At 69.9% G+C, this 57,671-nt stretch carries 52 protein-coding genes and 1 pseudogene (2 of these 53 cut by a window edge); 35 read left to right on the top strand and 18 right to left on the bottom strand.

The window, feature by feature from the left end:
• Positions 1-246: the 5' end (the start) of an Rv1157c family protein gene (locus E1P53_RS01585; protein WP_131733256.1), read on the bottom strand. Its footprint begins 582 nt before the window's first position; only the first 246 of its 828 coding nucleotides appear in the window; the start codon lies at positions 244-246; its stop codon lies off the left edge, out of view.
• A gap of 312 nt (positions 247-558) precedes the next feature.
• On the opposite strand from E1P53_RS01585, the gene E1P53_RS01580 reads away from it, so the two are divergent.
• From E1P53_RS01580 to cofG, 11 genes and pseudogenes are all read left to right on the top strand, one after another.
• Positions 559-1,650, top strand: a complete 1,092-nt coding sequence (locus E1P53_RS01580) for a thiamine ABC transporter substrate-binding protein (RefSeq protein WP_131733255.1) — start codon at positions 559-561, stop codon at positions 1,648-1,650.
• Positions 1,651-1,657: 7 nt separating this feature from the next.
• Positions 1,658-3,349 (top strand): ABC transporter permease, encoded by a 1,692-nt coding sequence (locus tag E1P53_RS01575; RefSeq protein WP_131733254.1) that lies wholly within the window; start codon positions 1,658-1,660, stop codon positions 3,347-3,349.
• Positions 3,346-4,431, top strand: coding sequence for an ABC transporter ATP-binding protein (locus E1P53_RS01570; protein WP_244941088.1), 1,086 nt, complete (start codon positions 3,346-3,348; stop codon positions 4,429-4,431). Before E1P53_RS01575 ends, E1P53_RS01570 begins: the two co-directional genes overlap by 4 nt.
• A 10-nt stretch (positions 4,432-4,441) precedes the next feature.
• Positions 4,442-5,309 (top strand): annotated as a pseudogene (locus E1P53_RS01565) (EamA family transporter).
• A 405-nt stretch (positions 5,310-5,714) separates the two neighbouring features.
• Positions 5,715-7,625, top strand: a complete 1,911-nt coding sequence (gene typA, locus E1P53_RS01560) for a translational GTPase TypA (protein WP_131733253.1) — start codon at positions 5,715-5,717, stop codon at positions 7,623-7,625.
• Positions 7,626-7,766: 141 nt separating this feature from the next.
• Positions 7,767-9,650, top strand: a complete 1,884-nt coding sequence (locus E1P53_RS01555) for an ABC transporter family substrate-binding protein (protein ID WP_230823209.1) — start codon at positions 7,767-7,769, stop codon at positions 9,648-9,650.
• Positions 9,647-10,543: an N-acetyl-1-D-myo-inositol-2-amino-2-deoxy-alpha-D-glucopyranoside deacetylase gene (mshB, locus tag E1P53_RS01550; RefSeq protein WP_131733251.1), complete on the top strand. Its 897-nt coding sequence runs from the start codon at positions 9,647-9,649 to the stop codon at positions 10,541-10,543. The genes E1P53_RS01555 and mshB overlap by 4 nt, the downstream gene beginning before the upstream one ends.
• A gap of 285 nt (positions 10,544-10,828) precedes the next feature.
• A complete protein-coding gene (locus E1P53_RS01545) occupies positions 10,829-11,092 on the top strand; it encodes a hypothetical protein (RefSeq protein WP_371830982.1) in 264 nt (87 codons plus the stop codon).
• A gap of 77 nt (positions 11,093-11,169) precedes the next feature.
• Entirely contained in the window at positions 11,170-12,327 is a 1,158-nt protein-coding gene (locus E1P53_RS01540) for an FO synthase (RefSeq protein ID WP_131733250.1), read from the top strand.
• Complete coding sequence (locus E1P53_RS01535) at positions 12,324-13,847, top strand: flavin-containing monooxygenase (protein WP_109237412.1); 1,524 nt, start codon at positions 12,324-12,326, stop codon at positions 13,845-13,847. Before E1P53_RS01540 ends, E1P53_RS01535 begins: the two co-directional genes overlap by 4 nt.
• A complete protein-coding gene (cofG, locus tag E1P53_RS01530) occupies positions 13,844-15,145 on the top strand; it encodes a 7,8-didemethyl-8-hydroxy-5-deazariboflavin synthase CofG (RefSeq protein ID WP_131733249.1) in 1,302 nt (433 codons plus the stop codon). The genes E1P53_RS01535 and cofG overlap by 4 nt, the downstream gene beginning before the upstream one ends.
• A gap of 143 nt (positions 15,146-15,288) precedes the next feature.
• On the opposite strand, the gene E1P53_RS01525 is transcribed toward cofG, so the two are convergent.
• Positions 15,289-15,672 (bottom strand): rhodanese-like domain-containing protein, encoded by a 384-nt coding sequence (locus tag E1P53_RS01525; protein WP_181954786.1) that lies wholly within the window; start codon positions 15,670-15,672, stop codon positions 15,289-15,291.
• 29 nt (positions 15,673-15,701) lie between these two features.
• On the bottom strand, positions 15,702-16,292 hold the full coding sequence (locus tag E1P53_RS01520; RefSeq protein ID WP_131733248.1) for a cysteine dioxygenase: 591 nt from the start codon (positions 16,290-16,292) through the stop codon (positions 15,702-15,704).
• A 474-nt stretch (positions 16,293-16,766) separates the two neighbouring features.
• Here E1P53_RS01520 and fdxA point away from each other — a divergent pair, with 474 nt between their 5' ends.
• Positions 16,767-17,096, top strand: a complete 330-nt coding sequence (fdxA, locus tag E1P53_RS01515; RefSeq protein ID WP_006898627.1) for a ferredoxin — start codon at positions 16,767-16,769, stop codon at positions 17,094-17,096.
• 142 nt (positions 17,097-17,238) lie between these two features.
• Entirely contained in the window at positions 17,239-18,381 is a 1,143-nt protein-coding gene (gene dapC, locus E1P53_RS01510; RefSeq protein WP_131733247.1) for a succinyldiaminopimelate transaminase, read from the top strand.
• Between the two features lie 77 nt (positions 18,382-18,458).
• Here dapC and dapD read toward each other — a convergent pair whose 3' ends face one another.
• The gene (dapD, locus tag E1P53_RS01505) at positions 18,459-19,424 is read right to left on the bottom strand and encodes a 2,3,4,5-tetrahydropyridine-2,6-dicarboxylate N-succinyltransferase (RefSeq protein ID WP_083900168.1); all 966 of its coding nucleotides are present in this window, start codon (positions 19,422-19,424) and stop codon (positions 18,459-18,461) included.
• Positions 19,425-19,647: 223 nt separating this feature from the next.
• Here dapD and E1P53_RS01500 point away from each other — a divergent pair, with 223 nt between their 5' ends.
• The 10 genes from E1P53_RS01500 (at position 19,648) to E1P53_RS01455 (ending at position 28,417) form a co-directional block, all read left to right on the top strand.
• Entirely contained in the window at positions 19,648-20,190 is a 543-nt protein-coding gene (locus tag E1P53_RS01500; RefSeq protein ID WP_131733325.1) for a DM13 domain-containing protein, read from the top strand.
• A 25-nt stretch (positions 20,191-20,215) separates the two neighbouring features.
• Entirely contained in the window at positions 20,216-21,310 is a 1,095-nt protein-coding gene (gene dapE / locus E1P53_RS01495; protein WP_006898623.1) for a succinyl-diaminopimelate desuccinylase, read from the top strand.
• 86 nt (positions 21,311-21,396) lie between these two features.
• Complete coding sequence (locus E1P53_RS01490) at positions 21,397-22,221, top strand: LOG family protein (protein WP_006898622.1); 825 nt, start codon at positions 21,397-21,399, stop codon at positions 22,219-22,221.
• Positions 22,218-22,754 carry an LOG family protein gene (locus E1P53_RS01485; RefSeq protein WP_131733246.1) on the top strand — a complete coding sequence of 179 codons (537 nt, stop codon included), beginning with the start codon at positions 22,218-22,220 and terminating at the stop codon, positions 22,752-22,754. Before E1P53_RS01490 ends, E1P53_RS01485 begins: the two co-directional genes overlap by 4 nt.
• 80 nt (positions 22,755-22,834) lie before the next feature.
• A complete protein-coding gene (locus E1P53_RS01480) occupies positions 22,835-24,706 on the top strand; it encodes a long-chain-acyl-CoA synthetase (RefSeq protein ID WP_131733245.1) in 1,872 nt (623 codons plus the stop codon).
• Entirely contained in the window at positions 24,703-25,584 is an 882-nt protein-coding gene (gene folP, locus E1P53_RS01475; RefSeq protein ID WP_006898619.1) for a dihydropteroate synthase, read from the top strand. Before E1P53_RS01480 ends, folP begins: the two co-directional genes overlap by 4 nt.
• Positions 25,581-26,603, top strand: coding sequence for a glucosyl-3-phosphoglycerate synthase (locus tag E1P53_RS01470; RefSeq protein ID WP_131733244.1), 1,023 nt, complete (start codon positions 25,581-25,583; stop codon positions 26,601-26,603). Before folP ends, E1P53_RS01470 begins: the two co-directional genes overlap by 4 nt.
• Positions 26,604-26,745: 142 nt before the next feature.
• Positions 26,746-27,201, top strand: a complete 456-nt coding sequence (locus E1P53_RS01465) for a DivIVA domain-containing protein (protein ID WP_006898617.1) — start codon at positions 26,746-26,748, stop codon at positions 27,199-27,201.
• A 101-nt stretch (positions 27,202-27,302) separates the two neighbouring features.
• Complete coding sequence (locus E1P53_RS01460) at positions 27,303-27,470, top strand: DUF3117 domain-containing protein (protein WP_006898616.1); 168 nt, start codon at positions 27,303-27,305, stop codon at positions 27,468-27,470.
• A gap of 122 nt (positions 27,471-27,592) precedes the next feature.
• Positions 27,593-28,417, top strand: coding sequence for a putative RNA methyltransferase (locus E1P53_RS01455; RefSeq protein ID WP_109237405.1), 825 nt, complete (start codon positions 27,593-27,595; stop codon positions 28,415-28,417).
• On the opposite strand, the gene glgA is transcribed toward E1P53_RS01455, so the two are convergent.
• On the bottom strand, positions 28,399-29,565 hold the full coding sequence (gene glgA / locus E1P53_RS01450) for a glycogen synthase (protein WP_210754781.1): 1,167 nt from the start codon (positions 29,563-29,565) through the stop codon (positions 28,399-28,401). The two genes, E1P53_RS01455 and glgA, sit on opposite strands and share 19 nt — an antisense overlap.
• Before the next feature lie 156 nt (positions 29,566-29,721).
• Between glgA and glgC the strand changes: the two genes are divergently transcribed.
• Complete coding sequence (gene glgC / locus E1P53_RS01445; protein ID WP_006898613.1) at positions 29,722-30,936, top strand: glucose-1-phosphate adenylyltransferase; 1,215 nt, start codon at positions 29,722-29,724, stop codon at positions 30,934-30,936.
• 50 nt (positions 30,937-30,986) lie between these two features.
• On the opposite strand, the gene E1P53_RS01440 is transcribed toward glgC, so the two are convergent.
• The 3 genes from E1P53_RS01440 to cofD are packed head-to-tail and all read right to left on the bottom strand — an operon-like array spanning position 30,987 to position 33,927.
• The gene (locus E1P53_RS01440; RefSeq protein ID WP_131733243.1) at positions 30,987-31,559 is read right to left on the bottom strand and encodes an NUDIX hydrolase; all 573 of its coding nucleotides are present in this window, start codon (positions 31,557-31,559) and stop codon (positions 30,987-30,989) included.
• Positions 31,556-32,905 (bottom strand): coenzyme F420-0:L-glutamate ligase, encoded by a 1,350-nt coding sequence (locus E1P53_RS01435; RefSeq protein ID WP_006898611.1) that lies wholly within the window; start codon positions 32,903-32,905, stop codon positions 31,556-31,558. The genes E1P53_RS01440 and E1P53_RS01435 overlap by 4 nt, the downstream gene beginning before the upstream one ends.
• A complete protein-coding gene (gene cofD / locus E1P53_RS01430; RefSeq protein ID WP_109237401.1) occupies positions 32,902-33,927 on the bottom strand; it encodes a 2-phospho-L-lactate transferase in 1,026 nt (341 codons plus the stop codon). Before cofD ends, E1P53_RS01435 begins: the two co-directional genes overlap by 4 nt.
• A gap of 483 nt (positions 33,928-34,410) precedes the next feature.
• On the opposite strand from cofD, the gene E1P53_RS21080 reads away from it, so the two are divergent.
• A complete protein-coding gene (locus tag E1P53_RS21080) occupies positions 34,411-34,908 on the top strand; it encodes a WhiB family transcriptional regulator (protein ID WP_131733242.1) in 498 nt (165 codons plus the stop codon).
• A 154-nt stretch (positions 34,909-35,062) separates the two neighbouring features.
• Here the strand turns inward: E1P53_RS21080 and E1P53_RS01420 are convergent, their stop codons facing one another.
• Positions 35,063-35,599: a metallopeptidase family protein gene (locus E1P53_RS01420; RefSeq protein ID WP_131733241.1), complete on the bottom strand. Its 537-nt coding sequence runs from the start codon at positions 35,597-35,599 to the stop codon at positions 35,063-35,065.
• A 105-nt stretch (positions 35,600-35,704) separates the two neighbouring features.
• On the opposite strand from E1P53_RS01420, the gene E1P53_RS01415 reads away from it, so the two are divergent.
• The 3 genes from E1P53_RS01415 to manA all read left to right on the top strand — a co-directional run bounded on the left by E1P53_RS01415 (position 35,705) and on the right by manA (position 38,888).
• Entirely contained in the window at positions 35,705-36,235 is a 531-nt protein-coding gene (locus E1P53_RS01415; RefSeq protein WP_085950484.1) for a DUF3499 domain-containing protein, read from the top strand.
• Positions 36,236-36,438: 203 nt separating this feature from the next.
• Positions 36,439-37,584 (top strand): hypothetical protein, encoded by a 1,146-nt coding sequence (locus E1P53_RS01410; RefSeq protein ID WP_006898606.1) that lies wholly within the window; start codon positions 36,439-36,441, stop codon positions 37,582-37,584.
• Positions 37,581-38,888, top strand: coding sequence for a mannose-6-phosphate isomerase, class I (manA, locus tag E1P53_RS01405; protein ID WP_006898605.1), 1,308 nt, complete (start codon positions 37,581-37,583; stop codon positions 38,886-38,888). Before E1P53_RS01410 ends, manA begins: the two co-directional genes overlap by 4 nt.
• A gap of 16 nt (positions 38,889-38,904) precedes the next feature.
• Here the strand turns inward: manA and eccE are convergent, their stop codons facing one another.
• Positions 38,905-40,596: a type VII secretion protein EccE gene (gene eccE / locus E1P53_RS01400; protein WP_230823216.1), complete on the bottom strand. Its 1,692-nt coding sequence runs from the start codon at positions 40,594-40,596 to the stop codon at positions 38,905-38,907.
• A 223-nt stretch (positions 40,597-40,819) separates the two neighbouring features.
• Between eccE and eccB the strand changes: the two genes are divergently transcribed.
• Entirely contained in the window at positions 40,820-42,298 is a 1,479-nt protein-coding gene (gene eccB / locus E1P53_RS01395) for a type VII secretion protein EccB (RefSeq protein ID WP_131733239.1), read from the top strand.
• Positions 42,299-42,330: 32 nt separating this feature from the next.
• On the opposite strand, the gene hpxO is transcribed toward eccB, so the two are convergent.
• Together hpxO and E1P53_RS01385 are read right to left on the bottom strand one after the other, a co-directional pair.
• Entirely contained in the window at positions 42,331-43,488 is a 1,158-nt protein-coding gene (gene hpxO, locus E1P53_RS01390; protein WP_040526188.1) for an FAD-dependent urate hydroxylase HpxO, read from the bottom strand.
• A 129-nt stretch (positions 43,489-43,617) separates the two neighbouring features.
• Complete coding sequence (locus E1P53_RS01385; protein WP_006898600.1) at positions 43,618-44,244, bottom strand: TetR/AcrR family transcriptional regulator; 627 nt, start codon at positions 44,242-44,244, stop codon at positions 43,618-43,620.
• Positions 44,245-44,353: 109 nt separating this feature from the next.
• Between E1P53_RS01385 and E1P53_RS01380 the strand changes: the two genes are divergently transcribed.
• The 5 genes from E1P53_RS01380 (at position 44,354) to nrdF (ending at position 49,692) form a co-directional block, all read left to right on the top strand.
• Complete coding sequence (locus tag E1P53_RS01380; RefSeq protein WP_131733238.1) at positions 44,354-44,911, top strand: NAD(P)H-dependent oxidoreductase; 558 nt, start codon at positions 44,354-44,356, stop codon at positions 44,909-44,911.
• 445 nt (positions 44,912-45,356) lie between these two features.
• Positions 45,357-45,593 (top strand): redoxin NrdH, encoded by a 237-nt coding sequence (locus tag E1P53_RS01375; protein ID WP_006898598.1) that lies wholly within the window; start codon positions 45,357-45,359, stop codon positions 45,591-45,593.
• A 280-nt stretch (positions 45,594-45,873) separates the two neighbouring features.
• Positions 45,874-46,335 (top strand): class Ib ribonucleoside-diphosphate reductase assembly flavoprotein NrdI, encoded by a 462-nt coding sequence (gene nrdI, locus E1P53_RS01370; protein ID WP_006898597.1) that lies wholly within the window; start codon positions 45,874-45,876, stop codon positions 46,333-46,335.
• A gap of 98 nt (positions 46,336-46,433) precedes the next feature.
• Positions 46,434-48,626, top strand: coding sequence for a class 1b ribonucleoside-diphosphate reductase subunit alpha (gene nrdE, locus E1P53_RS01365; RefSeq protein ID WP_131733237.1), 2,193 nt, complete (start codon positions 46,434-46,436; stop codon positions 48,624-48,626).
• 67 nt (positions 48,627-48,693) lie between these two features.
• Positions 48,694-49,692: a class 1b ribonucleoside-diphosphate reductase subunit beta gene (gene nrdF / locus E1P53_RS01360; protein ID WP_006898595.1), complete on the top strand. Its 999-nt coding sequence runs from the start codon at positions 48,694-48,696 to the stop codon at positions 49,690-49,692.
• 62 nt (positions 49,693-49,754) lie between these two features.
• Here nrdF and E1P53_RS01355 read toward each other — a convergent pair whose 3' ends face one another.
• On the bottom strand, positions 49,755-50,555 hold the full coding sequence (locus E1P53_RS01355) for an SWIM zinc finger family protein (RefSeq protein WP_131733236.1): 801 nt from the start codon (positions 50,553-50,555) through the stop codon (positions 49,755-49,757).
• Positions 50,552-53,527: a DEAD/DEAH box helicase gene (locus tag E1P53_RS01350; protein ID WP_181954785.1), complete on the bottom strand. Its 2,976-nt coding sequence runs from the start codon at positions 53,525-53,527 to the stop codon at positions 50,552-50,554. Before E1P53_RS01350 ends, E1P53_RS01355 begins: the two co-directional genes overlap by 4 nt.
• A 135-nt stretch (positions 53,528-53,662) precedes the next feature.
• Between E1P53_RS01350 and E1P53_RS20380 the strand changes: the two genes are divergently transcribed.
• Complete coding sequence (locus tag E1P53_RS20380; protein WP_006898592.1) at positions 53,663-53,809, top strand: hypothetical protein; 147 nt, start codon at positions 53,663-53,665, stop codon at positions 53,807-53,809.
• A 65-nt stretch (positions 53,810-53,874) separates the two neighbouring features.
• Here the strand turns inward: E1P53_RS20380 and E1P53_RS01345 are convergent, their stop codons facing one another.
• The 4 genes from E1P53_RS01345 to E1P53_RS01330 form a co-directional block, all read right to left on the bottom strand.
• Entirely contained in the window at positions 53,875-54,363 is a 489-nt protein-coding gene (locus E1P53_RS01345) for a beta-class carbonic anhydrase (protein WP_006898591.1), read from the bottom strand.
• Positions 54,364-54,643: 280 nt separating this feature from the next.
• A complete protein-coding gene (locus E1P53_RS01340; RefSeq protein WP_244941095.1) occupies positions 54,644-56,113 on the bottom strand; it encodes a GMC oxidoreductase in 1,470 nt (489 codons plus the stop codon).
• 68 nt (positions 56,114-56,181) lie between these two features.
• A complete protein-coding gene (locus E1P53_RS01335; RefSeq protein ID WP_165484383.1) occupies positions 56,182-57,345 on the bottom strand; it encodes an alkane 1-monooxygenase in 1,164 nt (387 codons plus the stop codon).
• Positions 57,346-57,428: 83 nt separating this feature from the next.
• Positions 57,429-57,671, bottom strand: the end of a protein-coding gene (locus E1P53_RS01330) for an acetoacetate decarboxylase family protein (RefSeq protein WP_131733233.1). It continues 618 nt past the right edge of the window; the window shows 243 of its 861 coding nt (coding positions 619-861); its start codon lies beyond the right edge, outside the window; its stop codon occupies positions 57,429-57,431.

The following is a 57,671-nucleotide window of genomic DNA, read 5'->3' as shown; positions in this document are numbered from 1 at the left end:
CAGCAGCTGCGCGTTGACCTTGCCGTCCGGACCGGGGGTGGCCACCGATCCGATGATCGCCGGGGCGAAGGCGCCCAGCGAATCCAGCACACGCTGGTCGACCTTGGGTGCGGGCTCGGCCTGGGCCACCGCGGGGAATACGAGGCCGGCCGCGGCGACGATGGCCGAAGCGCTGACCAGCATGCGGCGGGTCCGGTGCGGGCGGGAGGCGGTGGAACGCAACCTCGACGGCCGTGTGAATCGCACTGGGTGTGTCCTATCGGTCGTGGCGCCGGCCGGCTCGGGCCTCGGGCGCCTCGTGGTCGTATGGATCGTTCTCGTGGCTGTCCGGAGGGTGGACAGTTCATCGCGATCTTCCCACCCCGGACGTCCGGTCATTCTAAGCCCCCCGGTTCCTCTCGTGTCCAGGCAGTCAACGGCGATGCGACTGTGATGTGTGTGGTTATTGATGCAATTGTTACTGAAGTGACTCGCCGGACCGTCGAATCGTGTCGCATTTCGACACCTGGTTGGATATGGGGGACACCCATTCGCCGCCAGTCGACGAGGAGACCTGACGTGGAACAGCAACAGGGCACCGACGTGCCCGGTCGTCGGTGCGGCGGCCGGCGGGGCAACGTCCTCGGGAGGGCTGCGCGCAGGACGCTGGCACTGGCCGCGGGAGTGCTGATGGTCGCCGGTGCGGCGGTCGCGTGCGCCGACGAGTCGACGACGGGCGGAGAGGTCACCCTTCTGACCCACGACTCGTTCGAACTGCCCGAGTCCGTGATCGACGGATTCCGCCGGGAGACCGGTCTCACCCTCAAGATCGTCAAGTCCGGCGACGCCGGTCAGCTGGCGTCGACGGTTTCGCTGACCCCGGGCGCGCCGAAGGGCGACGTCGTCTTCGGCATCGACAACACCTTCGCCTCCCGCCCCATCGAGGCCGGGGCCCTGGAGGCCTATGCGCCCCCCGCGGCCGCGAACGGCGCCGCGGAGTATGCGGTGCCCGGCGCGACCGACCTGCTGACCGCGGTCGACCGCGGAGACGTGTGCCTCAACATCGACGACGCCTGGTACGAATCGCGCGGGATCACCCCGCCGCAGAGCTTCCGCGATCTCGCCCGGCCCGAGTACGCCGCGCATACCGTGCTGACCGACCCCGCCACGTCGTCTCCGGGCACCGCGTTCCTGCTCACCACGGTGGGCGCGCTCGGCGACGGCTGGCAGGACTACTGGAAGCGGGTGGTCGACGGCGGCGCGGAGATCGTCTCCGGCTGGGAGGTCGCCTACAACCAGGTCTTCAGCGCGGGCGAGGGCAAGGGCGACCGTCCGATCGTGCTGTCCTACGCATCGTCGCCGGCGGCCACCCCGAACACCAGCGCGCTTCTCGACAGCTGCTTCCCGCAGGTCGAGTACGTCGGAATCCTCAAGGGCACGCGCAACTCCAGCGGCGCGCGCCAGCTCGTCGACTACATGCTGAGCCCCGAGGTCCAGGCGGCGTTGCCGGAGTCGATGTACGTCTACCCGGTGCAGCGCGACGTTCCGCTGCCCGAGGGCTGGCCGGCGCGCGCCGAGGTCCCGGAGTGGATCTCCTCGCTGCCGCCCGCCACGATCGCGGACAACCGCGAGAAGTGGCTCGACCAGTGGCGTGCCGTCGTCGGCAGGTGATGCCCCGGTGACCCGGGCGACGAACACGGGCCCGGGCGCGACGGCCCGGGGGGACAACTGGGGTCCGGCGCGGCGCGGCGGGACCCTGGCGGGGCGGATCGCCGTCCGACTCGTCCCGGCGCTGTTCATCACGATCCTGTTCGCGTGGCCGCTGATCGCACTGATCCGTCGCGCCTACCGCATCGCGTCGGAGTCGGGGGCGCGGCTCGAGGACCTCCTCGCCCGCACCGACGCGTGGTCCCTGCTCGGGATCACCGTAGGGCAGGCCGCGGCCTCCATGGTTCTCGCGCTCCTCGCGGCCGCGCCCATCGCCTGGCTCTACGCCCACATCGGCGGACGGGTCGCGGTGATCCTCGCGGTCGTGGTGACCGTCCCGTTCGTCCTGCCGACGGTGGTCGTCGGCGTCGCCTTCCGCTCCCTGCTGACCGGTCCGCTGTCCTTCCTGCACATCGAGTCGGGGCTCGGCGCGGTGCTCGCCGCCCACGTGTTCCTCAACGTCGCCGTCGTGGTCCGGGTCGTCGGCGCGGCGTGGCGCAACCTCGACCCGAGGCTTCTGGAGGCGGCGCGCACCCTCGGCGCGGGACGCGTGAAGGCGACGATGACCGTCGTCGTGCCCCGGCTGCTGCCCGCGATCGCCGGCGCCGCGACCCTGATCTTCCTGTTCTGCTCCACCAGCTTCGGCGTCGTCCTCATCCTCGGCGCCGGGGAGCTGCGCACCCTGGAGACCGAGATCTACACCCAGGCCATCGGCTACTTCCGGCTCCCCGAGGCGGTGGTCCTGTCGATGCTACAGATCGTGGTGGTGTTCGCCGCGCTCCTGCTCACCCGCGTCTTCTCCGACCCCGCGGGGGCGGGTTCGGCCGGCGGTGGCGGCCGTCGGGGCGCTGCGGCGGTCGTGGCCGGGTGGCCGGCGCGCCTCGCGATGGCAGCGGCGGCGACGTGGACCGTGGTCCTGCTCGTCGGGCCGGTCGTCGTCCTCATCGTGCGATCCCTGCGTCCGTCGGCCCGCGGCGACTGGACGCTCGCCGGCTACCGCGCGTTGGCCGAGCCGGTCAACGGCGTGACACCGCTGGAGAGTCTGCGGTACTCGCTGGTCTCCGCGGGCTCGGCGACGCTGATCGCCCTCGTCGTCGGGACCCTCGCTGCGGTGTCGCTGTTCCGGGCGCGGGGCGTCCTGGGTGCCATCGCCTCGACGATCTCGCTGATCCCACTCGGGATCAGCGCCGTGACACTGGGATTCGGCTACCTGATCGTGCTGGCCTCGATGCCGTACGCGATCGCCGCGTCCCCGGCGGTGATCCCGTGCGTGCAGGCGCTGATCGCGATCCCGCTCGTCATCCGGATCATGGTCCCGGCACTCGAGTCGGTGCCCGTCCGGTTGCGGCAGGCGGCCGCCACGCTGGGGGCGCCGCCGCTACGCGTGTTCACCACCGTCGACCTGCCGATCGTGGGTCGATCACTCGGCGCCGCAGCGGGTTTCGCATTCGTCATGGCACTCGGCGAGTTCGGTGCGACGAGCTTCCTCGCCCGGGCCGACACCACGACGCTGCCGGTGCTGATCGGGTCGGCGCTCAACCGGCCCGGCGCCGAGAACCTCGCGACGGCGATGGCCGCCTCGGTGGTCCTCGTGGCCGCGACGACCCTCGCCGTCCTCCTCGTCGAGGCGTTGCGCCCGCGAACGGAGGTGCCGCTGCTGTGACCGGACCGGACCGGAACCCGGGCGTCGGTGGCCCCGACGGCCAGGGTGTGCTCGAGATCGACGACCTCACCATCGCCTACGGCGACCACACCGTGATCGACGGCCTCTCGTGGCGGACCGGGGGAGCGGGGGCGCTGATCACCGCGGTGCTCGGCCCGTCGGGATGCGGCAAGTCGACGCTGATCCGCGCGGTCGCGGGCCTCGAGCGCCCGGCCGCCGGCACGGTGCGCTTCGACGGCGAGGACCTCGCCGGGATCGAGGTGCACCGCCGCGACTTCGGCGTCGTCTTCCAGGACGGGCAGCTCTTCGGCGGCCGCAGCGTCGCGGCCAACATCGCCTACGGCCTCAAGATGCGTCGCTGGCCCCGGCGGCGCATCGCCGACCGCGTGTCGGAGCTCCTCGACGTCGTCGGCCTGCCCGGCTACGAGAAACGTTCGGTCGACACGCTCTCCGGCGGACAGGCGCAGCGCGTCGCGCTCGCCCGGGCACTTGCCCCGCATCCGCGGCTGCTGCTGCTCGACGAGCCGCTCGCAGCACTCGACCGTCGCCTGAGAGACGAACTGGCGGTGGAGATCTCGGAGATCGTGCGGGCGGCCGGGGTGCCGACGGTCGTCGTCACCCACGACCATGCGGAGGCGGCGACCATGGCCGACGTCATCGCCGTCATGCGCGACGGGGCGATGGTGCAGGTCGCGCAGCCGTCGACCCTGTGGACGCGGCCCGTCGACGAGTGGACCGCGCGTTTCCTCGGCGCGACGACCGTCGTCGACGCGACCCTGCGCGACGGCGTCGCCGAGACGGTGCTCGGCGACCTGCGCCTCGACCTCCCCGACGGGTCCCGCCGCCTGGGGTTGCGTCCGGAGTCGGTGGAGGTGGCCCGGACCCCCGACGCCGTCGACGTCCGCTCGCTCGCCACCGTGGTCCTCGCCACCGTGGTCCTCGTCGCCGAGCTGCCCTCCGGGCCGCGGGTGCGGATCGAGACGGTCGTCGGCGAGATCGACGCCATCGCAACCGAATCCGTCTCCATCGGGGATCGGGTGCGGCTGCGCCTCGTGCCCGATCGGGTTGCGGTCATCGGATGACGGCACGCCGATGACCGGGACCACGCGAGGCGACCTGCTCCTCCCACCGGGTCTGATGGTCATCGGGGCGACGTCGATGTACCTCGGCGCGGCGGTGGCCGTCGGATTGTTCGACGACCTCGCGCCCGCCGCGGTCGCCTGGCTCCGGATCGCCGGTGCCGCGGTGGTCCTGCTGTTGTGGATTCGGCCCCCGCGCGCCGCGTGGCGTCCCGGCCGCCTCCGGCTGGCCGCGTGCTTCGGCCTGATCACGGCCGGGATGAACATCAGCTTCTACGAGGCGCTCGCGCGATTGCCGATGGGCACGACGGTGGCGCTGGAGTTCCTGGGCCCGATCGCGGTGGCCGCGCTGGGGTCCCGGCGACCGCGTGACGTCGCGGCGCTGCTGCTCGCCGCCGTGGGCGTGGTTCTCATCGCCGACGTCCGGTGGCAGGGGACCGGCGCCGGGGTGCTGTTCGCGCTGGGGGCCGCGGCCTGCTGGGCCGGCTACATCGTCCTGGGCAAGCGAGTCGCCGCCCGGGGCGCCGGCATCGAGGACCTCGCGACCGGGTTCGCCGTCGCGACGCTCGTCACGTCGCCGCTGGCCTGGTGGGTCGTGCGGGCCGCGGCCGACGGGGTCGCGCTGCCGGCGCTCGTCGGACAGGGCCTCGTGCTGGGGGTCGCGTCGACGGCGGTGCCGTATCTGCTCGATCAGGTGGTGTTGCGTCGTGTGGGGCAGGCCAGGTTCGCGATCCTGCTCGCCCTGCTGCCGGTCACGGCCGCGGTCATCGGACTGGTGGTGCTGGCGCAGGTGCCGCGCCCCCCTCGAGGCCGTGGGGATCGCGGCGGTCGCGCTCGCGGTGGCGTTGAGGACCGTCGACGACGACATCCCGCCGGGCTGAGAGGCTCTTCCGCGAACACCCCGGGTCAGGCGGCGCGGGCCTTCTTCAGTGCCTTGTTCAGCTCTTTCTTCGACATCTCCGAGGTGTCGAGCTTGCGCATCCGGTGGATCACCACGGGGCAGCGCACACAGCGCTTGGAGCTCTTGCAGCACTTCTTCTTCGGCTTCAGCGAGCACACCTTGGCCGGGTCGACCTTGCCCATGGATCAGAGGTTAGCAGAACCTAACTACAGCGTTTTTCGGAGCTGTGATCGCGGTCTCAGGCCTCTAACCGATAGTCTGTGACGTTGAATCCCTAGGTGTTCTGCGCTCGACGCCGGTCAACGACGACCGTCGGGGAAGCAGACATGCCCGCGAACCGGGCGCCCGGCCGCGATGGCGGTCCCCAACTTACGAAAGAGAATCTGTGAGCACTGCCCCCTCCTTCCGGAACGTCGCGATCGTCGCGCACGTCGACCACGGAAAGACCACCCTCGTCGACGCGATGCTGCGCCAGTCCGGCGTCTTCGGCGAGCGTGCCGAGGTCGTCGACCGCGTGATGGACTCCGGTGACCTCGAACGTGAGAAGGGCATCACCATTCTCGCCAAGAACACCGCGGTGCACCACCGCCAGCCCGACGGCACCGAGATCGTCATCAACGTCATCGACACCCCCGGCCACGCCGACTTCGGCGGTGAGGTCGAGCGCGGCCTGTCCATGGTCGACGGCGTGGTCCTCCTCGTCGACGCCTCCGAGGGGCCGCTGCCGCAGACCCGCTTCGTGCTGCGCAAGGCCCTCGCCGCCTCCCTGCCGGTGATCGTCGTCGTCAACAAGACCGACCGCCCCGACGCCCGCATCCAGGAGGTCGTCGACGAGACGCAGGACCTGCTGCTGGACCTGGCCTCGGACCTCGACGACGAGGCCGCCCGCGCGGCCGAACTGGTTCTGGAGCTCCCGGTGCTCTACGCCTCGGGTCGCGCCGGCGTCTGCTCCACCGAGCAGCCCGAGAACGGCCAGATCCCCGACGCGGAGAACCTCGACGCCTTCTTCGACGTCCTGCTCGAGCACGTCCCCGCGCCCAAGGGCGACAAGGACGCACCCCTGCAGGCACACGTCACCAACCTCGACGCCTCGGCGTTCCTGGGCCGCCTGGCGCTCGTCCGCATCCACAACGGCACCCTGCGGAAGGGCCAGCAGGTGTCCTGGTGCCGCGAGGTCGACGGCGAGGCCGTCGTCGAGCGCGCCAAGGTCACCGAGCTGCTGCGCACCGTCGGCGTCGACCGTGAGCCCGCCGAGGAGGCCGTGGCCGGCGACATCGTCGCGGTCGCCGGTATGCCCGACATCATGATCGGCGACACCCTCGCCGACGTGGAGAACCCGCAGCCGCTGCCGCGGATCACCGTCGACGAGCCGGCGATCTCGGTCACGATCGGCACCAACTCGTCGCCGCTGGCCGGCCGCGTCTCCGGGCACAAGCTGACCGCCCGCATGGTCAAGTCCCGTCTGGACTCCGAGCTGATCGGCAACGTGTCGCTGCGCGTGCTCGACATCGGCCGCCCGGACGCCTGGGAGGTCCAGGGCCGCGGCGAGCTGGCGCTGGCCATCCTCGTGGAGCAGATGCGCCGCGAGGGCTTCGAGCTGACCGTGGGCAAGCCGCAGGTCGTCACCAAGAAGGTCGACGGCAAGCTCAAGGAGCCCTTCGAGCACCTGACCGTCGACGTGCCCGAGGAGTACCTCGGCGCGGTCACGCAACTGCTGGCCGCCCGCAAGGGCCGGATGGAGAAGATGTCCAACCACGGCACCGGCTGGGTGCGGATGGAGTTCATCGTTCCCTCGCGCGGCCTGATCGGATTCCGCACCGACTTCCTGACCGAGACCCGCGGCACCGGCATCGCCAACGCCGTCTTCTCCGGTTACGACGACTGGGCCGGCGAGATCCGCGCCCGCCACAGCGGCTCGCTGGTGAGCGACCGCGCCGGCACCGTCACCCCGTACGCGATGATCCAGCTCGCCGACCGCGGCACCTTCTTCGTCAATCCGGGCGACGACACCTACGAGGGCCACGTCGTGGGCATCAATCCGCGTGCGGAGGACCTCGACATCAACGTCACCCGCGAGAAGAAGCTGACCAACATGCGCAGCTCCACCGGCGACGAGCTCGAGCGGCTGGCCAAGCCGATGGAACTCGATCTCGAGGGCGCGATGGAGTTCTGTGCCGCCGACGAGTGTGTCGAGGTCACCCCGGAGGTCATCCGGGTGCGTAAGGTTCACCTCGACTCCTCGACGCGCGCTCGTGAGCGCTCGCGGGCCAAGTCCCGGGACGCCGCGGTCAGCTGACCGCCACACCGGCCTTCCTGCCGTCCACTGCGGGGAGGCCGGGGCGACCGACCGACCGAGAAGCTCTTCCATGGGGGTATCCGAGTGAATCGCGCGAGACCACAGCGGGGTCGCGACGCCTCGAATCGGACCCGACGCCGTGTGCTCGGGTTGCTCTCGTGCGGCGCCGCGCTGCTCGTCGCCCTGACGGCGTGCACGGCGGATCCGCCGCCGCCGGTGCGCGACACCGGGCCGCCGCCCACCCCGAGCGAGTACCCGGTGGAGAAGACGATCTTCATCGCCACCGACTCGGTGGGGGCGGGGTTCAACCCGCATATCGCCTCCGACCTCAACCCGGTGACCACCGCGGTGGCGGCGATGACGCTGCCGAGCGCATTCGCGCCCGTGCAGACGCCCGCCGGGACCGTCTGGGAGCTGCAGAAGCACTTCGTGACCTCGGCCGAGGTCAGCTCGACCGAGCCGTTCACGGTCACCTACCGCATCCACACCGACGCGCAGTGGTCGGACGGGCTGCCGGTGACCGGCGACGACTTCAGCTACCTGTGGCAGCAGATGTCGCGACAGCCCAACGTCGTCGCGCCCGCCGGCTATCGGCTCATCGACTCGGTGCAGTCGCGTGAGGGCGGCAAGGTCGTCGAGGTGAAGTTCGAGCGGCCCTACCCGGCGTGGCGTGAGCTGTTCACCAACCTGCTGCCGAGTCACGTCTTCAAGGGCGCCCCGGCCGGTTTCCAGACCGGTATGGACACGGGCAAGCCGGTGTCGGCCGGTCCGTATGCCATCGTCGGGATCGACAAGACCCGCGACGAGGTGCGGCTGGCCCGCAACGACCGCTACTGGGTCAGGCCGCCGCGTCTGGACCAGGTCGTGCTCCGCCGGGCCGGCAACAACGCCCAGATGCTCGACTCGGTGCGCTCGGGCGACTCGGCGATCGTCGCGCTCGGCGCGTCCCCGGCGACCCAGGCCGAACTCGCCGCCCTGCCCGGTCTCGAGACCCAGCGCAGCCTCACGTCGCGTTCGCTCGGCGTCACAGTCAACGCCCGTACCGACGCGATGCGGTCCCTGCCGTTGCGTCGCGCGGTCCTCGGGATGATCGACCCGCAGCTGACCCGGTTCGCCGGTGCGGGCGACTGGATCGTCGAACCGTACGCGAACACGGTGTTCGCTCCCTCGGATCCCGGCTACAAGCCCGTGACCAGGCTGCGCCCGAACCCGGAGCAGATCGACGCGATGCTGGCCGAGGCCGGGTACCGCCGCGCCGCTCCGGAGTCACCGACCCCGGTGCCGTCGGAAGCGTCCGGGTCCGGGGCATCCGAGTCCGGCTCGCCGGCGTCGTCCGAGCAGTCCGGGTCGACGGCCCCCGGGCAATCGGGTTCGTCGTCGACGCCGGCCCCCGCGCCGGGCGAGGCGCAGGTGCCCGAGCTGCCGGAGGGCATCGCGCCCCTGCAGAAGGACGGCCGGGACCTGATCGTGCGGGTGGGCGCGGTCGCGGGCGACCCGCGTGCCACCTCGGCGGCGGCGAGCATCGTCGACCAGCTGCGCAACGCGGGAGTGCGGTCGCAGGTCGTCACCCTGCCCAACAGCGAGCTCTACGGATCGGCCCTCACCAAGGGTCGGGTGGACCTCGTCGTCGGCTGGACCGGCCTCGGTGTGCCGCCCGCGGCGTCGCTGGCCTCGCAGGTGGACTGCGATCAGCCGAAGGCGAGTACCGAACCGTCGCCGATCACCCCGCCGACCCCGACCAGTCTCGCGCCGAGCGGCGGAGATGCCGGCGACAGCTATGCCAGCAACATCTCGGGCCTGTGTGACCCGAGGTTGATCGATCTCGCGCGGACCGCGCTGAGCGAGGAGGACCCGATCGAGACCCTCGACGAGGCGGAGCCGCTGCTCGCCGCGCAGGCGATCTACATGCCGCTGTACCAGGACTCGATGGTCGTCGGCGTCACGCCGCTCGTGCGCGACGTCCCGCTGACCGGCCCGATCCAGGAGTCGATCTTCGGCACCGCCGTCGACTGGGAACTGTCGTGACCGACTCCGCCCCCGCCGCGACCGCGGCGCGTCGGCTGCTGCTCGTGCACGCCCATCCCGACGACGAGACGATCCAGACCGGCGGCACCATCGCCCGCTACCTCGCCGAAGGCGTCGACGTCCGCGTCGTCACCTTCACCCTCGGCGAGGAGGGGGAGGTCATCGGCGACGAGTACGCGCAACTCGTCGCCGACGGCGGCGCCGATCAGCTCGGCGGATACCGCATCGCCGAGCTGACCCGTGCGCTTGCCGCGCTCAGCCCCGAGGGCGGCCCCGTGCTGCGGCCGCGCTTCCTCGGCGGCGCGGGCCGGTGGCGGGACTCCGGCATGGCCGGATCGCCCTCGGCGGAGAACCCGCGCGCCCTGGTGCAGGCCCCGTTCGACGAGGTCGTCACGACGCTGCTCGACATCCTGCTCGACTTCGGGCCGCAGGTGATCGTCAGCTACGACGAGTCGGGCACCTACGGACATCCCGACCACAAGCTCGTGCACTCGGTCACCGCAGAGGCGGTCGCACGTGCCCGCGGGCTCGGCCGGGGTCCGGCGAAGCTGTACGAGTCGGTGACCGAACACAGCACGTTGGAGTCCGGGCTCGCCGCGGCGTCGGAGGTGCCCGAGGGCTGGCGGATGCCGCACCTCGGTGAGCTGCCGAGTTATCCCGACGACGCGATCACCACCGAGATCGACGTGCGCGGGTACTACGCGAACAAGGTCGCGGCCCTGCGGGCCCACGCCACCCAGGTGACCGTCGCGCCGTCGGGCACCGAGTACGCGTTGAGCAACAACATCCTGCAGCCGATCGCCGACCACGAGCACTTCATCCTCACCGACTACGATCCGCGGGAGACTCTCGGCGGGGCCCGGGAGACGGATCTGTTCACCGGGATCGAGTGAGGACGGCCGAGACGATGGCAGCCAAGAAGGGCCGGAGTCGGAAGAAGAACCGGGGTCGCGCGACGCCCGCCTCAATGGCCCCGGCGAACCGGGCCGCCGCCGCGTCGACAACCGCGGCCACCCGGGACCGCGATGCGCGGCCCTCGGTGTCGGAGCGGCTGCCGGCCCTCGACCCGGAACTGCGCGATCGCCTCCTGCTCGCCCTGCTGACGCTCGACGGCCTCGTCGTCGGCCTGCTCGGCGTGGCCTTCACCTACCAGCGGTTCGGCGGCGTCGCGATACCCGTTGGCCGCGCTCCTCGCCGGCCTCGCGAACGCGGCGCTGCTGTGGCTGGCCGCGGGCCACACGTCGTCCGGATGGCGGTGGGCTCCGCTGGGCGCGTGGGGTCTCGTCGTCCTCGTGGCCGGCGCCGTGCCGGGGCCGGGCGGCAACGTCGTGCTGTCGACATCGCCGAACTACCTGGTCCAGACACTGCTACTCCTGGTGCTCGGCGTCGCGCCGGCCGTCGTGCTCAGCCGCACCGGCCGGTTGCCCGACCCCGAGGCCTGAGTTCACGACAGTGAATCGCCTGCGGCACAAGAGACGCGCGACACAAGGCGGTCCGGGCCGGACGTTAGAGTGTGAGCATGGTTCTGCGCGCGTGGGCCGACGACACCACGGCCCCGACCGAGCGCGTCACGGCCGCCCTGCGGCAACTCCGTGACGACCCGACAGCCCTCGGCCCGGATGCCCTCGACACCGAGGGCTGGGTCGCGCTGCTCGGGGCCTCGGGCAGCGGGCTCGAAGAGCTCTGCGAGCTCGCCGATGCGGTCCGTCGTCGCGTCACCGATCCGGAGGCGCTGACCTTCGTCGTCAACCGCAACCTGGACACCGCGGTCGCGGCGCGGCTGGGTCCGGCCGGCACCCGCGGCGCCGATCCGTCGCTCACCGACCTGGTGGCCGAGGCCGTCGAGCTCGGGGCCACCGAGATCTGCATGCAGGGGCCGTTGCCCGCCGACCGTCCGGCGGAGGACTACGTGCGACTCGTCGCGGAGATCACCGGCGCGGCCGAGGGCCTGCACCTGCACGCCTACCGCGCCGCGGAGATCGCCGACGGCGCACGCCGCTCGGGGGTCGGCGTCGCCGAGCACCTGCAGCGGCTGCGCGACGCCGGTCTCGGCTCGGTGCCGGGCACCGCGGCGCAGATCCTCGACGACGCCGTGCGGGCGTACCTGTCGCCGACGGGTACGGCGATGCCGGTGAGCGAGTGGGTCGAGGTCATCGAGACCGCCCATCGGACCGGCCTGTTCTCCACGGCCACCATCGTCTACGGCCACGTGGAGTCCCCGGAGCAGCAGGTCGCCCACCTGCGCACGCTTCTCGACATCCAGGCCCGCACCGGTGGCTTCAGCGAGCTGATCCTGATGCCGATGGTCGACACGAACACCCCGCCGCATCTTCGCGATGCCGCGACCGCCACCGCCTCGCAGCGGGAGACCCGCGCGCTGCATGCGGTGGCCCGCCTCATGTCGGCCGGACTCATCGACCATCTGCAGGTCGCGTGGACCAAGCTCGACGCCGAGACCGTCGAGAAGGTGCTCCGCGGCGGCGTCGACGACATCGGGGGAGTGCTGCTCGACGGTCGCCTGATGCCCGAGGCCGGGCCCGAGGCGGGGCGCGTGCTCGATGTCGAGATCATCGCCGACACCGCCCACCGGATCGGTCGCGTCCCGCGCCAGCGCACCACCCGCTACGGCGCTCCCGACCCCGCCCGTCTCCTCCCGATCCCGCAGGTGCATCCGTGACGGTGACCTCGCAGGGAGCAGCCCGGGACCGCGCGTCGGCGGTCGAGGTCGACGTGGCGATCGTCGGCGCCGGTTTCGCCGGCCTGGGCATGGCCACGCAGCTGGCCCGGCGCGGCCGCGAGTCCTTCGTCGTCCTCGAGCGCGCCGACGCAGTGGGCGGCACGTGGCGCGACAACGTCTACCCCGGCATCGCCTGCGACATCCCCGCGCACCTGTACTCGTTCTCCTTCCGGCCACCGGCCGACTGGGCGTCGCGGTACCCGAGCGGAGCCGAGATCCGCGACTACCTCGAGCAGACCGTCGCCGACGAGGGCTTCGCGGATCGCATCTGGCTGAGAACCGAACTGCGGCAAGCGCATTGGGACGACGCCGAGGCCCGCTGGGTGATCGCCGCGGGTGGCGCCGACGGTTCCGAGCGCACCGTCCTCGCCCGCAACCTCGTGCTGGCGGTGGGCCGGCTGTCCGAGCCGAAGATCCCCCGGATCGACGGACTCGACGGATTCCCCGGGCAGGTCGTGCACACCGCGGCCTGGCACGACGCCGTGGCGGTCGACGGCGCGCGGATCGGTGTCGTCGGCACCGGCGCGTCGGCGGTGCAGGTCATCCCGCACCTCGCCGAGACGGCCGAAGAACTCGTCGTCTTCTGCCGGACGCCACCATATGTGGTGCCCAGGGAGGACCGTCGGTACACCGAGCAGGAGCGGGCGGCGCTGCGCGATCCCGAGGTCGCGGCCGAGGTCCGGGATCGCCTCCTCACCGAGGCCGACGCCGCCTTCCGCCAGCGTCTCGGCCTGCACCCGGACATCGACGAGATCCGGGCACGCGCGCGCGACCACCTGCTGGCCCAGGTCGCCGACCCGGTGCTGCGCGAACAGCTCACCCCCGACTACGAGATCGGTTGCAAGCGAATCCTTCTCAGCGACGACTTCTATCCGGCGCTGCAGCGTCCCAACGTGGTCTTCGAGCCGAGCGCGCTGGAGTCGGTGATCGAGTCCAAGGCCACCGCCCGCAGCGGCCGCACCTACGACCTCGACGTGCTCGTCATGGCGACGGGATTCGAGGCGGCGCGCCCGCCGGCGGCCGTGCGGGTCGCCGGGCGGGGCGGACGCCGCCTGTCCGAGCACTGGTCGTCGGGGATGACCTCCTACGCCTCGACCGTGGTGAGCGGCTTTCCCAACATGTTCGTCCTCGACGGGCCGAACGCCGCGCTCGGCCACAACTCCGCCATCTACATGATCGAGACGCAGCTCGACTACGTGCTCGGCGCGCTCGACTACACCGCCGAGCGCGGTGTCCGGGTGCTCGAGGTCTCGGCCGAGGCCGAGGAAGCCTACACCCGCGAGATCGACGAGCGCAGTGCCTCCACCGTGTGGTTGACCGGTTGCGACAGTTGGTATGTCGATCCGGAGAGCCGTCGTCTCACCCTGCTGTGGCCGGGGACCGCGGCGTCGTTCCGAGAGCGCAACGGCACCTTCGATCCCGCGCCCTTCCTGACCGAACCCGACGAGGTCCGCCGATGACCGACCTGAGCATCCCGACCGTGAGAAACGCCTCGCCGCACGAGGATCCGCGACCGGACCCGAGCGCCGTCGCCGCCGCACTCGCGGCGGCCGAGAACCGGGAGCCCATCAACGTCGACCAGGCCGTCGCGCTGCTGCATTGTGCGGGCGACGATCTCACCCGGCTGCAGTCGGTCGCCGGCGCGATCCGCGACGAAGGGCTCGCCGCGATCGGCCGGCCGCGCCAGGTGACGTATTCGCGCAAGGTGTTCATCCCGCTGACGCGCCTGTGCCGGGACCGGTGCCACTACTGCACCTTCGTCACCGTGCCGGGCAAGCTCGCGCGCGCCGGGGAGGGGCTCTACCTCGAACTCGACGAGGTCGTGGATCTCGCACGTCGTGGAGCCGAACTCGGCTGCAAGGAGGCGTTGTTCACCCTCGGCGACCGCCCCGAGGGCCGCTGGCCGCAGGCCCGGGAATGGCTGACCGAGCGCGGGTACTCCTCGACGCTGGACTACGTGCGCGCCGCCGCGGTGGCCGTCCTGAACGAGACCGGCCTGCTGCCGCACCTGAATCCCGGCGTGATGAGCCTCGAGGAGTTGCGGCGGCTGCGGCCGGTGGCGCCGTCGATGGGCATGATGCTCGAGACCACCTCGCGTCGGCTGTTCACCGAGAAGGGGCAGCCGCACTACGGCAGCCCGGACAAGGACCCGCTGGTGAGGATGCAGGTCCTGCGCGACGCGGGAGCGGCCCGGGTGCCGTTCACCACGGGGATTCTCGTCGGCATCGGGGAATCCATGCGGGAGCGCGCCGAGTCGTTCTTCGCGATCGCCGACGCGCACGCCGGATCCGGACACATCCAAGAGGTCATCGTCCAGAACTTCCGGGCCAAGCCCGACACCGCGATGCGCTCCACGCCGGACGCGGAGATGACCGAGTTCCTCGCCGCGGTCGCCGTCGCGCGTATCGTCCTCGGACCCCACATGCGGGTGCAGGCGCCGCCGAACCTGGTGTCGCCGGCCGAATGCGCCGCGCTGATCGCCTCGGGCATCGACGACTGGGGCGGGGTCTCGCCGCTGACCCCGGACCACGTCAACCCGGAGCGTCCGTGGCCCAACCTCGACGCCCTCGCCGCACGCACCGCGGAGTCGGATTTCGTCCTGACCGAACGGATCACGGCACAGCCGTCGTACGTGCTCGCCGCGTCGGAGTGGATCGACCCGGCGCTCGCCGACCACGTGGGCGCGCTCTCGGACCCCGAGACCGGTCTCGCCCTCGACACCCGGCCGGTCCCGCTGCCGTGGCCCGCGGTCGCCTGAGGCTCCACGGGGTTGCGGGCTGACCGCACGAACACCGGCGACCGCGAATCTGCGGCTGCACGCGATCCTGATGCGCCGCGATCGAGCTCGGCTCGACGGCGGCTCGACCGGCTCGGCGGCGGCTCAACCGGCTCGACGGCGCCTCAACCGAGCAGCGGCGCGAGCGCCTCGTACCCGCCGATCACGTCGGTCGCGCGGTGGAGTCCGAGATCCTGCAGCGCCGCCGCGGCCAGGCTCGACGTGTAGCCCTGCTGGCAGAGGATGATCCACCGGACGTCATGGTCGGCGGCCTCGGGGATGCGGGCGTCGGAGGCCGGGTCGCAGCGCCATTCCAGGACATTGCGCTCGATGACCAACGCCTGCCCGATCTCACCCTCCTGCGCGCGCTGGGCGGCGGGCCTGATGTCGACGAGCACCGCCCCGTTCGCGAGCTCGCCGGGGACATCTGCCGCATCGAGCCGGTCGAGGCGTGCGCGGGCCTCGGCGAGTACGTCGTCGATGGTGCGGGGAGCGGGTCTGTTGCTCATCAGGGTTCGGCGCTCGCTCGGGTCCGGGCTCATTCGGGTTCGTCGGTGAGCACGGTGCGGGTCCGCCGCAGGTGGCTGCCCTCGGCCACCTCGTAGTAGGACATCGCCGTCAGCGGCGGCGAGTAGGCGTGCACGCTCAGCGTCGGGCCGGTCACGGTGATCGAGGGGTTCTGCACGACGTCGTGCACCCAGCCGAGCGGGAAGGCGGCCTGGTCGCCGGCGTCGAGAACCCGGACGTCGAGCTTCTCGCCGGTCCAGTGGTATTCCCGCAACGATCCGGACAGCACGGTCAGTGCGCCGAGCGAACCGGCGTGGTCGTGCAGTTCCGTGGCCTCGCCGGGCGTCCAGCTGATCAGCCAGACATCGACGTCGTCGTCGGCGTGGATCCGCGTCGACCAGCGGTGGACCGGGTCCCACTCCGCGGGGAGCAGATGGTCGTGCCGCCCGTCGAGGACGTCGGCGACGCCCTGGTCGGTGATCCGCAGCAGGTCGGCCGGGCGAAGCCGGGTGGGCAGATGGGTCCGTGACCGCGGGGTCTCGGCGACGAACCGCCGCCGGGTCGTCGGGTTCGGCTGGGAACGAAGGGTGGCCGCGCTCGGGCGCGAGAGGGTGGAGGTCATGGCGAATCCTCGGGGAGTGGATGTGGGTCGGGAGATCTGCGGATCAGCGACAACACATACACATCGCCCGCGAGGCCGGCTCGAACCCGCGCACGACCCACAGGCCGGTACGGGGACGGTCCACGGCGACCGGCTTCGACACGACGATCATGGGCGCCATGATGCCTGTTCGTCCGGCGCAATTCGAGAGTTGTCGGCACGCTGAGCGAAACCCCCGATCCGTGGTGCGCCGGTCCGCGGAAGACCCCCTGGCACCGTGTTCCGCCCCCGCGGGAGCCGTGTGATCCCGGCCACTGAAGCGCCCGCATGTGGCCGGGAGGCGGGGGCCGATTTCGCGGCGGGTGCACGCTCGGCGGATACTGTGGGTTGCGGTCCGATCAGCCCCGGGCCGAACCGGCGCCGACGCCGGAGAGTGTTCGACGCCGGAGCGCTCAACCCGTCGCGCCGGCAACGATCTTCCTAGCGAAGGAGTGAGTGGTGACCTACATCATCGCGGAGCCTTGCGTCGACGTCATGGACAAGGCTTGCGTGGAGGAATGCCCCGTCGACTGCATCTACGAGGGTGGGCGCATGCTCTACATCCAGCCGGATGAGTGCGTGGACTGCGGTGCGTGCGAGCCGGTGTGCCCGGTCGAGGCCATCTTCTACGAGGACGACGTCCCGGATGAGTGGGAGCCCTACGTCAGCGCCAACGCGGACTTCTTCGACGACCTCGGTTCGCCGGGCGGCGCGAGCAAGGTCGGCAAGACCGACGCCGATCCGGCGTTCATCAAGGGTCTGCCGCCCATGAACGAAGACGACTGACAGTACGAAGACGACTGACAGTACGAAGACGACTGACAGCACGAGACGACTGACAGCACGAGACGACTGACGGTGGGAGAGCCGACGCCGCCGGAACACCCGGCCGCGTCGGCATCGACCGGACGGATAGGACTGGCCTGACGTGAGCACACCCGCCTCCCGTGCAGCGGCACCGCTTCGGGTGTCGGCGACCCGCGTGAGCGGTCGGCTGCCCGACTTCCCGTGGGACACCCTCGCCGGCGCGAAGGCCGCGGCCGCGGCCCATCCGGACGGCATCGTCGACCTCTCGGTCGGCACACCCGTCGACCCGGTGCCGCAGCTGATCCGCGACGCACTCGCCGACGCGTCGGGGTTCCCGGGATATCCGACCACGATCGGCACCACCGAACTGCGCGAGGCCGCCGCCGAGTCGCTGACCCGGCGCCACGGCGTCACCAACCTCGACGCGTCGGGCATCCTGCCGGTCATCGGCACCAAGGAGGCGATCGCCGGCCTGGCCTCGACCTTCGGCCTCGGTCCGGGCGACGACGTCGTCATTCCCGAGGTCGCCTACCCGACCTACGAGGTGAGCGCCCTGCTGGCCGGTGCCCGGCCGGTCCGGGCGGATTCGACGGTCGCCCTCGGTCCGATGACGCCGGCGCTCATGTTCGTGAACTCGCCGTCGAACCCCACCGGCAAGGTGCTGCCCGTCGACCACCTGCGCAAGGTCGTCGCGTGGGCGCGCGAGCGGGGGACCGTCGTGGTCTCCGACGAGTGCTACCTGGGGCTGAACTGGGAGGGCGAGCCGGTCTCGATCCTCGACCCGCGGGTGTGCGACGGCGACCACACCGGACTCATCGCGGTGCACTCGCTGTCGAAGATCTCCAACCTCGCCTCGTATCGGGCGGGCTTCTTGGCCGGCGACACCGAGCTGCTCGCCGAACTGCTCGCGGTGCGCAAGCACGCCGGTCTGATGCTGCCGTTCCCGATCCAGGGCGCGATGACCGCCGCCCTCCGCGACGACGCGCACGTCGACGAACAGCGCGAGCGGTACGCGGCCCGGCGCGCGACGCTGCTCGCCGCGGTCGAGGCCGCAGGTTTCCGCGTCGACCACTCCGAGGCCGGCCTGTACCTGTGGGCGACCCGCGACGAACCGTGCCGGGACACCGTCGCCTGGCTGGCAGAGCGCGGAATCCTCTGCGCGCCAGGCGATTTCTACGGCCCGGCGGGGGAGAGGCACGTCCGCATGGCGCTCACCGCGACCGATGAGCGCATCGCCGCGGCCGCCGCGCGACTCACCGCCTGAACACGAACCCTCCACTCACGAAGAAACCCACGACCCCGGGGTCGTGAGTTTCTTCGCGTCAGGCGAGGTCGACGACCTCAGTCGTTCTTGTGCAGCGCCTCGTTGAGCGCGATGCCGTCGCCCTTCCACGGCACGACCTCGACCGCGCCGGTGAGGCTGTTGCGGCGGAACAGCAGGTTCGACTGACCCGCGAGCTCGCGCGCCTTGACCTGGGTGCCGTCCGGGCCGGTGACCTTGGTGCCGGCGGTCACGTAGAGGCCGGCCTCGATCACGCAGTCGTCGCCGAGCGGGATGCCGCAGCCGGAGTTCGCACCGAGCAGGCAGCGCTTGCCGAGCGAGATGATCTCCTTGCCGCCACCGGACAGGGTGCCCATCGTCGACGCGCCGCCGCCGATGTCGGAGCCGTCGCCGACCACGACGCCGGCCGAGATGCGGCCCTCGACCATCGACGAGCCGAGGGTGCCGGCGTTGAAGTTCACGAACCCCTCGTGCATGACGGTGGTGCCGGAGGCGAGGTGCGCGCCGAGCCGGATGCGGTCGGCGTCGCCGATGCGGACGCCGCCGGGGACCACGTAGTCGACCATGCGCGGGAACTTGTCGATCGAGTACACGGTGACCGGGCCGCGTGCGCGCAGCTTGGCGCGCACGGTCTCGAAGTCCTCGATCTGGCAGGGGCCGTGGTTGGTCCACACGACGTTCGTCAGCAACCCGAAGATGCCCTCGAGGTTGGCGCCGTGCGGCTTGATCAGCCGGTGGGAGAGCAGGTGCAGCCGGAGGTAGACGTCATAGGCGTCGACCGGGGCGGCCGACAGGTCGGCGATGCCGGTGTGGACGGCCACCGTCTTCACGCCGCGGGCCTCGTCGGTGCCGACGAGTTCGCGCAGCTCGGCCGGGGTGTTCTCGGCGTCGAGGACGACGGTCTCGGCGGTCTCGACGCCGTCGAGCTCGGGCTTGGGGAACCAGACGTCGAGCACGACCCCGGGGTTCGCGCCCCCGTCGGTCACGGTTGCGATGCCTGTTGCGTGTGCGCCAGTAGTTGTCACGGGACGTCAGTCTAGGTGATCGACCGGCTGCCGCCCGCCCGGCCTCCATTCGCCCGCGGACGGTCGACGCCGCGCCGGGTCGGGTCATCCGAACGGCACAAAGACCTGGTGGCACGGGGTGCCGACTCGTAACGTCGCTGCCATGACCGGCCCTGTCCCACCGCCCTCGGCGCCACCCGGACCGACCCCGCCCCGGCCCGTCCGGCGGCGCCGGTGGCCCTGGGTGCTCGGCGGCGCGGGGGTCGTGGTCGCCGTCGCGCTGGCGGCCGCCGCGGTGCTCTTCCAGCCCTGGCTGGTCTTCGTCGACACCGAGATCGACGACGAGATCCCCGTCGCGGCCACACCGACGACGCCGGGGGACCACACGCCGGATGGCGGCCAGGCGCCGCCTGCGGGCCCGGTGGTCCTCGCGCAGGGGCGCCTCATCGGTCACGAGCACTCCACCTCGGGCGCGGTGTCGGTCATCGAGAAGCCCGACGGGTCGCGGATTCTCGCGATCGAGGACCTCGACACCACCACCGGCCCCGACGTCCATGTCTGGCTGTCGCAGGCCGAGGTGGTGGAGGGCTTGTCCGGATGGCGCACCGCGGCCGGGCCGCCTCACGTCGACCTCGGGATGATCAAGGGCAACAAGGGCGACCAGGTCTACGAGATCCCCGCCTGGGTCGACCTCGACGCCTACCCGTCGGTGTTCCTGTGGTGCGCGCGGTTCAGCGTGTCCTTCGGCGCGGCCGAGCTGACCCCGACCTCCGGGGCCTCCTGGTGAGACGCCGGGGGATACCGTTGACCACGTGAGCACACTCGACCTCGCCGCCGATCCCGTCGAACTGACCGCCGCCCTCGTCGACATCGAGAGCGAATCGCGCAACGAGTCCGCGATCGCCGACGCGGTCGAGGCCGCCCTGCGGGAGCAGACGACGGGATTCGAGGTCCTGCGCCACGGCAACCGCGTGCTCGCCCGGACGAACCTCGGTCGTGCCCAGCGGGTCATCCTCGCCGGTCACCTCGACACCGTGCCGGTGGCCGGCAACCTGCCCTCGCGCCGCGAGAACCACCCCACCGAGGGCGACATCCTCCACGGCTGCGGCACCGTCGACATGAAGTCCGGTGACGCGGTCTTCCTCCACCTCGCGGCGACCATCGCCGAACCCGCACACGACCTGACCCTGATCTTCTACGACTGCGAGGAGATCGCGGCCGAGTTCAACGGCCTCAACGACGTCGAGCGGGAGTTGCCGGAGTGGCTCGCCGGCGACGTCGCGATCCTGGGCGAGCCGACCGGCGGGCTCATCGAGGCCGGATGCCAGGGGACCCTGCGGGTGCGGCTGTCGACCTCCGGCACCCGTGCCCATTCGGCGCGTTCGTGGATGGGCGACAACGCGATCCACAAGCTCGGCGGGGTGCTCACCACCCTCGCCGCCTACGAGCCGCGGCGCGTCGACATCGACGGCTGCGAGTACCGCGAGGGGCTCTCGGCGGTCGCGGTCGCCGGCGGCGTGGCAGGCAACGTCATCCCCGACGCCGCGCACGTCGACGTCAACTTCCGCTTCGCACCCGATCGCTCGGTGGAGCAGGCCCTCGACCACGTGCGGGAGGTCTTCGCGGCCGACCTCGCCGACGGCACGGTCACGCTCGAGGTGACCGACGCCGCGGCCGGGGCCCTGCCCGGACTCGACCGTCCCGCGGCGGCCGCGCTCGTCGAGGCGGCGCAGGGGCGCTTCCGCGCGAAGTACGGCTGGACCGACGTCTCGCGGTTCTCCGCGCTCGGCATCCCGGCGGTCAATCTCGGCCCGGGCGACCCGAACCTCGCCCATCGCCGCGACGAGCGCGTTCCGGTGGCGCAGATCCGCGAGGTCACCGAGCTGCTGCGCGCCTACCTGTCCTGAGCTGCGGTCGGCGCCCCGGGCGCGAGACCGTGACGCGGGCTCGTCGTTGACCGGGCTCTTCGTCACGCGCTGCTAGCGTCGATCGCATGTCGAATCCGGAACCTCCCACGAACGATCCCGAGGCCGACGACGCCTTGTACATCGGGCCGATCCGCGTCCGTCCGCAGCAACGTCTGGGCAAGACCACCGACCGTCGCCTCCTCGAGTGGGTGGACCCGCGCGACGCCGAGCGTCGCGCCGAGCGCACGATGCGCGACTCGTGGCGGGTCCTGCGCATCCAGTCGGAGTTCGTCGCCGGCTTCGACGCGATGAGCGAGGTGGCCGAGGCGGTCACGGTCTTCGGATCCGCCCGGATGAAGCCGGACTCCCCGGAGTACGCGCTCGGCGTGGAGGTCGGTCGCGCGCTCGGCGAGGCGGGCTACGCCGTCATCACCGGCGGCGGTCCCGGCGCGATGCAGGCGGCCAACCAGGGCGCCCACCAGGCGGGCGCCCAGTCGATCGGCCTCAACATCGAGCTGCCCTTCGAGCAGACGCTGAACCCGTGGGTCGACCTCGGCATGAACTTCCGCTACTTCTTCGTCCGCAAGACGATGTTCGTCAAGTACGCGGTCGGCTTCGTCTGCCTGCCCGGCGGCCTGGGAACGCTCGACGAGCTGTTCGAGGCGCTGACCCTGGTCCAGACCAAGAAGGTCGTGCGCTTCCCGATCGTGCTCGTGGGCACCGAGTTCTGGGCGGGCCTGCTCGACTGGATGCGCGACGTGCTGGTCGCCCGCGGCATGATCGCCGCCGAGGATCTCGATCTGCTGACCGTCGTCGACGAGCCGGAGGACGTGGTCGCCGCGATCCACGCGACCGCGGTGGCGCGGCCCTCGGACCGGCCGTCGGCCGCAGATGGCACGATGACCCGGTGAGTGCCGTCTGCGTCTACTGTTCGTCGGGCACCGTCGAACAGCGTTTCATCGATCTCGCCGCGGAGGTGGGTACCGCTCTGGCGGAGGCCGGCCACACGATCGTCTCCGGCGGCGGCAACATCTCCATGATGGGTGCGCTGGTCACCGCGGCGCGAGCGGCCGACGGCCACACCGTCGGGATCATCCCGCGGTCCCTCATGGACCGCGAGGTCGCCGACCTCGGGTCCGACGAACTCGTCGTCACCGAGACCATGCGCGAGCGCAAGCGGCTCATGGACGAGCGCGCCGACGGTTTCATCACGCTCCCGGGGGGTATCGGAACCCTCGAGGAGCTGTTCGAGACCTGGACCGGCGGCTACCTCGGGATGCACGACAAGCCCGTGGTGCTGCTCGATCCTTTCGATTTCTACGCGCCGCTGCTGACCTGGCTGCGAGAGTTGTCGACAACCGGTTTCGTCTCCCAGCGCTCGTTGGATCGGCTGCTCGTCACGTCGTCGGTCGACGAGGCGCTGGAGTTGGCGACTCGGGGGTAGAAGTTTTCTTACCGGCCGGTAAGGTATCGCGCGTGAGTGCGCGGGGCACTCAATGACGCCCAGCGGAGAGCGGAGGCCACATGTCCCCAGACATCCAGCGCAAGGACGTCCAGACGGACACGTCTGCAGACTCGAGCGCGAGCTCGTCGACCCTGGAGGACGCCGGGAACACGAAGACCACCAAGGACGCGGTGAAGACCGTAGGGGTGCGCGACCTGCTGCGCGGCGTGGTGAAGATGGCGCCGCAGGCGGCCGGGATGCTCAAGCACGCGCCGGGACTGATCCGGCGTCCCCCGGAGGCGAAGAAGACCATCGGCTCGGTCTTCCAGAAGCTCGCCCACGCCCATCCGGACCGGCCGTTCGTCCGGTTCGAGGGTCGCACCACCACCTACGGCGAGGCCAACCGGCGGGTGAACCGTTACGCCGCAGTCCTTTCCGAGGCGGGGGTGGGCAAGGGTGACGTCGTCGCGATCCTGAGCAAGAACAACGCGACCGATCTCCTGCTGATGCTGGCGACGGTCAAACTCGGCGCGGTCGCGGGGATGCTGAACTACAACCAGCGCGGCGAGGTGCTCGAACACTCGATGAAGCTGCTCGACGCCACCGTGCTCGTCTACGACCCGGAGTGCGGCGAGGCGCTCGAGTCGGTGTCGGAATCGATTCTGCCCGAACACGTCTACGACTTCGCCGCGTTCGACGAGGCGGCCGAGGACAAGCCGGACACCGACCCGGAGATCACCGCGCAGCTGCCGGCGTCGACCAAGGCCTTCTACATCTTCACGTCCGGCACGACCGGCAAGCCCAAGGCCAGCGTGATGAGCCACAACCGGTGGCTCGCCAGCTACTCGGGCATCGGCGGGCTGGCGGTGCGGCTGCGTCCCAGCGACACCATGTACGTGCCGCTGCCGCTGTACCACAACAACGCGCTGTCGGTCTCGCTCGCGTCGGTGCTCGCCTCCGGCGCCTGCATCGCGATCGGCAGGTCGTTCTCGGCGTCGAAGTTCTGGGACGACGTGATCCTCAACCGCGCCACCGCGTTCTGCTACATCGGCGAGCTGGGCCGCTACCTGCTGGCCCAGCCGCCCAAGCCCACCGATCGCCGGCACTCGGTCCACACCGTGGTCGGCAACGGCATGCGGCCGGAGATCTGGGACGAGTTCCGCGAGCGCTTCGGCATCGACCGCGTGGTCGAGTTCTACGGCGCCAGCGAGCTCAACCTCGCCTTCGTCAACGCGTTCACCGTCGACAAGACGGCCGGTTTCTGTCCGCTGCCGTACAAGATCGTCGAGTACGACGAGGAGGGCAATCCCAAGCGCGGCGCCGACGGCCGCCTGACGGAGGTCGGCAAGGGCGGCACGGGCCTGCTCCTCGCCGAGATCTCCGACCGGGTGCCCGTCGACGGGTACACCGACGAGGCCGAGACCGAGAAGAAGATCGTCCGCGACGCCTTCAAGAAGGGCGACGCCTACTTCAACTCCGGCGACCTCGTGCGCGACCAGGGCTGGATGCACATCTCCTTCGTCGACCGCCTCGGCGACACCTTCCGGTGGAAGGGCGAGAACGTGGCGACCACGGAGGTCGAGGGCGCGGTCGACGCGTTCGACGGCATCGCGCAGTCGGTGGCCTACGGCGTGGAGGTGCCCGGCACCGACGGTCGTGCCGGGATGGTCGCGGTGAAGCTGCGCGAGGGCACCGACCTCGACACGAAGGCGCTGGCCCAGCACCTCTACGAGGCGCTGCCGAGCTACGCGGTGCCGCTCTTCGTCCGCGTCGTCGACGACTTCGAGCAGACCTCCACTTTCAAGAACCGTAAGGTCGAACTCCGCAAGGAAGGTTATGCGGACGCGGACCCGGAGACGGTCTACGTCCTCGCCGGACGGGAGAAGGGCTACGTGGAGTACTACGACGACTACCCCGCGGACGTGGCGGCCGCCAAGGTCCCCAAGGGATGACGGTCTCGCCGACCCTCTGCGGCCGGCCGGTCGCCACCGATCGGGCCCTGATCATGGCGATCGTGAACCGGACACCCGACTCGTTCTACGACCGCGGCGCCAGCTTCGACGACGAGGCGGCGCAGCGGCGCGTGCACCAGGTCGTCGCCGAGGGCACCGACATCATCGACGTGGGCGGGGTCAAGGCGGGGCCGGGTGAGGAGGTCGACGCGCAGACCGAGGTACAGCGCGTCGTGCCGATGATCGCCTGGATCCGCGAGCAGTACCCGGACGTGCTGATCAGCATCGACACCTGGCGCAGCGAGGTCGCCGACCGCGCCTGCGCGGCGGGTGCCGACATCGTCAACGACACCTGGGCCGGATACGACCCCGACATCGTCGAGGTGGCCGCGGCACGGGGTGCGGGGATCGTCTGCTCGCATACCGGAGGCGCGCGCGTGCGCACCCGTCCGCATCGGGTCGGCTACGGCGACGCCGTGGACGATGTGGTCGACGACGTGGTGGCAGAGGTGACCGCGGCGGCCGAGCGCGCCCTCGCGGCGGGCGTGCGTCGGGATTCGATCGTTATCGATCCGACGCACGATTTCGGCAAGAATACGCACCACGGGCTGGCTCTGTTACGCCGTGTGAAAGATCTTGTTAACACCGGCTGGCCGGTGCTCATGGCGCTGAGCAACAAGGACTTCGTGGGGGAGACTCTGGGTACAGACCTAGAGCACCGGTTGGAGGGAACTCTCGCCGCGACGAGTCTGGCCGCCGAACACGGTGCCCGGATCTTTCGCGTTCACGAGGTCGCCGCCACCCGGCGCGTGGTCGACATGGTCGCTGCCATCGCGGGAAGTAGACCACCCGCCCGAACAGTCAGGGGACTCGCATGACCAAGCAGCAGAAGCGACGTACACCCACCGTCATCAGTCGGGACAAGGCCGCCGTGTGGCCGACGCCCGCGGAGGCATCCGGCTCCAAGCAGCTCTGGTCGTCAACCCACACCTGGGAGAAGCCCGACTGGACGATCGACGAGCTCGTCGCCGCGAAGGACGGACGCACCGTCTCGGTGGTGCTCCCCGCGCTCAACGAGGAGGAGACGGTCGCCGACGTCATCGCCTCGATCATGCCGTTGTACGGCACGCTGGTCGACGAACTGATCGTCCTCGACTCCGGGTCCACCGACGCCACCGCCGAGCGCGCCCGCGCCGCCGGGGCGCGGGTGATCAGCCGTGAGGAGGCCGTGCCCGAGCTCGAGCCCGTCAAGGGCAAGGGCGAGGTGCTGTGGCGGTCGATCGCCGCGACCACCGGCGACATCATCGCCTTCGTCGACTCCGACCTCATCGACCCGGATCCGATGTTCGTGCCCAAGATGCTGGGTCCGCTGCTCATCAACCCGGAGATCCACCTGGTCAAGGGTTACTACCGCCGTCCGCTGCTGACCGGCGGCGCCCAGGACGCCAACGGGGGCGGCCGCGTCACCGAGCTGGTCGCCCGGCCGCTGCTGGCGTCGCAGAAGCCCGAGCTCACCGCGGTGCTGCAGCCGCTCGGCGGTGAGTACGCCGGCACCCGGGAGATGTTGTCGGCGGTTCCGTTCGCGCCCGGCTACGGCGTCGAGATCGGTCTGCTCATCGACACCTACGACCGCTACGGCCTGAACGGCATCGGCCAGGTCAACCTGGGCGTGCGCACGCACCGCAACCGGCCGCTGGTGGAACTCGGCGTGATGAGCCGCCAGATCGTCGGCACCTTGATGCGCCGGTGCGGCATCGAGGACTCCGGCGTCGGGCTCACCCAGTTCACCGCCGAACCCGACGGCACGTTCACGCCGCACACCACCGAGGTCTATCTCGAGGACCGGCCGCCGATGAACACGCTGCGGGCGATGGGTGCCAAGGAGATGGCCTCCTAGCCGCCCCGAGCGACCCCCGAGCTCCCGGCGACACCGCGACACGCAGACCGCGCGTCGTCCGGGTGTCGCCGGAGTCGTGTCCGGCCCGTCTGCCGATCCCGGAGGCTCCGTCCGGCGCGTCGGGTCTGTCAGGATGGAACGCATGCAGACGCTGCTGCTGTACCTGCTCATCATGGCGCTCGTCGCCGCGGTGATCTATGCCCTCGTGTGGTTCGTCTTCGGCCGCGGGGAGGAGCTGCCTCCCATCGAGCCGGACACCACCCTCACGAGGCTGCCCTCTTCGGGGATCAGCGGGGACGACGTCCGCGCGCTGCGATTCCAGCAGACCCTGCGGGGCTACAAGCAGTCCGAGGTCGACTGGGCACTGGCCCGACTCGCGCGCGAGGTCGACGATCTGCGCACCGTGATCGCAGATCTGCGAGAACGCGAACAGGTGTCCCGGTCGGCCGTCGGCGGCGCCGGCGACCCCGGCCCGGCCCTCGACGGGCCGTCGGCTCCCATCGCCGTCGAAACCGCCCGCGAGCAGCGGGTTCACGACGCCGCCCAGGTGGATTCGGCGGCGTGGGAAGAGGGTCCGGACACCTCCGGCGAGAGGTGATGCGGGACTGTCGGTCCGACGCTCGTGTCGCGCACTCACATTCCATTGAGACGCGGACACGTATCATGTTCAGAGCAGGACATTGTGAAGGGAGCTTGAGAATGGCGGCAATGAAGCCACGTACTGGGGACGGCCCCCTCGAAGCGGCCAAGGAAGGGCGTGGAATCGTTGTCCGGATTCCGATCGAGGGTGGTGGGCGTCTGGTCGTCGAACTGACCGCCGACGAGGCCGCCGCGCTGGGCGAGGAACTCCGCGGGGTCACTAGCTGACCGGAGAGCTCTCCGACGTCGTCGAGCTGCTTCGATGTCCGGTCTGCGCCGGATCATTCGGAACGCCGGAATCCGGGGCTGGGCCGGCGCGTGGTGATTCCGTCACCCGCCCGGCCCGTCTGGTGTCGCTTCGTTGCGACAACGGACACACCTTCGACGTCGCCCGTCAGGGTTACGTGTCGCTGCTCGATGGGCGTTCGGCATCACTGCGCGCAGACACCGCGGCGATGGTCGCTGCTCGTGCGCGCGTCCACGACACCGGTTTCTTCACCTGTGTCGTCGACGCCGTGGCCGACCGCACGCGCCGATTCGGTACGGACGTACCGCGGCCCGTCGTGCTCGACGCCGGAGCCGGTGGCGGTCACTACCTGCGCGCGGCGGTCGCCGCGCTGGGAGATGACGCCCGCGGCATCGGTATCGACCTGTCCAAGTACTGTGCCCGGGCGATCGCGCGCGGCACACCGCCGCACGCCGCGATCGTCGCCGACATCTGGCGGGGGCTGCCCATGGCGGACGAGGGTGTCACGGTGGCGCTCTCGGTCTTCGCCCCCCGAAACGGCGCCGAGTTCGCCCGCGTGCTGCGTCCGGACGGGGCGCTGATCGTCGTGTCGCCCGAGGCCGACCACCTCGCCGAGGTCGTCGGTCCGATGAAGATGCTGCGGGTCGACGCCGCCAAGTCCGAACGTCTGCATGCCGCGCTCGACGAGCATTTCGAGGTGATCGAGTCGGCGCCGGTGCGCGCCGTGGTCGACGTCGACGCCGCGACCGTCGGCGACCTGGTGGCGATGGGGCCCTCGGCCTTTCACTCCGAGGAGTCCGACATCCGCTCGCGCGCAGCAGATCTCGTCGGAACCGGGACTATCCCGGTCGCGGTTTCGGTGCTCGTGACGACCTGCCGCCCGAAGGTGCGCGGACGGCGGGCGGTCGCTCAGCGCAGCACCGACTGATACACCGCCAGCGTCTGTTCGGCGATCGACGACCAGGAGAACTCGGCCTCGGCCCGGTCGCGTCCGGCCCGGCCCATGACGGCGGCCGCGGCGGGATCGCCGACGACCGCGTTGACGGCTTCGGCCAGGTCGTGTTCGAAGGCCTTCGGGTCGACCGGATCGTAGGGGACGAGGCGTCCGGTGACGTGATCGCGGACGACCTCGGGTATGCCGCCCACCTCGGAGGCCACCACCGCGGTTCCGCAGGCCATGGCCTCGAGGTTGACGATGCCGAGCGGTTCGTACACCGATGGGCAGACGAACACCGTTGCGGCGCTCAAGATCTCACGAATGCGCGGTAAGGGGAGCATCTCGCGGACCCAGTAGACGCCGGGACGGGACGCCGACAGCTCGGCGACCGCGGTCTCGATCTCCGCGCCGATCTCCGGGGTGTCGGGCGCGCCGGCGCAGAGGACCAGCTGGATCTCCGGATCGAAGTCATGGGCGGCCGCGACGAGATGGGCGACGCCCTTCTGCCGGGTGATGCGGCCGACGAACGCCACGATCGGGCGGGTGGGGTCGACGCCGAGCGCGGTCAGTGTCGAGTCCGGCCCGAACGGGTCGTCGACCGGATGCCACCGGGTGGTGTCGATGCCGTTGCGGACCACGTGGACCCGCCCCGGGTCCAGCCGGGGGTAGGTGGTGCAGACGTCGTTGCGCATGCCGGAGCTGACGGCGATGACCGCGTCGGCGTACTCGACGGCGTTTCGTTCGACCCAGCTCGACACCCGGTATCCGCCGCCGAGCTGTTCGGCCTTCCACGGCCGGGACGGTTCCAGCGAGTGGGCGGTGAGGATGTGCGGGATGCCGTAGAGCTGCCCGGCGAGGTGGCCGGCGAGGCCGGTGTACCAGGTGTGCGAGTGGACGACGTCCGCGCCCTCGGCGCCGACGACCATGCGCAGGTCCGCGGAGAGCGTCGTGATCGCCGCATTCGCCCCGGCCAGCCCTGGGTCGGGGGAGTAGACCCGGGCGGTGTCGCGCTCGGCTCCCATGCAGTGGACGTCGACCGTCGCGAGATCGCGTAGGTGCCGGACCAATTCGGTGACGTGTACGCCGGCACCGCCATACACCTCGGGTGGATACTCCCGGGTCATCATCGCCACCCTCATGGTGATGACGCTAGTGGTTGCCCGGGGTCTTCGCCATCGCAGCGGTGCCCGGGCTCCGGGCTCGGTCCCGCGGCGCACCCGGACGGTTACCGCGGGGGCCGGTTCCAACTCGCCCGTCGTCTGGCCCGTGCCCCCGATCGCGGTTAAGTTGGGGGAGTGAGATCACAGCCGCACGTCCTCGGCATCGTCCTCGCCGGCGGAGAAGGCAAGCGCCTCTACCCGCTCACGGTGGACCGCGCCAAGCCTGCGGTGCCGTTCGGCGGTGCCTACCGGCTGATCGACTTCGTGCTCTCCAACCTGGTCAACGCCGGATACGAACGCATTTGCGTGCTCACGCAATACAAATCGCACTCACTGGACCGGCACATCTCGCAGACATGGTGGACGTCGGGATTCCACGGGGAGTACATCACCCCGGTGCCCGCGCAGCAGCGCCTCGGCCCTCGTTGGTACACCGGCAGCGCCGACGCCATCTTCCAGTCGATGAACCTCATCTCCGATGAGGAGCCCGAGTACATCGTGGTCTTCGGAGCCGACCACGTGTACCGGATGGACCCGTCGCAGATGGTCGCGGCGCACATCGAGTCCGGTGCCGAGGTGACGGTCGCCGGCATCCGCGTGCCCCGTGCGGAGGCCACCGCCTTCGGGTGCATCGACGCCGACGACTCGGGCCGGATCACCCGGTTCCTGGAGAAGCCCGCCGATCCGCCCGGAACCCCCGACGACCCGGACGTCACCTTCGCCTCGATGGGCAACTACGTGTTCAGCACCGAGGCCCTGGTCGAGGCGCTGCGCGCCGACGCCGCCGACTCGGACTCCGACCACGACATGGGCGGCGACATCATCCCGGCGTTCGTCGCCCGCGGGCAGGCCCACGTCTACGACTTCAAGGACAACGAGGTCCCCGGCGCCACCGAACGCGACAAGGGATACTGGCGCGACGTCGGAACCCTCGACGCCTTCTACGAGGCCCACATGGATCTGGTGTCCGTGCACCCGATCTTCAACCTCTACAACACCAAGTGGCCGATCCGGGGTGAGACCCACAACCTGCCGCCCGCGAAGTTCGTGCAGGGCGGTGTGGCCGAGGACTCGGTGGTGGGTGCCGGCTGCATCATCTCCGCGGGCACGGTCCGCAACTCGGTGCTGTCGTCGAACGTCATCGTCGAGGACGGTGCCGTCGTCGACGGCGCCGTGCTGATGCCCGGCGTGCGCATCGGCAAGGGTGCCGTCGTGCGCCGCGCGATCCTCGACAAGAACGTCGTGATCGGGGACGGCGAGCAGATCGGCGTCGACCTCGACGCCGACAGGGAACGCTTCTCCGTCAGCGCCGGCGGCGTGGTGACGGTGGGCAAGGGCGTTCGGGTCTAGGACCCGCGCGCACCTCCCGGCCCCGAGCGGCAGGCGCGTGCGCCCCGCGGTCAGCCCAGCGCGGCCCGGATGAGCTCGGGGATGTCGGCGTCGGCGTTGTCGGGCAGCGCGTCGATCGGCCACCACTGCAGGTCCACCGACTCCTCGCTGCGGGCGAACCGCGGCAGCGATCCGTCCGCGGTGGGGGCGGCGACGATCCGGTAGCGCACGTCGAGGTGCCGCGTCGGGACCCCCAGCGAGCACGTGATCGGGTGCGTGTGCAGGTGGACCAGTCCGGCGTCGGGTGCGTCGCGGTCGAGGTCGAGGCCGGCGATCCCGGACTCCTCGCGGGCCTCGCGCAGCGCCGCGTCGGCGAGGGTGTCGTCGGACGGCTCGCAGTGTCCGCCGAGCTGGATCCACTTCCCGACGCGGGGATGCAGGGTCAGCAGCACGTGGCGGCGGTCGGCGTCGAAGACGATCGCCGATCCGGTGAGATGCCCGGCGGCGCAAGCCCTCAGGCACGCCTCGGAGGTCGCGGCGAGGAACGCCAGGTATGCGTGCCGCAGGCTGTCCTGCGCCGAGGTGGGCGCAGTCCACGACGTCAGGGCCGCCACTGCGGACGCGTGCAGCGATTCGGCGCTCACAGCTCGATCACCCATTCTTCGGTCGGGGCGGCCGGGCGCAGCGGTGCGGGTTCGCGCGGGTGCCCGATGGCCACGGCGCCCAGCGGCTCCCACGCGTCGTCGAGTCCGAGCACGCGGCGGACGGTGGGAGCGGCGAAGATCGTGGACCCGATCCAGCAGCTCCCGATCTCCCGGACCGACAGCGCGATCAGCAGGCTCGCCACCGCGCCGCCCGCGGCGACCGTGAACATGGTGTGCTCGGCGGCGTTGCGGCGATCGTCGGGATAGGTGTGCGCACCCTCGGGGACGAGAAACGGGATCACGAGTTCCGGTGCGTCGTAGAGGATCTGCCCGCGCCGCAGGCGCTTGGCGATCGACTCCTCCGACTTGCCGTCGGCGGTCAGGTCGGCGCGCCAGTCGGCGTTCATCGCGTCCAGCAGCTCCCGTCGCCGATCCGCCGAGCGGACCCAGACGAACCGGACCGGGTGCGTGTGGTGCGGCGCCGGGGCGGTGAGCGCCTCGCCGAGCGCCTCCCTCAGCAGGCCGGGGTCGACCGGGCGATCGTCGAAGGAACGCACCGAGCGGCGCGTGCGGACGGCCTCCCGGCGCCCTTGCGCGATCGCCTCCTCGGTGCCCAGTCGGAACAGGTCCTCCTCGGCGGGCCGGATGAGGTCGGCTGCGGTCGTGCCGTCGTCGACCGGCGCGAATCCGCGGACCACGGCGACCGGCACCCCGTCGAGCTTGCCCTTGACCAGATCGGCGGCGGCCGCGAGTTCGTCGGCGACGGCGATGTCGGTGACGACCAGCGGATTGCCGTAGTCGTCGACACCGCCGTCGTACGGGTGGCTGACGGCGATGCCGGCCGAACCGATGGCGACGTCGACCTGCCCGGTGCGCCAGGCACGGCCCATGGTGTCGGTGATGATGACGGCCACGTCGAGGCCGGCGCGCTCGGCGATCTCGCGCCGCAGGCGCGCCGCGCTGGCATCCGGGTTCTCCGGGAGCAGCGCCAGCTCGTCGGTGCGGACGTTGGAGCCGTCGATGCCCGCGGCCGCCTGCACCAGGCCGAGGCGGTTCTCGGTGATGAGGGTGCGGTTCTTGCGTGCCAGCACCCGGACCGACTCGGCTTCGACGAGTCGTCGCCGCAACGCGTCCCGCTCGTCGGGATCGGTCGGCGCGGTCACCATCCGGCCCTCGGCCTTGGAGATGATCTTGCTGGTCACCACCAGGATGTCGCCGTCGGCCAACCACGGTGCGGCGGCGAGGATCTCACCGGCCACATCCGATGACGGACCGAACTCGCCGAGTCCGGTGACCGGCCGGATCTCCAGACCGCCCGGCGCCCGGTGGTCGGTGCGCTCGCTCACGCCGTGCCCACGTTCCGGTCGGGCAGGGCGACGTCCACGAGCGCACACGCCGCGCGGATCATCTGCGCGGTGGCGGCCGGGTCGGTCATCAGCAGCGGGGCCGACCCGATGGCGATGCCGTCGACACTCGCCCGGTCGCCGTCGGCGATGAGCCAGCCGTCGAGGATGCCGTTGCCGCTGCGGGCGCCGTAATGGGCCGCGATCGCCTCGGCCGAGGTCTCGACCCCGATGACCGACAAGCACTCGTCGGCCATGCCGCGCAGCGGGCGGTTGTCGATCACCGGCGAGATGCCGACGACCTTGGCCTTCGTCGACCGCAGCGCGCTGCGCATCCCGGGGACGCTCACGATCGCGCCGATGCTCACCACCGGATTCGACGGCGCGAGCAGCACCACGTCGGCCTCGGCGATCGCGTCGAGCACGCCGGGGGCCGGGGTGGTGTCGTCGGAGCCGACCTGGGCGAAACCGAAGGTCGGGACCTGGGCCCGGTGACGCACCCACCATTCCTGGAAGTGGATGGCGACACGTTCGTCCTCCGCGCCATCCGGTTTGGCGATGACGACGTGCGTCTCGTGCCGGTCGTCGGTCACCGGGAGCAGGCGCACGCCCGGGTTCCAGCGGCGGCACAGGGCGGCGGTGACGTCGGAGAGCCGGAAGCCCGCATCGAGCATCTGGGTGCGGATCAGGTGCGTGGCGAGGTCACGGTCGCCGAGGCCGAACCAGTCCGGGTCGGCTCCGTAGGCGGCGAGCTCCTCCTTGGCATTCCAGGTCTCGTCGCGGCGGCCCCAGCCGCGTTCGGGGTCGATGCCGCCGCCGAGCGTGTACATGCACGTGTCGAGATCGGGGCAGATGCGCACGCCGTGCATCCAGGCGTCGTCGCCGACGTTGACGATGGCGGTGATCTCGTGGTCGCCGGCCGGGGCGTCCGGGAGCGGCGGGAACGGGGTGGCGCCGAAGAGTTCGCGTGCGCCGAGCAGGAATCGCGCGCCTCCCACGCCGCCGACGAGTACGGTCACCTTCACAGCAGGTACTCCTTCACACCGCCACTCTAGTGGTCTTCGGAGCGGGCCCCGCCCTCGGCGCCGGAGGCGGTTCGGGCAGAGGCGACGCGTCGGCGGAGTGTGATCTTCGTTCGGCTTGGCCGTTCTCGCCGTGTCGAGTCACACGAAGAGCGGCCGGCGATGGTAAAGGGAGATCTTCGTTTCGACTTGACCCGGAGCGCCCTCGGCGTGTGTAATCACATCAGTGTCATTCCGGGTTTGAGATCGAGAACCTTCGAGGTCGAGAACCGCTGGCCTCCAACGGATTCGATCACATGTTCGAACTCGGCAAGAAGGGTGTCGGCACCGGATGAGGTGCCGTCGCTCGGGCGCTGTGTGCGACGCGAGCAGGCACTTCGCCGACGCGTAGTACAAGTGGTGTGGCAGCAGTGGTGGGTACGGCACACATGTCGTGTTCGCGAAGGACAGTTAACGACCGAAATCCCGAGCTAGGAGGCGCCGACGATGGCTTTGGAAAACCCGATCGGCAATCCGCTTGAACCACATGATCGCCCGCAATACATCTCGGATTCGACCGTCGTCGCCGGCTCTGCGGACCGCGATGTCGCCGGATTCCACGGCATCGGTCCCGTCGACGATTCGATGATCGGCGGTACCGCCCGCCCTAGTGTCCCCGAAATCGGCGACGCCGCTTCGGATTTCGCCGGTGGCGCCGACGACCGCTCCGGTCGCCGGCATCTGGCCCTGGTGCCCAACGGATTCGACGAGCTCTTCGACGCCGTCGAGGAATCGTGGCAGGATCGGGCGCTGTGTGCGCAGACCGATCCCGAGGCGTTCTTCCCGGAGAAGGGCGGCTCGACCCGTGAGGCCAAGCGCATCTGCCAGGGGTGCGAGGTGAAGGCGGAATGCCTCGAGTACGCACTTCACAACGACGAGCGCTTCGGAATCTGGGGTGGCCTGTCGGAGCGTGAGCGCCGGCGTCTCAAGCGCGGCATCATCTGAGTCCGCCGGCGGGCGCGGGTCGACGACACGAGAGATGTCGCCGATCCGACGTCATCTGAACGGATCAATTCCGATCATTCGAATTTCATACGGGCCGAACGTATTCGGCCGGCAGTTCGGCGGCGGGCCGTCGAACGCGATCATCGACCGCGGATCACTCTGGTCCGCGGTCGATCGTGTCTTCGTCGAGTCCGAGGTGGGTGGCGACCTGCTGGACGAGGACCTCGTGGATCAGCTCGAGCAGATCCGTGCCCTTCTTCGCCCGCGATTCCAGCGGCCGGCGGAAGAGGATGATCTGGGCGCGCGTCGGCTCGCCGTGGACATCCATGCCCGCCGGGATCAGCCGCGCCAGCGGCACGGCGCCGTCCGCGGTCACCTCGTCGGGCCACGCGACGGTCTCGGGGTCGCGGGGGAGGAGGCGCGGGATCTCGTCCACGGCGATGTCGAGACCCGCGAGCTGGTCGTGCCAGTTGGCGTCGATCTCGGCAAAGGCCTCGAGCGCGATCGCGTCGAACTCGTCGGACCGGGTGTTGTAGGCGGGCACGTGCTGCGGCAGCAGCGGGGAGCGCAGCCCACGACCGCGACGGTCCCGGAAGCGGCCCGGGCGCCGACGACCACGGCGGATGCCCGGCGCGCCGTAGGGGCCCGGGGTGCCGTGGGAGCCGCGCGCGGGCTTCGGGTGGATGCGCATGGCGCGAGTGTAGGAGGTCGTGGCGACCCGTGTCGCGCCTGCCCCGCGGCGGTCGATGAGCGTGTCGGCTCAGTGGTTGCCGACAAGGCGGGCTAATCTCGTCTCGTGAAGCTTCCCCGTCTGTGCTGCCGACCCGGCTGCGCCCGATCCGCGGTGGCTACGCTGACCTTCGTCTACGCCGAATCGACCGCGGTCATCGGTCCGTTGGCGACCTCGGTGGAGCCGCATTCCTGGGATCTGTGCGAGGACCACGCGCGTCGGATCACCGTGCCGCGCGGGTGGGAGATGCTGCGCAGCGAACGTGGCTTCTCGGTGCCGGCCGAGGACCACGAGCTGACCGCACTGGCCGAGGCCGTCCGGGAGGCGGGCGCCGTCGCCGGCGGTCCGCGTCCCGGCTTCGACGCCGGCCGCGGGTCGATCGACTCCCTCGACGCACTCGACTCCGGGAGGTCCCCGGTCGACGCGGCCGTGGACGCCGCGCTCGCCGACCGTCGGTCCGGCCGCCACCGCGCCGGACCGGTCGACCAGCAGTCGCCGCTCACCCAGGGCTCGTCCTCGTCGACGCCCCGCCACCAGACCCGTCCGCGTCCGGGACGCCGGGGACACCTGCGTGTCCTGCCGGACCCGGTCGACTGAACGCACGCCGCCACGCGCACGGCGCGACACCCGTCCACCTCGCGCAGGGCGCGACCTCCGTCCACCTCGCGCAGGGCGCGACCTCCGTCCACACGGACGCACCCGACACCGTCATCTCCCGATCCGGGACGATTCCCCGGATCGGGCCCACGAGTGTGTCGTGTAGCGGGACGGGTGTCACCGTGGCTGGCTACGCTGGTCCCATGCGTACCGGTGCCCCCGACCTCGACGACGCCGAGGAGTTGCTCTCCGCGGACGCCGACGGTCTGTTGCGGACCGTCGCGCTCGCGGGGGCCCAGATCCGGGCCACCGCCGAGGCTGTCCGCGAGGGTGCGCTCGCACCACTTGCCGAGTTGCGGCCGCGCAGCGTGGTCGTCGTGCACGGTGCCGGCGAGGTGTCCCATCGGGCCGCCGGGCTGATCGTGGCCGCCGTCGCGTCCCGGATCGACGTGCCGGTGGTCACCGCTCCGGTCCTGCCGGGCTGGGTGGGCCCCCTCGACGTGGTCGTCGTGGCGGGCGAGGACGCCGGGGACATGGCGCTCGCCGATGCCGCCGCGCGCGCCGGGCGGCGCCGCGCGGAGGTGGTCGTGGCCGCGCCGATTGCGGGACCGCTACGGGATGCGTTGGGCGGCAACGGGATCGATCTCTCCCCGCGCTTCGACCTGGAACCGCGGTTCCGGTTCTTCGGATTCGTCGCCGCGCTGCTGGCGGTGTTCGGCGCGCTCACCCAGGTGCGGATGACGGGTCCGGTGCCGGCCCTCGACGACCTGGCCGACGCCCTCGACGCCGAGGCCTCGGCCTCGCATCCGAGCCGGGAGACTTTCCGCAACCGGGCCAAGTCCCTCGCCGTCCGACTCCAGGACCGCCCGGCGGTCTGGACCTCGGACTCCCCGGCGGGCACCGTGGTCGCCGCGCACGCGGTGGCGGGCCTCGTCGGCATCGCCGGGGTCGTCGGCGCCGTCGCCGAACTGGCCGAGGTGGCGCGGGCGTCGCGGCTGTTAGCCGCCCGCTCGGGTGGTGCGCCGGCCACCGACTCGATCTTCTACGACCCGGACTTCGACGAGCCGCCGGCCGACCAGGCCCCGCGCATCCTCGTCGTCTCCACCGCGCGCCGGGAGTGGTACACGCGGCAGCGTGTGATGGGGCTCGGCGACGTCGACCTCGTGGTCGGGGTCGACGCGGCCGACCAGCCGGCAGCCGCCGAGGCGCCCCGGTCGGACCTGCGCCCGCTGCCGGGGGAGGACCCGGTCGCCGACGGTCCGGGCGACGTTCTGGACTTCTTGATCGTGGCATTGAGGGTCGAGATGGCGGCGGTGTATCTCCGCCTGATTGGGAACACGGTGCAATGAGGATTCTCGAGGGATTGGTTCGTCCCTACGCGTGGGGTTCGCGTACGGCGATCGCGTCGATCCAGGGCAGGCCTGTCCCGTCGGCGCATCCGGAGGCCGAACTGTGGTTCGGCTCCCACCCGGCGGGTTCGGCGCGCTGCGTCGACGAGTCCGGTCCGGAGCAGCCACTGGTGGACGTGATCTCGGCCGACCCGGTGTCGACTCTCGGGCCGGCGAGCACCGAGGCGTTCGGCGATCGCCTGCCGTTCCTGCTCAAGATCCTCGCCGCCGAGGAGCCCCTGTCGCTGCAGGCCCATCCGTCGGCCGAACAGGCGCGCGAGGGGTTCGAGCGGGAGAACGCGCGCGGACTCGCGCTCGACGCCCGCGACCGCAACTACCGCGACCCCTGGCACAAGCCCGAACTGATGGTCGCGACCACGCCGTTCGACGCCCTCGCCGGATTCCGCGACCCGCACAAGACGATCGAGCTGCTGCGGGAACTACAGGTCAGCGAGCTCGACCATTACCTGGGAATGCTGGCCGGACAACCGGATTCGGAGGGGCTCCGGGCGGTCTTCACCACCTGGCTGACCCTTCCCGAGGCGATGATCCGCCGGCTCGTCCCGGCGGTGCTGCACGGCGCAGTCGAGGTGCTGGCGCAGGGGCGGACGCAGTTCACCGCCGAGCTGCGCACGCTGTGCGAGCTCGGCGAGGACTATCCCAACGACCCCGGCGTGCTCGCCTCCCTTCTGCTGAACCGCGTGCACCTCGAGCCGGGCCAAGGACTGTACCTGCCGGCGGGCAATCTCCACGCCTACCTCCGGGGCACCGGCGTGGAGATCATGGCCAACTCCGACAACGTCCTCCGCGGCGGACTGACGCCCAAGCACATCGACGTGCCCGAGTTGCTGCGCATCCTCGACTTCACCCCGGTCGACCCGGCCGACCTGACGCCGTCGGTGCGCACCCTCGGCGCCGAGCAGATCTACCTCACCCCGGCCCCGGAGTTCCGGTTGTCGCGGGTCGAGTTGGACGGCACGGGACTGCGTCACGCCTCGTCGATCTGCTTCGACATGCCCGGACCGCAGATTCTCTCGGTGCTCAGCGGGGCCATCGAGGTGCGGCCGGTGGACGGGACGCCGCTGACCGTGCCGGCGGGTCGTGCGCTGTGGATCACCGACTCCGACCCCGACGTCATCGTCCATGCCGCGTCGTCGCGAACGGTGTTCTACCGGGCGCTCGTGCCGGTGGCGGTGTCGTCTGCCGGCGACGCCGAGGCGGGCGGGGTCGCGGTCGGGGAGCACGCGTCGGCCGCTGTCGACTGACCTCGCTCGGGCGCGTTCAGCGCGCGGCGGCCGCCGGTTCGGGATAGCCGCCGATCAGCGTCCACTCGTCCGGCGTCGCGACCATCGTCACGAGTACCGGGGGTCTCCCGGCCGTCAGTGAGAGATCCTGTGGCGCACGGGGATTCTGGGTCACCGTCACCGTGTGGCCGCCGGTCGGGTCGTCGAGTCCGGGCGCGGTGATGATCATGCGGGTCGTGTCGGCCCGGGGTGGCGGCGGCGTCACGCCGTCGGCGATGACCAGTGCCGGTCCGGGCCGTGCCGTTGCGCGGTCGTCGGCCAGCGACAGGGCGCTCGGATCGGCCACGGCATTCACCAGCGGTGCCCACCGGTGCGGACGGTCGGTGTGGATGCGGACCGCGGCCCCGACGGCGACCGCGCGCAGTGCGATCTGTGCGACGACGTGGAGTCCGGCGGACACCGCGACCGTCGCGATGCCCGGCCCGACGAGGCGGGTCGCCACCGCGCGCCCGGCATGGTCGGCGCCGATCAGCTGGCCGCAGCCGCCCGCCGGCAGCCGCACCGAGCGGAGGAATTCCCGTGCCTCCTCGCCCCTCAGCGCCGGGAGATCCCGATCGAGGCGGGTCGGGGTCGCGATCGGCAGACTCACGCCGAGCGCGTCGAACTGGCGTCCGTCGAGAGGCACCAGGCCCTCCGGCCAGGTCGCCAGCGCGCGGTGGGCACCCGGGAACTCGTTGAAGCGGACGAAAGCGGCGACCTCCACCTCGCCGCGGTCGTTGCGCGAGCGACGATCGGTGGAGACATGGCGGAGGCGAACGGTGAGGGTTGTCGACACGGCGGGATTGACCCAGACGTCGCGGATGGTCGCCGTCAGCGCTGCCGGTTCTACTGCCGCACTGCGGATCCGGAGTCCGGCGACCCCCACCGAGTCCCACTCCTCCTCCAGCGAGTCGATGCCGGCGCCCTCGGTGAGCTGCGTGGTGACCGAGGTGATCTGGGCGGCCGACAGGGTCGTCGTCCTCAGCCCGTGCTCGCCGAGGCGTTTGGCGACGCGGCGTGTGGTGATCGTCGCGGTGCGCAGGGCCCCGGTGGCGCCTCCGCCTCGTCGTGCCACCGCGTCCGGGCAGTCGAGCGGGTCCAGGCGCAGGACGACGAAGATCGACCGCTGGGCCGTCGCGGCCAGCGGACCGAGCGTGCGTTCGTAAGTCGACGGTGCGACGCCCGAACCCCACACGCGCACACCGTGGCTGATGACCTCGACGGAGCTCAGGACGATGTCGTAACGGTTGACGCAGTCGGCGAGGGCGTCGAGCGGGACGAGCTGTCCGGCCTCCTCGGCGAGCGTGCTCGATCCCGGGGCGAGGTAGGTCACCGCCGGACCGCCCGGGTCGACGCGGATGACCGTCACGAGGGTGTCGCCGACCCACCGCGCGCCGATCGTCGTGGGTGCCGACGGGCGTCGGGCCGAGGGATGGCTTGCCGGGCCGGCGAGCGGGACCTCGAACGGCGCCGGCGCCAGATCCGATGCACTGCGCCGCACCCGGGACCAGGAGAACGCGGCACGTCCGGCCAGGCGCCCGAACAGCGACGGGCGTCCGCGGAAGCGGATCAGTCCGGCGGCGAGGACGGCCGCGACGGCGAGGGCCGCCGCTCCCCACACGCTTGCCGACGCTGTCCAGATGACGAGCCCGGCGGCGAGGATCACCTCGACCACCACGAGTGTGCGCATCGCTGCCGCACGCGAGTTCGCGTCCACGCTTCGGCCCCCCAGTTCCCCCGATACGGCGTCGTCGACGCCTCCGCCGGCGGGTGTCCACAGCCGCCGAGCCCCACCTGTCGGGGGCCTGTTCGTCGGTTAGGCTACTACCGCGCGGCGGGGGGTACGCCGCGAGAGATCACAACCGTCCACGGCCTGCCCGGCTGCTGTGCCGACGGTGCGGACAGGGGGAGTCGTGGCACGTCAACTGACGACCAAGGCTCAGGTCAACGGCTACCGCTTCCTCATCAAGCGCCTCGAGCACGCCCTCGTGCGCCGTGACGTGCGGATGCTGCACGACCCGATGCGTTCCCAGTTGCAGGCCCTGGTGGTCGGCACGGTGCTCGGCCTCCTCGTCCTCGGTGGCTGCGGCGTGTGGGGCCTCGTCCGCCCGCAGGGTTCGGTCGGCGACGCGAAGATCATCGTCGGCAAGAACAGCGGAAGCACCTACGTGCTGGTCGAGGACACCCTGCACCCGGTGCTCAACCTCGCGTCGGCGCGCCTGATCTCCGGCAGTGCCGAGAGGCCGGCGTCGGTGGCCGACGCCAAGTTGAAGTCCTACCCGCGCGGCCCGTTGCTGGGTATCCCGGGCGCACCGGGCTCGCTGCCGTCCTCGGCGCACAAGGGGACCTCGACGTGGACGGTGTGCGACTCCACCGAGGTCTCCGACGACGGCTCGGCGGAGTCCATCCGACAGACGGTCATCGGGGACCGCCCCGTCCTCGGCGATGCCACCGCGAGCACCACCGCGCCGTCGGACGCGATCCTGGTGCGGTGGGACGACGCGACCTTCCTCGTCTACCAGCTGTTCCGGAACGGTTCGTGGAGCCCGGTGCGCGCCGAGATCGACACCGACAGCGCGCCGGTCATGCGCGCCCTCGGACTCGAGGGCACGACGCCACGCCGCATGTCGCCGGGCCTGCTCAACGCCTTCCCCCTCGTCGATCCGATCGCGGTGCCGACGATCCCCGGGGCGGGCGAGCGGGGGGCCGTCGAGGGGATGACCGTCGGTTCGGTGGTGAGGTCGGTGGGCGTCGACGACGAGACCAGCTATCACCTCGTCCTGCGAGACGGGGTTCAACAGATCGGCGAGCCGGCCGCGGAGATCCTGCAGCTCGCCGACAGCAAGGGGAATGCGGAGGTGCGGACGGTGCCGCCGGGGCGTCTCGCCAGCCTGAAGGTGGTCGACACCTTGCCCATCTCCGACTTCCCGCAGCTCACACCGACCCTGCTCGGCGCCTCGGCCGACCCGACCCTGTGCCGCACCTGGACCAGGGCGTCCGGTGAGCCCCGGGCCGAGACCATGTTGCTGGCCGGGCGGGACCTGCCCTTGAGATCCGGCGCGGTGCCGGTGCGTCTCACGTCGGCGGACGGCTCCGGACCGGGACTCGACCAGGTGTACCTGCCGCCGGGATCGGGGGAGTACCTGCAGGTGACCGGCAACGAGGACAACTCGACGCGTAAGGAGTCGCTGTTCTACGTCAATGATTCGGGCGTGCGGTTCGGCATCCCGGACCCGCAGACGGCCGAGATGCTCGGTCTGGCCGGGGAGCCCGCTCCCGCGCCGTGGTCGGTGGTGTCGCTGCTCGCCCCGGGGCCGACGCTCTCACGAGAGGCCGCGCTCGTCGCGCACGACGGTCTGAAGACCTCGGCGATCGAACGCGACGGGGAGTAGTCCCGCGGTCCAGGGGTGCGGCGGGCACGCCGTCAGGTGAGCGGGCCGCCGATGATGTTGCCCACGATGCCGCGGATGATGGTGGTGCCGTCCTCGTGCCGGAGCTCGTCGTACCAGGCCGCGGTCTTCTCGGGATCCTTGCCGTGGGTGACGTCGCACCGCTTGCGGGCACGGAGCACGAGATCGCCGGCGCGTTCGGTGCGGGCGGCCTGGTAGGCGGCCAGCGCGGCTGACACATCGTCGGGATTGTCTTCGAACGCGAACTGCAGGGCCACTGCGTCCTCCATCGCGGAGCAGCCGCCCTGGCCGATGTCCGGGGTGGTGTTGTGGGCGGCGTCGCCGAGCACCGCCACACGGCCCTTCACCCAGGTGTGGAACGGGTCGAGGTCGCAGATCTCGACCCGGTTCGTCGTCGCCGGATCGAGTTTGTCGATGAGTGTCTGCACACCCGCTGCCCAGTCGGCGAACTCCGCGGCGAGGAACTCGCGGGCGGTGCCGCGTTCGAACGGCACCCCTTCGGGCATCGGGACGTCGAAGAAGAAGTAGAAGCGGTTGCCGGCGACCGGCATCACCGAGACACGTCGTGAATCTCCCACGTACGTGGTCCATTCCGTCGCCGGGCCGATCCGCTCGTCCACCTCGACGAGGCCGTTGAAGTTGACGTAGCCGGCGTAGCGGCGCTCCACGGGGTGGCCCAGCACGTATTCGCGGGTCAGCGACCTGGCGCCATCGGCGCCGATCACCAGGTCGCCGGAATCGCTGGTGCCGTCGGCGAATTCGACGGTGGCCCGGTCGCCGTCGTCGTGGACGGCCACCACCTTCTTGCCGAAATGGATGTCGTCGAACCCGTAGGCGTTCATCAGCATCAGCTGCAGTTCGGCGCGCGCGATCGGGTACGGGCGCTGGCCGACCTCGTCGATGAGCGGCTGCATGCTGAAGCGGCACATCGTCTCACCGGTGAAGGCGTCGACGTAACTCATCGAGTCGACGATGCCGCCGAGCTCGGCGGTCTCCTTCTCCAGGCCGAGGTGGTTCAGGCATTTGACGCCGTTGGACCACACCGAGATCGCGGCACCGACGGGCTTGTTCTCGGTGACCTGTTCGTAGACCTCGACCTCGATGCCGAGCTGTTTGAGCGCGATCGCCGCAGACATCCCGCCCATTCCCGCGCCGACGATCACTGCCTTCACTCTCACCACCGCTTCCTCGTCCACGAGCACCGCCACGCCCCGGCCGGGTCCGAGGGTGGTGGTCACCAGGCTAAGACGACATGGGACCGCGCGCGCGACGAGCGGCCGGCGGTGTGACGAGGGGATCGCTCAGTGTGTGCGGCGGGCGCGGACGAGGTCGGTGACCATCCGTTGCCACTGTGCGGTGATGGTCTCGAGGTCGAATCCGACCTCCTGCATGAGGTATCGGACCGATCCGGCCGACATCGGGGCCTGCACGGTCAGCGCCATGAACTCGACGTCGTCGTCGAAACCCAGCTGTCGCAGCAGGATTCGAACGTGTTGGGTCGACGCCCGGCCGGCCGGGTGGGTGAGGAAGTCCTCGGCGGTCCCGCCGGCCTCGAGCAGGATGTCGAGGTGGTCGCAGGTGAGCTTCAGTCGTGCCCGGCCGTAGGCGAGCAGTCGCTCGAGCGGCGGCGCCCCGGGACCGAGAGGTTCGGGGCCCGACAGGTAGGCCTGCTGCATCTCGGATTCGGAGTGGTCGAGCAAGGCCAGCATCAGGCCGGTGCGATTGCCGAAGCGGCGGAACACTGTGCCCTTGCCCACACCTGCCTCGCGTGCGACCGCCTCCATGGTGACCGCGGAGGCCCCGTGGTGGTCGATGAGGTTCTTGGCGGCGGCCAGCAACAACCGCCGGTTACGTGCGGCGTCGGCACGTTCGGTCTCCGCGTTGGTGACGGAGATCTGGATCGGGGAGTGGTCGGGGCCGTTCGACACGTGACGAGGGTAACTCTTGACCTCGGACGGGAATCAATCGGACCCTGGTCCGGTTAGAGATTGCGTAACCGGTCCACGAGGGCCGAGTAGCCACTTCGAAAGGAATGTCATGTCGGATCGAGCCGTCGAACTCGTCGCGCTGGTCGGTAGCCTCCGCGCCGCCTCCGTCAACCGCCAGCTGGCCCAGGTGGCCGCGGACAACGCCCCGGCCGGTGTCAACGTCACCGTCATCGACAACCTCGGCTCCCTGCCGTTCTACAGCGAGGACATCGACGTCGAGGGCCGGCTCGACCCCGCCGTGGTCGCACTGCGCGAGGCCGTCGGCAAGGCCGACGGCGTGCTCATCGCCACCCCTGAGTACAACGGCTCCATCCCGGCCGCGCTGAAGAACGCCATCGACTGGCTCTCGCGCCCGTACGGCAACGGCGCGCTCAACGGCACCCCGGTCGCGGTCTTCTCCGCGGCGCTCGGGCAGTACGGCGGCCAGTGGACCCGCGAGGACACCCGCAAGTCGGTGGGTGTCGCCGGTGGCCGCGCCATCGAGGAGGCCGACCTCGGCCTGCAGATCCCCGCGCTGCCCGAGGGTGGCCTGAACCACCCGGAGATCGTGGAGAAGGTCGTCGCCTCGGTCAACCGTCTCGTCGCCGAGGTGGCCGTCAGCGCCTGAGGCCTGTCCTTCCTGTCTTCTCTCGCAGACGCCGCGCCGGGTGGACCGCCACCCGGCGCGGCGTCGTCGTGTCAGGGGTCGGCTACGGGGTCGGGCAGACCGTTCGTGTCCGTTCCGTGACCGGACTGTGGACTGTCGGTGCACACGTTGTGGAGCACTGTTGGACAACCTGTGGGCGACACGCCGGGAGTGCCGGCGACACGCCGGAATTTGAGATCGTGCACCCCTGTGACCTGCATGTCTTTCACTGATGTTATTCACAACCCCTTGTGGTGGCATGAAATGTCAGCCACTAGGTGTAGTGTTTCCAGTACCAGCGAGGCAGGCGCCGAGGGCGGGCATCGATCCTCGGAGAAGGCCCTGGAAGCGGTGACACGGATCACCATCTTCACGCTGGGAAACCGCACGTCACTGGCGATTCACACACGACTGAGGAGAACACTCGATGTCTTCGATCACCGTCTACACCAAGCCGGCATGCGTCCAGTGCAACGCCACCTACAAGGCCCTCGACAAGCTGGGTCTCTCCTACGAGGTCGTCGACATCAGCCAGGACCCGGAGGCCCGTGACTACGTCATGGCGCTCGGCTACCTGCAGGCCCCGGTCGTGGTCGCCGGCGACGAGCACTGGTCGGGCTTCCGTCCGGATCGCATCAAGAAGCTCGCCACCGCAGCCGCCTGATCTGTTCGTCGGTTCCGTCACGACGCCGACGCCGGTGTGATCCGAAGGGGAAGCCGGATCCGCGGCGACGCGATGTGACGAGATGCCGGAGAACCGGGTGCCGAAGAACCGGATATCCCGGAACGCGGCACCGAGGAGTGGCGATCCCGGGAACGGGAAGCGGCCACTTCGGTCCAGTTGTCATCGAGAAGTCCACACGCCGTCGTCGCCGGCCATCAGGCCGGGGCGGACGGCGGTGGCGCGAGTCGTCAATCGTCACCATGAGGATTTGGAGTCGGACATGTCGGCAGCATCGCCGTTGATCGTCTACTTCTCCTCTGTCTCCGAGAACACCCACAGGTTCGTCGAGAAGCTTCGGATGCGCGCCGTGCGGATCCCGCTGACCGGCGGGGCCGAGGGGTTCCGGGTCGACGAGCCCTACGTGCTGATCTGTCCCACGTATGGTGGAGGCAAGGTCGGACAGACCGGCGGGTTCGTTCCCAAGCAGGTGATCCGCTTCCTCAACGACCAACACAACCGGTCGTTCATCAGGGGGGTGATCGCCGCGGGCAACTCGAACTTCGGCGAGGAGTTCTGCTACGCCGGCGACATCATCGCGCGGAAATGCCGCGTGCCCTATCTGTACCGATTCGAGTTGATGGGCACCACCGACGACGTCGAGCGCGTGCGCGCGGGACTCGCCGAGTTCGCCCAGAGCCAGGCGTTCGCCGACGGGCCGTCGCTGCACGCCACGTCCGCCTGACCGGCGCCGAGCGCGTCGCCCCGGGCCTGCCGTCCCCGTCCTGTCACAGCCCTCCCATACCCTGCACCCAAGGTTCCAGCCACAAGGAGTCATCTGTCGTGTCGCCCACCGTCACCGTCTCGGACACCACCTCAGCCAGCAAGTCGGGCGTTCATGCCGGTCCGTCGGGGCACGACCCCGCCGAGCTCGACTACCACGCGCTCAACGCGATGCTCAACCTGTACGACGCGGACGGCAAGATCCAGTTCGACAAGGACCGCGAGGCGGCCCGGCAGTACTTTTTGCAGCACGTCAACCAGAACACGGTCTTCTTCCACGACCTCGACGAGAAGCTCGACTACCTCCTCGAGGAGAACTACTACGAGCCCGAGGTCCTCGAGAAGTACAGCCGCGAGTTCGTCAAGGAGCTCTTCGGCCACGCCTACAAGAAGAAGTTCCGCTTCCCGACGTTCCTCGGGGCGTTCAAGTACTACACCAGCTACACGCTGAAGACCTTCGACGGGAAGCGCTACCTCGAGCGCTTCGAGGATCGCGTCTGCATGGTCGCGCTGACGCTGGCCGACGGCGACACCGCCCTCGCACGCGACCTCGTCGACGAGATCATCGACGGCCGGTTCCAGCCGGCGACCCCGACCTTCCTGAACTCGGGCAAGAAGCAGCGCGGCGAGCCGGTCTCGTGCTTCCTGCTTCGCATCGAGGACAACATGGAGTCGATCGGCCGCGCGATCAACTCTGCGCTGCAGCTGTCCAAGCGCGGCGGCGGTGTCGCGTTGCTGCTGAGCAACATCCGCGAGCACGGCGCCCCGATCAAGAAGATCGAGAACCAGAGCTCGGGCGTCATCCCGATCATGAAGCTGCTCGAGGACTCGTTCTCCTACGCCAACCAGCTCGGCGCCCGTCAGGGCGCGGGTGCGGTGTACCTGCACGCGCATCACCCCGACATCCTGCGCTTCCTCGACACCAAGCGCGAGAACGCCGACGAGAAGATCCGCATCAAGACGCTGTCGCTGGGCGTCGTCATCCCGGACATCACGTTCCACCTGGCCAAGGCCAATGACGACATGTACCTGTTCAGCCCGTACGACGTCGAGCGCGTCTACGGCGTGCCGTTCGCCGACGTCAACGTCACCGAGCGCTACCACGAGATGGTCGAGGACCGGCGCATCCGCAAGACCAAGATCAACGCGCGCGAGTTCTTCCAGACCCTCGCCGAGCTGCAGTTCGAGTCGGGCTACCCGTACATCATGTTCGAGGACACGGTGAACCGGTCCAACCCGATCGACGGCAAGATCACGCACTCCAACCTGTGCTCGGAGATCCTGCAGGTCTCGACGCCGTCGACCTTCAACGACGATCTGTCCTACTCCCATGTGGGCAAGGACATCTCGTGCAACCTCGGCTCGCTGAACATCGCCAAGACGATGGACTCGCCCGACATCGGCAAGACCATCGAGGTCGCCATCCGCGGTCTCACCGCGGTCAGCGACCAGACCGCCATCACCTCGGTGCCGTCGATCGAGCGGGGCAACAACGAGTCCCACGCCATCGGCCTGGGGCAGATGAACCTGCACGGCTTCCTCGCCCGCGAGCGGATCTTCTACGGCAGCGAAGAGGGCATCGACTTCACGAACATCTACTTCTACACGGTCACGTTCCACGCGATCCGGGCGTCGAACGAGATCGCCAAGGAGCGCGGCCGGGCGTTCGCCGGCTTCGAGAGGTCGAAGTACGCCAGCGGCGAGTTCTTCGAGAAGTACCTCACCCAGGTGTGGGAGCCGAAGACCGAGAAGGTGCGGGAGCTGTTCTCGCGGTCGGGGATTCACATCCCGACGCAGGACGACTGGCGTGAGCTGAAGGAGTCGGTGCAGCGCTACGGCATCTACAACCAGAACCTGCAGGCCGTGCCGCCGACCGGTTCGATCAGCTACATCAACCACTCGACCAGCTCGATCCACCCGGTCGCGGCGAAGATCGAGATCCGCAAGGAAGGCAAGATCGGTCGCGTCTACTACCCGGCGCCGTACATGACCAACGAGAACCTGGAGTACTACCAGGACGCGTACGAGATCGGGTACGAGAAGATCATCGACACCTATGCCGCGGCGACGCAGCACGTCGACCAGGGCCTGAGCCTGACGCTGTTCTTCAAGGACACCGCCACCACGCGCGACGTCAACCGGGCCCAGATCTACGCGTGGCGCAAGGGGATCAAGACGCTGTACTACATCCGCCTCCGCCAGATGGCCCTCGAGGGGACCGAGGTCGAGGGCTGCGTGTCGTGCATGCTGTGATCCGCAGCGGCGCAGCAGATTCAGATACTTCCGGACTCCACTCGAACCACCAGATGAGGAAGATTCGATGACCTCCACGCACAGCCCCGCCGACGGCGCACCCATCAAGCTGATCGACCGGGTGTCGGCGATCAACTGGAACCGCGTCCCCGACGAGAAGGACGCCGAGGTCTGGGATCGCCTGACCGGCAACTTCTGGCTGCCGGAGAAGGTCCCGGTGTCCAACGACATCCAGTCGTGGAGCACGCTGACCGACTACGAGAAGCAGCTCACCATGCGGGTGTTCACCGGCCTGACGCTGCTCGACACCATCCAGGGCACGGTCGGCGCGGTGTCGCTGATCCCGGACGCCACCACCCCGCACGAGGAGGCGGTGCTCACCAACATCGCGTTCATGGAGTCGGTGCACGCCAAGTCCTACAGCTCGATCTTCTCGACGCTGTGTTCCACCAAGGAGATCGACGAGGCCTTCCGCTGGTCGGAGGAGAACGAGAACCTCCAGCGCAAGGCGCACATCGTCATGGACTACTACCGTGGCGACGACCCGCTCAAGCGCAAGGTCGCCTCGACGCTGCTCGAGTCGTTCCTGTTCTACTCGGGCTTCTACCTGCCGATGTACTGGTCGAGCCGCGCCAAGCTCACCAACACAGCCGACCTCATCCGCCTCATCATCCGCGACGAGGCCGTCCACGGCTACTACATCGGCTACAAGTACCAGCGCGGCCTGGAGACCCAGTCGCCGGAGCGCCGTCAGGAGCTCAAGGACTACACCTTCGAGCTGCTGTTCGAGCTGTACGACAACGAGAGCGACTACACCGAGGCTCTCTACGACGAGGTCGGACTCACCGAGGACGTCAAGAAGTTCCTGCGTTACAACGCCAACAAGGCCCTGATGAATCTCGGCTACGAGGCGATGTTCCCGAAGGACGAGACCGACGTGAACCCGGCGATCTTGTCGGCGCTGTCGCCGAACGCCGACGAGAACCACGACTTCTTCTCGGGGTCGGGCAGCTCGTACGTCATCGGCAAGGCCGTCAACACCGAAGACGAGGACTGGGACTTCTAGACGGTCAGGATTTCGTAGAAGTGGTAGGCGCATAGCGCCTACCACTTCTACGAAATCCATTGCTACGCATCGCCGGAGGTCATGCGGTCGTACAGGTCGCCGAGTTCGTCGATGGCCTCGGCGATGTCGGCCGGCGCCACGCCGGTCGCGCGCAGGGCCGCTCGCAACTCCGAACCGTCCAGTGCGGTCAGCGGATTCATCGGTGACACGGACGGCGGCGGCGGAAGCGGGGTGGTCGTCCCGTAGAAGTCGTCGAAGGTCAGGGGCGCGGGCGCTTCGTCGGGCGCCGCCGCCGTGGCCGGGCGCGCGTCGATCTCGGCGAGCAGGCCACGCAGGTCCGTCCCCATCACGGTGAGCAGCGTGAGCGGCGAGCGGTCGATCTCGGCTGCCACCTCGTAGGCGGTGGCGAGCGCGTGCACGCAACGTGGCGCCTCGTCGGGACAGGTGCAGTCGGTGGCGACGTCGGCCGATTCGGTCGGCAGGAGCAGCTCACCGAGGATCGGCGGTTGTTCACCGCGGGGGAGCCGCATGAGCTCGTCGACCCCGCCGCGATCACGGAGCAGGTCGGCGAGGGTCGGTGTGTCGACGGTGCGCATGGTGATGATCACGTCGAACGGCTCGAGCTGGGTGCCCTCCACCGACGACGTCACCCGGCCCGCGCCGATCCGCAGGCCGCGGACGTGACGATCGCGAAAGTACCTGCGCGCCTTGGTGATGTGCCGGCTGTCGGCCACCGACGAGCCGTCGGGTCCTCGTCCTTCCACGACGTCGACGAATGCCCGCGACCACGGGGTGAGCGCATAGCCGCGCACGGCGATGGTGCTTCGTGCGTTCTTCCGGCCGGTGGATTTGCGTGCGCTCATTCGCTCACCGCCTCGTCACGCAGGCGCAACAGTTCGAACAGCTCGTCGTCGGCGAGGTCGGAGACCCAGTTCTCGCCGGCGGCGACGGTCAGCCTGGATAGCTCCCGCTTGCGGCTGATCATGTCGTCGATCCGCTCCTCGATCGTTCCCACGCAGACGAACCGGTGCACCGACACCTTCTGGTCCTGCCCGATCCGGTAGGCGCGGTCGGTGGCCTGGTCCTCGACCGCGGGGTTCCACCACCGGTCGATGTGGATGACGTGGTTGGCGGCGGTCAGGTTGAGGCCCGTTCCGCCGGCCTTGAGGGTCGCGAGCATCACCGGCGGGCCGTCGTCGGACTGGAACTCCGCGACCATCCGGTCGCGTTCGGCGCGGCCGAGACCGCCGTGCAGCAGCGGGATCCCGGTGCCGAACTCCTCGGACAGCCAACCCGACAGCATCTCGCCGAAGGCCGCGAACTGGGTGAAGACCAGGGCTCGATCGCCCTCGTCGGCGACCGTCGAGACGATGTCGGAGAGCAGTTCGACCTTGCCGGAGCGATGTTCGCCGTCACGGAGCAGTCCGGTGCCGTCGGCGAGGTAGTGCGCGGGATGGTTGCAGATCTGCTTGAGTCGCGTGAGTGCGGCCAGCACGTTGCGGCGGCGCAGCGTGCGTTGTTGCTTGTCGCGCAGGGCCTCCATGAGTTCGTCGATCACCGCGCGGTACAGCGCGGCCTGTTCGACGGTGAGGTTGGCGCGCACCGCGAAGTCGGCCTTCTCCGGCAGGTCCGCGGCGATCGCCGGGTCGGTCTTCTCGCGCCGCAGGATGAACGGCCGGGTGATCGCCGACAGCCGACGCAACGCGCCGGTGTCGCGGTCGCGTTCGATGGGTTCTGCGTACCGTGCCCGGAACACCGACGCCGAACCCAACAACCCCGGGTTCACGAGGTCGATGACGGCGCGCAGATCCTCGAGACGGTTCTCCACCGGGGTGCCGGTGAGGGCGAGCCGACGGTCGGCGGGGATGGTTCGTACCGCCTTGGAGGCGATGGTGTTCACGTTCTTCAGGTGCTGCGCCTCGTCGACGACGACCCGATGCCACGGTCGCGACGACAGCAGTTCGTGGTCGCGGGCCGCGATGGCGAAGGTCGTGATCACGACGTCGGCGGAGTCGCGGACCGCCTCGAACATCGATCCCGACGCGCGCGTCGGCCCGTGATGGACTGCGACGCGCAGTGACGGGGCGAAGCGGGCGAGCTCGCGAGACCAGTTGCCGACCAACGACATCGGGCAGACCACGAGTGTCGGGGCGCGTGGCGGCTCGTCGGTGTCGGTGCGTTCGTGGCATTCGAGCGCGATCACCTGCAGCGTCTTGCCGAGGCCCATGTCGTCGGCGAGGACGCCGCCGACGCCGAGCCGCGACAGGTGGACGAGCCAATCCAGGCCGCGCTGCTGATACGGACGCAGGGTGGCTTCGAGCGACGCCGGGACAGCGACCGGTTCGGGACGGATGGTGCCGGTGGTGGCGATGTCGTCGAGCCAGGACAGCCCCTCGACCCGGGTGACGGGCACCGGGATCGCGTCCGACGCCCCGGTGACCAGGCCGAACAGCTCCCCGAAGTCCGCCGGGGGTTGCGAGCCGGCGAGGGCGCGCTGTGTCGCGACGAACGTGGCGGCGCGGGTGAGCGCCGCACCCTCGGCGCGCACCCAGACGCCGCGGACGCGCACGAGATCGCCCTTCTGCCCGGACAGTTCGTCGAGGTCGGCATCGGTGAGGACGAGCGCATCAGGCGAATCACCCAGCGCCAGGCGCCATTCGAACTCACGGATCTCACGTAGGCCGACCATCGCCGCCGGGGCGCCGCCTCCCGGAGGCGGCACTGCGCGCAATGCGAGGCTCGGCCGGACCTCGGCGATGGTACGGGGCAACAGCACCGGGATGCCGACCGAGCCGAGGGCAGCGGCGCCCGTGGCGAACAGTTCGGCGGCGACCTCGGTGGGCAGCAGGAAGTCCAGCGAGCCGCGGTCGGGGTCGGCGTGGTCGAGCTCGGGGAACGCCCGCACCGCCTCGGCGAGCGCTGTCGTCACCTCGTCGAGTTCATGGGCGTCGAGCCGGTGGGGTGCCACCGGTTCGATCTGGCCGTCGATGCTGCGCCGGCAGACCTCGAGCCGCCAGCGCGAGTTGTGCGCGAGCTCATCCCGGGTGGGCAGGTCGAACGACTCGTCGTCCCAGGCGTCGTCCCAGTGGCCCTCGGCGAGATCGTCGTATTCGGGTTCGTGGAGCCGGAAGATGAGCGACGGGTCGTCGCGCACGGTGCCGGTGTTCCACTTCAGCCAGCTGCTCGCCGCCCGTGAGAGGCGGTCGGGCGAGCAGGGCGCGGCGGCATCGGGACCGGGCAGGAGCGCTCGCACCACGGGTGACTCCGGCGCCGGCCGTCCCCACCTCGGGGTGGACCGTTCGATCGCGGCGCGACATTCGTGGTCGACGAGTTCGGTCAGGAAGTCGTCGATCGCCGAACCGGTGCCGTTGTGCAGCAACGCATCCGGTGCGGAGCCCAGGGCGACGGCATGCCAGCTGCGCCACGTGGGGGTGGGGACGGCACCCCACCGCAGCAGCCACTCGTCAGCGACGTGGGCCACCGTCGGGGCCACCGCACCTGCGGCGACGAAGGACCGCACACCGTCGAGCAGATACCGGTACCAGCGGACGTCACCAACGACCTCGACCGTCCGCGAGGCGTCCAGCAACGCGACCGCCGTGGTGATGCCCAGGGTGGCGGCCCGCACGAACCGTCGACGGTCGCCTTCGCCGATGACCGGGATCTCGCTGCGGAAACGGCGATTGCCGAGCACCTCGCGCAAGGGTTCGGCGAGCTCGGCCGGGTCGCCGTCGACCCACACCGACATCCCCACACCCGGTCGCCACAGGGCGTGCAGGGGTGGGCTGGGCGTGGTGGCGGAATCCGGGCCGCCGGGCTGCGGTTGCGATGGCATGAAGAATCAACCGCCAGTCTATCGGCAGCGGCCGACAGGCCGGATTCCGCAGAGCCGGTTTTCCCCGCCTCCGACGGGGTAAGACAGAGGTATCGGCCACCCGCGTTCCGCGGGCGCGAGAACGAGGAGTCACCCATGGGGAAGTCCGATCGGAAGACCGAACACGCGAAAGGCACCGAGGAGGTCCGCAAGGACCCGCCGGGGCCGAAGGATCACGGCCGCGAAGGCGGCATGGCGACCCGGGAGAACGCGCCCGATGCGGTGAAGCGATCCGACGACTGACCGAGACCCCGTATGCAGACCGACCGGTCACACCCCGCGCGGGTGCCCGGTCCGTGGTGTGACCGTCAGTCGACCTCGCGCAGCAGTCCGGTCGCGACGTCGAAGACGAAGCCGCGCAGCGAGGTGGTCTTGGTGATGAACGGACTGTTCTTGATGCGGTTGAGCGACTGACGGACGTCCTCGTCGACGTCGGTGAACGACTCCGCGGCCCACTCCGGTTTCTGGCCGATCTCGTTCTGGATATCGCGCTTGAAGTCGTCGTCGGTGAAGGTCAGCATGCCGCAGTCGGTGTGATGGATCAGCACGATCTCGGTGGTGCCGAGCAGTCGCTGGCTGATGGCCAGCGAGCGGATCTCGTCGGCGGTGACCACGCCGCCGGCGTTGCGGATGACGTGGGCCTCGCCTTCCTTGATGCCGAGGACGCGGTAGACGTCCAGGCGTGCATCCATGCAGGCGACGATGGCTATGTGCTTGCTCGGCGGCAGCGGCAGGGGACCGGAGAAGGTCTTGGCATATTCGGCGTTGTTGGCCAGGTACTCGTCGGTGACAGTCATGCAGGGATCCTGATGTGTCGGCGCCACGCGGATGAGAGTTTCGACGGCGCTGATTCGAACCCTTTGCGTCGGCGCAGTCGACGGACTTCGTCCGGCCGGGATCACCTCATCCGGCATCGCCCCACTCGCACCGGTCGTATGAGGAGTCGGGACACCCGGCCCGGGGACATCCCGGAGGACGCTCGGACACCGACTCGACCGTGCGGTGCAGGCGAGTCGGTGTCCGAACTGCGTCGTTGCGGGTCGGCAGACGGCCATCGGCGCGGGTGCGTGAGCCGAACTAGCCGATTGCCGCATCCATGCACTTCTCGGCCACGGCCGCGATCAGCAGCGATGGATTCGCACCACCCGCGGAGCCGTGGATCAGTGACCCGTCCACGACGTAGAGTCCGCGGTGACCGATCACCTGACCACTGGCGTCGGTCGCACGTCCCAGCGGCATTCCGCCCAACAGATGCGCGGTGCTGTTCAGCAGCGATGCCAATGGTGTCCCGGCCAGATCGGCCGACGGTCCTCCACCCATCCGCTGATGGATGCGGCGTGCGGCGGCGCGCGCACCGCTGGTCATGGCGGCCGGGATCGTCAGCTCCGGACGGCCGTCGCGGAATCGCCAGGTGGTGCGGTTCTCGAAATCTGCGGTCATGGTGAACTGGACGAGCAGAGGCTCCAGTCCCGGGGCCAGGGGAACGCTGAAACCCTCTACGAGAGTGGGTAACTGGTCCGACTCGTCGTCGACGAAAGCACTCGAGAACAACCCGGGTGCGCTCGTGGGGAGATCGGATCGTGGCGCCGGTCGCGCCACGACCTGGTCTCCGTTGTCGCCGACCAGCGTTCCGCAGTGTTCGTTGCAGTTCGGCAGTCCTCCAGACCGTTGCGAACCGAGGATGAGACCGGGTGTCACCGCGGCGCCGGCGCCCAGGAAGAGCCGATCACAGGTGAACCTGACGACCCTTCCGGTACGGCGAGAGTCGCCGATGACCGAGGCTTCGACCACGTAACGTCCGCGGTCGGTCCAGATGCCCACCACCTCGTGCCGGGTCACCACGGTGAGCCGGCCCGAGCGGCGCGCTCGTTGCAGGTAGTTGAACTGCAGCGACCGTTTGCCGCCGTTCAGCACGAGGAGATCGCCGCCTGTGAGGCCGGGTGCGCGCCTGCCCGCGACCTCGTCGCGGACGATGTCCCAGTTGAACGCCGCGGGGATGCGCGACACCGGAAAGCCCGCTCGACGCAACTGATCCTCGAACACTCTGGCGTGGGCGAAGGCCGGGCCGGCAAACACGTCCGCCGGCACCGGGGCGGCGCCGATACGCCGAGTGACCAGGTCGAACACCGGCTCCATCTCCGCGTGACCGAGAACACCGCCGAGCACGCTGGAGAAGTACTTCCGGGGCGGACGGACGGTCGCTCCCGCGTAGGCCAGCGATCCGCCACCCAACCCGACACCGGTGAGGGTGACATGGCTTCCCCCGCCGTAGTGCGCCCTGTCCATCGCCATGAAACCGGTTCGGCCGGCGGTGTCGGGGTCCCACACCCATCCCGGACTGGCCAGGTCATAGCCGTGTGGCGCCACGGATCGATTCGACGGTGTCATCCAGTCCCGGCCTCGCTCGAGCAGCAGCGTACGCACACCGGCCGCGGTCAGCCGGTCGGCGGCGACGGCTCCTCCGAACCCGCTTCCGACGACGATCGCCGGATGGTGGCTGCTCGGCGCTGACGATGCCGGCGACTTCGATGCGGTGGCCTGAATCATCGACACTGCCGCTGCTGCAGTGGCTCCCGCCAGGAAAGAGCGTCGCGAGAGCATCGGCTTCCGATCGTTCATCCGGCCGCCCTCCGATCCAGCGCATGGGCAAGGACCGGTGTGTTCTCGGATCCGATGATCTCGTGGCAGGCATCGCAGGTGGTGTTCAGATGGTTCCGGTACTTCGCCACGGACTTCGCCCGATGCGGTTCGTACATGTTCACGCTGCAGATGTGCCCGGACAGCGATCCCACCAGGAGACGTTCGTCCATCACCCGCCTCCACAACCGCGGGACGAGCGACGTGAGCATCATGACCGAGTACCCGGCCGGTAGCTGTGGCACGTCGTCGAAGGTGCGCAGGCACTGGTAGCGGCGTTTGGGGTGAGCGTGGTGATCGCTGTGGCGTTGCACCTTGAACAGGAAGACGTTGCTCACCAGGTGGTCACTGTTCCAGCTGTCCTCGGGAAGACACGGCCGAAAACGTCCATCGAGGCGTCGTCCACGCAGGAGTCCGTAGTGTTCGATGTAGTTGGCCGCTTCCAGGATGAGAATGCCGATCGCCGCCTGTAGCAAGCAGTACGGGAGCAACGACCAGCCGAAGACCGCGATGGTTGCGCCGAAGAGGGCCACCGTGCCCAGCCCGCACACGATGATCCTGTTGTGAAGGATTCGCCGCAGCACGCTCGGGTTTCCGGCGAGGCGCCTCCTCTCGACGCTGAACGAATTCTTCACACTGCCGATGATGCTCCGGGGGAGGAACCTCCACAGGCTCTCGCCGAATCGAGCGCTCGAGCAGTCCGCGGGCGTCGCGACGAGACGATGATGAAAGTGCGTGTGCTGCAATGCGAAGTGCGCGTAGCCGGCCTGCATCAGGATCAGGTATCCGATCACCTGCTCGGTGCGATTGTTCTGATGGGTCAACTCATGAGCGGCGCCGATACCGACACCGACGGCGATGCCCACGGTCGAGGACATCGCCAGGTATTCGGGCGGCCCCATGGGTTGGGTTGCGATGCACCAGGCTCCGAAGACGAACGACGCCAACTGGGCCGGCAGGTAGGCATAAGTGCACCAGCGGTAGAACTTTCGTTCCTGAAGTTCGGCGAATATCTCTTCCGGCGGGTTCCAGCTCTGCTTGCCGATCACCAGATCGAGGATCGGCAGGACGACCAGCATCACGATCAAGCCGGTGGCCCAGAAGATGCCGAGCGTGGTGAGTTGGACCAGCAGGTAACCCAAGAAGGTGCACAGCGGAGCGATGAGAACAGTGGGACGCAGGAGCAGCGTCGGGTCGCGCCATTTCTGATCGGTACACGGTGTGGTCATCTCGGGTTCACCCCATAGATCTCGAACGCGGCAGTGGGGATGTAGACGCCGGTATAGGTGCCCGACGGCACCAGTCGGCGGAGTTGCGGACTTCCGACGGTCGTGACGTGCACACGAATTGCCGTCAGGGACGACGGTGGCAGTGTGGCCTTGACCTTCTTGTCCTGAACCCAACGCCGACCGTCCTTGGTTGCGTGTTCGACCCGGAACATGCTCTGTTCGAAGGGAAGAGAGGTGAA

Origin of the sequence: Gordonia paraffinivorans (genome assembly GCF_900683595.1) — a bacterium.
GTDB classification, from domain to species: domain Bacteria; phylum Actinomycetota; class Actinomycetes; order Mycobacteriales; family Mycobacteriaceae; genus Gordonia; species Gordonia paraffinivorans.
This window is presented reverse-complemented; position numbering and strand designations above follow the sequence as displayed.

Coding starts and splice junctions, on each gene's coding strand:
- E1P53_RS21080 (WP_131733242.1), top strand. CDS start 34,411: ATGGCTTTGGAAAACCCGATCGGCAATCCGCTTGAACCACATGATCGC.
- E1P53_RS01380 (WP_131733238.1), top strand. CDS start 44,354: ATGTCGGATCGAGCCGTCGAACTCGTCGCGCTGGTCGGTAGCCTCCGC.
- eccE (WP_230823216.1), bottom strand. CDS start 40,596: ATGCGCACACTCGTGGTGGTCGAGGTGATCCTCGCCGCCGGGCTCGTC.
- cofG (WP_131733249.1), top strand. CDS start 13,844: ATGACCGACCTGAGCATCCCGACCGTGAGAAACGCCTCGCCGCACGAG.
- E1P53_RS01340 (WP_244941095.1), bottom strand. CDS start 56,113: ATGATTCAGGCCACCGCATCGAAGTCGCCGGCATCGTCAGCGCCGAGC.
- E1P53_RS01480 (WP_131733245.1), top strand. CDS start 22,835: ATGTCCCCAGACATCCAGCGCAAGGACGTCCAGACGGACACGTCTGCA.
- glgA (WP_210754781.1), bottom strand. CDS start 29,565: ATGAGGGTGGCGATGATGACCCGGGAGTATCCACCCGAGGTGTATGGC.
- E1P53_RS01465 (WP_006898617.1), top strand. CDS start 26,746: ATGCAGACGCTGCTGCTGTACCTGCTCATCATGGCGCTCGTCGCCGCG.
- E1P53_RS01520 (WP_131733248.1), bottom strand. CDS start 16,292: ATGACCTCCACCCTCTCGCGCCCGAGCGCGGCCACCCTTCGTTCCCAG.
- E1P53_RS01345 (WP_006898591.1), bottom strand. CDS start 54,363: ATGACTGTCACCGACGAGTACCTGGCCAACAACGCCGAATATGCCAAG.
- nrdI (WP_006898597.1), top strand. CDS start 45,874: ATGTCGGCAGCATCGCCGTTGATCGTCTACTTCTCCTCTGTCTCCGAG.
- E1P53_RS01355 (WP_131733236.1), bottom strand. CDS start 50,555: ATGAGCGCACGCAAATCCACCGGCCGGAAGAACGCACGAAGCACCATC.
- E1P53_RS01490 (WP_006898622.1), top strand. CDS start 21,397: ATGTCGAATCCGGAACCTCCCACGAACGATCCCGAGGCCGACGACGCC.
- E1P53_RS01540 (WP_131733250.1), top strand. CDS start 11,170: ATGGTTCTGCGCGCGTGGGCCGACGACACCACGGCCCCGACCGAGCGC.
- E1P53_RS01350 (WP_181954785.1), bottom strand. CDS start 53,527: ATGCCATCGCAACCGCAGCCCGGCGGCCCGGATTCCGCCACCACGCCC.
- manA (WP_006898605.1), top strand. CDS start 37,581: ATGAGGATTCTCGAGGGATTGGTTCGTCCCTACGCGTGGGGTTCGCGT.
- E1P53_RS01470 (WP_131733244.1), top strand. CDS start 25,581: ATGACCAAGCAGCAGAAGCGACGTACACCCACCGTCATCAGTCGGGAC.
- E1P53_RS01375 (WP_006898598.1), top strand. CDS start 45,357: ATGTCTTCGATCACCGTCTACACCAAGCCGGCATGCGTCCAGTGCAAC.
- E1P53_RS01460 (WP_006898616.1), top strand. CDS start 27,303: ATGGCGGCAATGAAGCCACGTACTGGGGACGGCCCCCTCGAAGCGGCC.
- folP (WP_006898619.1), top strand. CDS start 24,703: ATGACGGTCTCGCCGACCCTCTGCGGCCGGCCGGTCGCCACCGATCGG.
- nrdF (WP_006898595.1), top strand. CDS start 48,694: ATGACCTCCACGCACAGCCCCGCCGACGGCGCACCCATCAAGCTGATC.
- E1P53_RS01420 (WP_131733241.1), bottom strand. CDS start 35,599: ATGCGCATCCACCCGAAGCCCGCGCGCGGCTCCCACGGCACCCCGGGC.
- E1P53_RS01525 (WP_181954786.1), bottom strand. CDS start 15,672: ATGAGCAACAGACCCGCTCCCCGCACCATCGACGACGTACTCGCCGAG.
- E1P53_RS01410 (WP_006898606.1), top strand. CDS start 36,439: ATGCGTACCGGTGCCCCCGACCTCGACGACGCCGAGGAGTTGCTCTCC.
- E1P53_RS20380 (WP_006898592.1), top strand. CDS start 53,663: ATGGGGAAGTCCGATCGGAAGACCGAACACGCGAAAGGCACCGAGGAG.